Annotated in this window: 51 protein-coding genes, 2 pseudogenes and 1 riboswitch (2 of these 54 only partly in view); of the genes and pseudogenes, 32 read left to right on the top strand and 21 right to left on the bottom strand. The window is 74.4% G+C overall.

The features are described 5' to 3' along the window. The 3 genes in view from AC0OO9_RS01180 to AC0OO9_RS01170 are tightly spaced (at most 39 nt apart) and all read left to right on the top strand, a layout consistent with a single transcriptional unit that may run on beyond the window. A protein-coding gene (locus tag AC0OO9_RS01180; RefSeq protein ID WP_484514861.1) for an MFS transporter crosses the window boundary here: on the top strand, positions 1 to 1,027 show its 3' portion. Its footprint begins 476 nt before the window's first position; 1,027 of the gene's 1,503 nt are visible here — the last part of the coding sequence; its start codon lies beyond the left edge, outside the window; it ends in the stop codon at positions 1,025 to 1,027. A gap of 39 nt (positions 1,028 to 1,066) precedes the next feature. Then, entirely contained in the window at positions 1,067 to 1,660 is a 594-nt protein-coding gene (locus AC0OO9_RS01175; protein ID WP_484514859.1) for a TetR/AcrR family transcriptional regulator, read from the top strand. A gap of 24 nt (positions 1,661 to 1,684) precedes the next feature. Continuing rightward, on the top strand, positions 1,685 to 1,912 hold the full coding sequence (locus AC0OO9_RS01170; protein ID WP_484514857.1) for a hypothetical protein: 228 nt from the start codon (positions 1,685 to 1,687) through the stop codon (positions 1,910 to 1,912). 17 nt (positions 1,913 to 1,929) lie between these two features. On the opposite strand, the gene AC0OO9_RS01165 is transcribed toward AC0OO9_RS01170, so the two are convergent. Then, positions 1,930 to 2,607 (bottom strand): SGNH/GDSL hydrolase family protein, encoded by a 678-nt coding sequence (locus AC0OO9_RS01165; RefSeq protein ID WP_484514855.1) that lies wholly within the window; start codon positions 2,605 to 2,607, stop codon positions 1,930 to 1,932. 132 nt (positions 2,608 to 2,739) lie between these two features. Here AC0OO9_RS01165 and AC0OO9_RS01160 point away from each other — a divergent pair, with 132 nt between their 5' ends. After that, a complete protein-coding gene (locus tag AC0OO9_RS01160; protein ID WP_484514853.1) occupies positions 2,740 to 3,231 on the top strand; it encodes a hypothetical protein in 492 nt (163 codons plus the stop codon). A 139-nt stretch (positions 3,232 to 3,370) separates the two neighbouring features. Then, a pseudogene (locus tag AC0OO9_RS01155) lies at positions 3,371 to 4,375 on the top strand (MFS transporter); the annotation flags it as partial. Between the two features lie 129 nt (positions 4,376 to 4,504). On the opposite strand, the gene AC0OO9_RS01150 reads toward AC0OO9_RS01155, so the two are convergent. From AC0OO9_RS01150 to AC0OO9_RS01140, 3 genes are read right to left on the bottom strand one after another with little or no spacing between them, the layout of a single operon-like run. Beyond that, on the bottom strand, positions 4,505 to 4,963 hold the full coding sequence (locus AC0OO9_RS01150; protein ID WP_484514851.1) for an MmcQ/YjbR family DNA-binding protein: 459 nt from the start codon (positions 4,961 to 4,963) through the stop codon (positions 4,505 to 4,507). Between the two features lie 9 nt (positions 4,964 to 4,972). After that, positions 4,973 to 6,208, bottom strand: a complete 1,236-nt coding sequence (locus AC0OO9_RS01145) for an MFS transporter (RefSeq protein ID WP_484514849.1) — start codon at positions 6,206 to 6,208, stop codon at positions 4,973 to 4,975. Beyond that, the gene (locus AC0OO9_RS01140; RefSeq protein WP_484514847.1) at positions 6,205 to 7,800 is read right to left on the bottom strand and encodes a class I adenylate-forming enzyme family protein; all 1,596 of its coding nucleotides are present in this window, start codon (positions 7,798 to 7,800) and stop codon (positions 6,205 to 6,207) included. Before AC0OO9_RS01140 ends, AC0OO9_RS01145 begins: the two co-directional genes overlap by 4 nt. 272 nt (positions 7,801 to 8,072) lie before the next feature. On the opposite strand from AC0OO9_RS01140, the gene AC0OO9_RS01135 reads away from it, so the two are divergent. From AC0OO9_RS01135 to AC0OO9_RS01110, 6 genes and pseudogenes are all read left to right on the top strand, one after another. Then, positions 8,073 to 9,374 carry an SGNH/GDSL hydrolase family protein gene (locus AC0OO9_RS01135; protein ID WP_484514845.1) on the top strand — a complete coding sequence of 434 codons (1,302 nt, stop codon included), beginning with the start codon at positions 8,073 to 8,075 and terminating at the stop codon, positions 9,372 to 9,374. 62 nt (positions 9,375 to 9,436) lie between these two features. Continuing rightward, a pseudogene (locus AC0OO9_RS01130) lies at positions 9,437 to 10,354 on the top strand (alpha/beta hydrolase); the annotation flags it as partial. A gap of 110 nt (positions 10,355 to 10,464) precedes the next feature. Then, positions 10,465 to 11,589 (top strand): alpha-hydroxy acid oxidase, encoded by a 1,125-nt coding sequence (locus AC0OO9_RS01125; protein ID WP_484514844.1) that lies wholly within the window; start codon positions 10,465 to 10,467, stop codon positions 11,587 to 11,589. After that, complete coding sequence (locus tag AC0OO9_RS01120) at positions 11,538 to 12,941, top strand: aminotransferase-like domain-containing protein (RefSeq protein WP_484518110.1); 1,404 nt, start codon at positions 11,538 to 11,540, stop codon at positions 12,939 to 12,941. Before AC0OO9_RS01125 ends, AC0OO9_RS01120 begins: the two co-directional genes overlap by 52 nt. Before the next feature lie 67 nt (positions 12,942 to 13,008). Then, on the top strand, positions 13,009 to 13,269 hold the full coding sequence (locus tag AC0OO9_RS01115; protein WP_132234668.1) for a hypothetical protein: 261 nt from the start codon (positions 13,009 to 13,011) through the stop codon (positions 13,267 to 13,269). A gap of 205 nt (positions 13,270 to 13,474) precedes the next feature. Beyond that, complete coding sequence (locus AC0OO9_RS01110; RefSeq protein WP_484514842.1) at positions 13,475 to 15,163, top strand: ribulokinase; 1,689 nt, start codon at positions 13,475 to 13,477, stop codon at positions 15,161 to 15,163. Between the two features lie 240 nt (positions 15,164 to 15,403). On the opposite strand, the gene AC0OO9_RS01105 is transcribed toward AC0OO9_RS01110, so the two are convergent. Beyond that, positions 15,404 to 16,843 carry a glycine hydroxymethyltransferase gene (locus AC0OO9_RS01105; RefSeq protein ID WP_484514840.1) on the bottom strand — a complete coding sequence of 480 codons (1,440 nt, stop codon included), beginning with the start codon at positions 16,841 to 16,843 and terminating at the stop codon, positions 15,404 to 15,406. 17 nt (positions 16,844 to 16,860) lie between these two features. Next, a riboswitch (ZMP/ZTP riboswitch) is annotated at positions 16,861 to 16,950 on the bottom strand. A gap of 168 nt (positions 16,951 to 17,118) precedes the next feature. On the opposite strand from AC0OO9_RS01105, the gene AC0OO9_RS01100 reads away from it, so the two are divergent. Then, a complete protein-coding gene (locus AC0OO9_RS01100; protein WP_484514838.1) occupies positions 17,119 to 17,925 on the top strand; it encodes an SDR family NAD(P)-dependent oxidoreductase in 807 nt (268 codons plus the stop codon). 90 nt (positions 17,926 to 18,015) lie between these two features. Continuing rightward, positions 18,016 to 18,867, top strand: a complete 852-nt coding sequence (locus tag AC0OO9_RS01095) for a metallophosphoesterase family protein (protein WP_484514836.1) — start codon at positions 18,016 to 18,018, stop codon at positions 18,865 to 18,867. A gap of 43 nt (positions 18,868 to 18,910) precedes the next feature. On the opposite strand, the gene AC0OO9_RS01090 is transcribed toward AC0OO9_RS01095, so the two are convergent. The 5 genes from AC0OO9_RS01090 to AC0OO9_RS01070 form a co-directional block, all read right to left on the bottom strand. Further along, complete coding sequence (locus AC0OO9_RS01090; protein ID WP_132234652.1) at positions 18,911 to 19,411, bottom strand: hemerythrin domain-containing protein; 501 nt, start codon at positions 19,409 to 19,411, stop codon at positions 18,911 to 18,913. A 112-nt stretch (positions 19,412 to 19,523) separates the two neighbouring features. Then, the gene (locus AC0OO9_RS01085) at positions 19,524 to 21,011 is read right to left on the bottom strand and encodes a S8 family peptidase (protein WP_484514835.1); all 1,488 of its coding nucleotides are present in this window, start codon (positions 21,009 to 21,011) and stop codon (positions 19,524 to 19,526) included. Between the two features lie 145 nt (positions 21,012 to 21,156). Further along, on the bottom strand, positions 21,157 to 22,026 hold the full coding sequence (locus tag AC0OO9_RS01080; RefSeq protein ID WP_484514833.1) for an NAD(P)H-hydrate dehydratase: 870 nt from the start codon (positions 22,024 to 22,026) through the stop codon (positions 21,157 to 21,159). After that, positions 22,010 to 22,741, bottom strand: coding sequence for a histidine phosphatase family protein (locus AC0OO9_RS01075; RefSeq protein ID WP_484514831.1), 732 nt, complete (start codon positions 22,739 to 22,741; stop codon positions 22,010 to 22,012). The genes AC0OO9_RS01080 and AC0OO9_RS01075 overlap by 17 nt, the downstream gene beginning before the upstream one ends. 52 nt (positions 22,742 to 22,793) lie before the next feature. Further along, positions 22,794 to 23,537: an alpha/beta hydrolase gene (locus tag AC0OO9_RS01070; protein WP_484514829.1), complete on the bottom strand. Its 744-nt coding sequence runs from the start codon at positions 23,535 to 23,537 to the stop codon at positions 22,794 to 22,796. Positions 23,538 to 23,749: 212 nt separating this feature from the next. Between AC0OO9_RS01070 and AC0OO9_RS01065 the strand changes: the two genes are divergently transcribed. Together AC0OO9_RS01065 and AC0OO9_RS01060 are read left to right on the top strand one after the other, a co-directional pair. Further along, positions 23,750 to 23,980, top strand: coding sequence for a hypothetical protein (locus tag AC0OO9_RS01065; RefSeq protein WP_132235041.1), 231 nt, complete (start codon positions 23,750 to 23,752; stop codon positions 23,978 to 23,980). A gap of 105 nt (positions 23,981 to 24,085) precedes the next feature. Next, positions 24,086 to 25,057 carry a DNA polymerase domain-containing protein gene (locus AC0OO9_RS01060; RefSeq protein WP_484514827.1) on the top strand — a complete coding sequence of 324 codons (972 nt, stop codon included), beginning with the start codon at positions 24,086 to 24,088 and terminating at the stop codon, positions 25,055 to 25,057. A 22-nt stretch (positions 25,058 to 25,079) separates the two neighbouring features. On the opposite strand, the gene AC0OO9_RS01055 is transcribed toward AC0OO9_RS01060, so the two are convergent. Then, entirely contained in the window at positions 25,080 to 25,586 is a 507-nt protein-coding gene (locus AC0OO9_RS01055) for an Lrp/AsnC family transcriptional regulator (RefSeq protein WP_132234638.1), read from the bottom strand. 104 nt (positions 25,587 to 25,690) lie between these two features. Between AC0OO9_RS01055 and pdhA the strand changes: the two genes are divergently transcribed. From pdhA to AC0OO9_RS01030, 5 genes are all read left to right on the top strand, one after another. Next, on the top strand, positions 25,691 to 26,857 hold the full coding sequence (gene pdhA / locus AC0OO9_RS01050; protein ID WP_484514825.1) for a pyruvate dehydrogenase (acetyl-transferring) E1 component subunit alpha: 1,167 nt from the start codon (positions 25,691 to 25,693) through the stop codon (positions 26,855 to 26,857). After that, entirely contained in the window at positions 26,857 to 27,873 is a 1,017-nt protein-coding gene (locus tag AC0OO9_RS01045) for an alpha-ketoacid dehydrogenase subunit beta (RefSeq protein ID WP_484514823.1), read from the top strand. Before pdhA ends, AC0OO9_RS01045 begins: the two co-directional genes overlap by 1 nt. Then, the gene (locus tag AC0OO9_RS01040; RefSeq protein ID WP_484514821.1) at positions 27,870 to 29,264 is read left to right on the top strand and encodes a dihydrolipoamide acetyltransferase family protein; all 1,395 of its coding nucleotides are present in this window, start codon (positions 27,870 to 27,872) and stop codon (positions 29,262 to 29,264) included. The genes AC0OO9_RS01045 and AC0OO9_RS01040 overlap by 4 nt, the downstream gene beginning before the upstream one ends. A gap of 139 nt (positions 29,265 to 29,403) precedes the next feature. Continuing rightward, positions 29,404 to 31,053 carry a right-handed parallel beta-helix repeat-containing protein gene (locus tag AC0OO9_RS01035; RefSeq protein ID WP_484518109.1) on the top strand — a complete coding sequence of 550 codons (1,650 nt, stop codon included), beginning with the start codon at positions 29,404 to 29,406 and terminating at the stop codon, positions 31,051 to 31,053. A 338-nt stretch (positions 31,054 to 31,391) separates the two neighbouring features. After that, on the top strand, positions 31,392 to 32,657 hold the full coding sequence (locus AC0OO9_RS01030) for a L,D-transpeptidase (RefSeq protein ID WP_484514819.1): 1,266 nt from the start codon (positions 31,392 to 31,394) through the stop codon (positions 32,655 to 32,657). 162 nt (positions 32,658 to 32,819) lie between these two features. Here the strand turns inward: AC0OO9_RS01030 and AC0OO9_RS01025 are convergent, their stop codons facing one another. Continuing rightward, a complete protein-coding gene (locus AC0OO9_RS01025) occupies positions 32,820 to 33,839 on the bottom strand; it encodes an SMP-30/gluconolactonase/LRE family protein (protein WP_484514817.1) in 1,020 nt (339 codons plus the stop codon). A gap of 154 nt (positions 33,840 to 33,993) precedes the next feature. Between AC0OO9_RS01025 and AC0OO9_RS01020 the strand changes: the two genes are divergently transcribed. Beyond that, on the top strand, positions 33,994 to 34,344 hold the full coding sequence (locus AC0OO9_RS01020; RefSeq protein ID WP_484514815.1) for an STAS domain-containing protein: 351 nt from the start codon (positions 33,994 to 33,996) through the stop codon (positions 34,342 to 34,344). Between the two features lie 227 nt (positions 34,345 to 34,571). Here the strand turns inward: AC0OO9_RS01020 and AC0OO9_RS01015 are convergent, their stop codons facing one another. Both AC0OO9_RS01015 and AC0OO9_RS01010 read right to left on the bottom strand, forming a co-directional pair. Next, complete coding sequence (locus tag AC0OO9_RS01015) at positions 34,572 to 34,964, bottom strand: FKBP-type peptidyl-prolyl cis-trans isomerase (protein WP_132234624.1); 393 nt, start codon at positions 34,962 to 34,964, stop codon at positions 34,572 to 34,574. A 192-nt stretch (positions 34,965 to 35,156) separates the two neighbouring features. Continuing rightward, positions 35,157 to 35,732 (bottom strand): hypothetical protein, encoded by a 576-nt coding sequence (locus tag AC0OO9_RS01010; RefSeq protein WP_484514813.1) that lies wholly within the window; start codon positions 35,730 to 35,732, stop codon positions 35,157 to 35,159. Between the two features lie 214 nt (positions 35,733 to 35,946). On the opposite strand from AC0OO9_RS01010, the gene AC0OO9_RS01005 reads away from it, so the two are divergent. Together AC0OO9_RS01005 and AC0OO9_RS01000 are read left to right on the top strand one after the other, a co-directional pair. After that, on the top strand, positions 35,947 to 36,645 hold the full coding sequence (locus tag AC0OO9_RS01005; protein ID WP_484514811.1) for a CBS domain-containing protein: 699 nt from the start codon (positions 35,947 to 35,949) through the stop codon (positions 36,643 to 36,645). A 394-nt stretch (positions 36,646 to 37,039) separates the two neighbouring features. Further along, complete coding sequence (locus AC0OO9_RS01000) at positions 37,040 to 37,927, top strand: TerC family protein (protein WP_484518108.1); 888 nt, start codon at positions 37,040 to 37,042, stop codon at positions 37,925 to 37,927. A gap of 24 nt (positions 37,928 to 37,951) precedes the next feature. Here the strand turns inward: AC0OO9_RS01000 and AC0OO9_RS00995 are convergent, their stop codons facing one another. Further along, on the bottom strand, positions 37,952 to 38,680 hold the full coding sequence (locus tag AC0OO9_RS00995; RefSeq protein WP_484514809.1) for a helical backbone metal receptor: 729 nt from the start codon (positions 38,678 to 38,680) through the stop codon (positions 37,952 to 37,954). Between the two features lie 145 nt (positions 38,681 to 38,825). Between AC0OO9_RS00995 and AC0OO9_RS00990 the strand changes: the two genes are divergently transcribed. Beyond that, entirely contained in the window at positions 38,826 to 39,698 is an 873-nt protein-coding gene (locus AC0OO9_RS00990; protein WP_484514807.1) for a phytanoyl-CoA dioxygenase family protein, read from the top strand. 19 nt (positions 39,699 to 39,717) lie between these two features. On the opposite strand, the gene AC0OO9_RS00985 is transcribed toward AC0OO9_RS00990, so the two are convergent. Further along, the gene (locus tag AC0OO9_RS00985; RefSeq protein WP_484514805.1) at positions 39,718 to 40,284 is read right to left on the bottom strand and encodes a GNAT family N-acetyltransferase; all 567 of its coding nucleotides are present in this window, start codon (positions 40,282 to 40,284) and stop codon (positions 39,718 to 39,720) included. Between the two features lie 153 nt (positions 40,285 to 40,437). Between AC0OO9_RS00985 and AC0OO9_RS00980 the strand changes: the two genes are divergently transcribed. Further along, the gene (locus AC0OO9_RS00980) at positions 40,438 to 41,322 is read left to right on the top strand and encodes a PDDEXK family nuclease (RefSeq protein WP_484514803.1); all 885 of its coding nucleotides are present in this window, start codon (positions 40,438 to 40,440) and stop codon (positions 41,320 to 41,322) included. A 300-nt stretch (positions 41,323 to 41,622) separates the two neighbouring features. Next, positions 41,623 to 42,846 carry a hypothetical protein gene (locus AC0OO9_RS00975; RefSeq protein WP_484514801.1) on the top strand — a complete coding sequence of 408 codons (1,224 nt, stop codon included), beginning with the start codon at positions 41,623 to 41,625 and terminating at the stop codon, positions 42,844 to 42,846. 105 nt (positions 42,847 to 42,951) lie between these two features. Here the strand turns inward: AC0OO9_RS00975 and AC0OO9_RS00970 are convergent, their stop codons facing one another. From AC0OO9_RS00970 to AC0OO9_RS00960, 3 genes are all read right to left on the bottom strand, one after another. Continuing rightward, positions 42,952 to 44,202 carry an MFS transporter gene (locus tag AC0OO9_RS00970; protein WP_484514799.1) on the bottom strand — a complete coding sequence of 417 codons (1,251 nt, stop codon included), beginning with the start codon at positions 44,200 to 44,202 and terminating at the stop codon, positions 42,952 to 42,954. Between the two features lie 310 nt (positions 44,203 to 44,512). Continuing rightward, positions 44,513 to 44,860: a histone-like nucleoid-structuring protein Lsr2 gene (locus AC0OO9_RS00965; RefSeq protein WP_132234604.1), complete on the bottom strand. Its 348-nt coding sequence runs from the start codon at positions 44,858 to 44,860 to the stop codon at positions 44,513 to 44,515. Between the two features lie 136 nt (positions 44,861 to 44,996). Then, positions 44,997 to 45,638, bottom strand: coding sequence for a response regulator transcription factor (locus AC0OO9_RS00960; RefSeq protein WP_421450219.1), 642 nt, complete (start codon positions 45,636 to 45,638; stop codon positions 44,997 to 44,999). A gap of 58 nt (positions 45,639 to 45,696) precedes the next feature. On the opposite strand from AC0OO9_RS00960, the gene AC0OO9_RS00955 reads away from it, so the two are divergent. The 5 genes from AC0OO9_RS00955 to lon all read left to right on the top strand — a co-directional run bounded on the left by AC0OO9_RS00955 (position 45,697) and on the right by lon (position 51,208). Beyond that, positions 45,697 to 46,428 (top strand): sensor histidine kinase, encoded by a 732-nt coding sequence (locus AC0OO9_RS00955; RefSeq protein WP_484514797.1) that lies wholly within the window; start codon positions 45,697 to 45,699, stop codon positions 46,426 to 46,428. 86 nt (positions 46,429 to 46,514) lie between these two features. Continuing rightward, entirely contained in the window at positions 46,515 to 47,384 is an 870-nt protein-coding gene (locus AC0OO9_RS00950; RefSeq protein WP_484514795.1) for a manganese catalase, read from the top strand. Positions 47,385 to 47,451: 67 nt separating this feature from the next. After that, on the top strand, positions 47,452 to 48,558 hold the full coding sequence (locus AC0OO9_RS00945) for a putative manganese transporter (protein ID WP_484514793.1): 1,107 nt from the start codon (positions 47,452 to 47,454) through the stop codon (positions 48,556 to 48,558). 23 nt (positions 48,559 to 48,581) lie between these two features. Then, positions 48,582 to 48,839, top strand: a complete 258-nt coding sequence (locus tag AC0OO9_RS00940) for a hypothetical protein (RefSeq protein WP_484514791.1) — start codon at positions 48,582 to 48,584, stop codon at positions 48,837 to 48,839. Between the two features lie 38 nt (positions 48,840 to 48,877). Then, positions 48,878 to 51,208 carry an endopeptidase La gene (lon, locus tag AC0OO9_RS00935; RefSeq protein ID WP_484514789.1) on the top strand — a complete coding sequence of 777 codons (2,331 nt, stop codon included), beginning with the start codon at positions 48,878 to 48,880 and terminating at the stop codon, positions 51,206 to 51,208. 64 nt (positions 51,209 to 51,272) lie between these two features. Here lon and AC0OO9_RS00930 read toward each other — a convergent pair whose 3' ends face one another. After that, positions 51,273 to 53,069: a DEAD/DEAH box helicase gene (locus AC0OO9_RS00930; RefSeq protein WP_484514788.1), complete on the bottom strand. Its 1,797-nt coding sequence runs from the start codon at positions 53,067 to 53,069 to the stop codon at positions 51,273 to 51,275. A gap of 113 nt (positions 53,070 to 53,182) precedes the next feature. On the opposite strand from AC0OO9_RS00930, the gene AC0OO9_RS00925 reads away from it, so the two are divergent. Beyond that, positions 53,183 to 53,710: a 2'-5' RNA ligase family protein gene (locus tag AC0OO9_RS00925; RefSeq protein ID WP_484514786.1), complete on the top strand. Its 528-nt coding sequence runs from the start codon at positions 53,183 to 53,185 to the stop codon at positions 53,708 to 53,710. Between the two features lie 144 nt (positions 53,711 to 53,854). Here AC0OO9_RS00925 and AC0OO9_RS00920 read toward each other — a convergent pair whose 3' ends face one another. Then, positions 53,855 to 55,226: the 3' portion of a glycoside hydrolase family 43 protein gene (locus tag AC0OO9_RS00920; RefSeq protein ID WP_484514784.1), read on the bottom strand. It continues 848 nt past the right edge of the window; 1,372 of the gene's 2,220 nt are visible here — the last part of the coding sequence; its start codon lies off the right edge, out of view; it ends in the stop codon at positions 53,855 to 53,857.

Genomic DNA, 55,226 nt, shown 5'->3' with positions numbered 1-55,226 from the left:
GCTGCTGGAGCACTTCTGGTGGGGCTCGGTGTTCCTGATCAACCTCCCGGTGATGCTGCTCGTGCTGATCGTCGGCGGGTGGCTCCTGCCCGAGTCCCGCAACCCCGCCCTGGGCCGGTTCGACCTGGTCTCCAGCGGGTTGTCGATGCTGACGATCATCCCGTTCGTGTACACGATCAAGAAGCTCACCGCGGGCGCGTTCGGCGCCACCGCCGCCGTCGCGATCGTGGCGAGCGTGGTCGGCGGGGTGCTGTTCGTGCGTCGTCAGCGGCGGGTCGCCTCGCCGATGATCGAGGTGGACCTGTTCCGCAATCCCGCGTTCAGCGGGGCGGTGCTGGTGAACTTCATCTCTGTGTTCGCCCTCAGCGGCGTCCTGTTCTTCTTCTCCCAGTACCTCCAGCTCGCCCGCGAGCTCAGCCCCCTGCGGGCGGGGCTGGCGCAGTTGCCTGCGGCGGTGGCGGCGATGGCCGCGGTCGCGGCCGTCGGATTCCTGCTCACCAGGCTCGGGCGGGGACGGGCCATCGCCGTCGCCCTGCTGACCGGGGCCGTCGGACTGGCGATCCTGGCCGCGCTGGAAGGCAGTGAGCAACTGGGCTGGGTGCTGCTCGCCATGGTCCCGCTGGGCCTGGGGATCGGTGTGGCCGAGACCCTCAGCGTCGACGCCGTGGTCTCCGCGGTCCGCCCGGCCAAGGCCGGCGCGGCGGCGTCGGTCGCGGAGACCGCGTACGAGCTCGGCGTCGCCCTCGGCATCGCGATCCTGGGCTCCGTCATCACCGTGCTCTACCGCTTCCACCTCGCCCTCCCCGCGGATGTCGCCGGCGGGGCTGCGACCCGGGCCGAGGACTCCCTGGCGGCGGCCAGCACGGTCCTGGCGCCAGGCAGCGCGGCACTGGAGGCCGCGCAGGAGGCGTTCGTGTCCGCCATGCAGGCAACTACCCTGATCGCGAGCGCGGTCATGGTGATCGCCGCGATCGTGGCCTTCACGCTCATCCCGAACCACAAGGACGTTGCGCCAGCGGAGCACTGACCTCCCGGTGTTCGTGACCGGAGGAGAAAGGACGTCGACATGGCACGGACCGCTGGGCGCAGCGCAGCCGAAACGAGACGGCTCATCCTGGACGCTGCCGCGCGTCTCATCAGCAGGCATGGCACCGCGGTGCCCGTCTCGGACATCGCCGAGGCGGCCGGCGTGTCCAAGGGCGGTCTGCTCTACCACTTCCCCAACAAGGAGGAACTCCTCAGTGGTCTGGCCAACCATCTGATGGGCCAGTTCCGCCACGACGTCGAACAGGTCGCGGCCGAGGAGGAGGAAGGAACGCCGGGCAGGCTCACGAGGGCGTACATCCGGGTGAGCTTCGCCCACGCCGGCGACCTCACCGGGCTACGCGACTACGTCGCCCTCGCCGCGCATCTCATGTTCGAACCCGGCCTGGAGGCGCTCGCACAGCAGGACGCGCAACAGTGGCGGGAGGCTCTCCTCGACGACGGCCTCGAACCCACGATCGTCCGCATGGTCATCGCCGCCGCGGACGGCAGCAACAGCGCACCCCTGTGGGGCGCCATCCTCGACGACGCCGACCGCGACCAACTGGAAGCGGACCTGATCGCCCTCACCTACCGCGACCACGTCCAGGTCGGCTCGCGGAATACCGACGTCTGACGGCCCGCCGACGGGTCCGCATCGGTGCGGGGGCTGCGCACCCACTGGCGGCTCGGGGCCTGGCCGATCGCCATGGCGCCCCGGTCGCAGACGATGACCGGCACCGTCGCCGAGGGGCGGCAGTGGACCGGCATGGTCTTCCCCGACAGCGGCGACTACGTCATCCCCGACGGCCTCAGCCTGTTGCGCGTCGATCTCGATCTCGACCAGGGCACCTACGTCGAGCCGAACGTGTGGGTCCGGCACCGCTGAGCCGCGTCACCGCCGGGTCAGGGCGCGAGGTGGGCGCCGAGGCGGCGGACGGTCTCGGCGGCGGCGACCGCGTCGCTGCGGGCGCTGCCGTGCCGGCCGTCGCTGCTGTACATCGTCGCGTCGGCGGTGAGCGGGTGGTCGGTGAGCCGCACGTGCAGGGTGCCGAGGCGTTCCGCGAGGGCCCCGGTGCGCGCGGAGAGCCGCCGCATCCGCTCGCCGAGGCCGGTGCGGTGCCGCTCGGGCACGGCGGGGCTGAGCGACACGTCGAACATGCCGACCGTGACCACGTCCGCCCCGGCCGCCTGCAAAGCCTCGATGATCGCGGTCAGCTCCGCGTCGACGGCGTCCGCGTCGTAGCCCCGCCCGAAGGCGTCGTTGCCGCCGCAGACCACCAGCGCCAGGTCGGGGCGGAAGGCCAGCGCCGGCGCGAGCTGGGCGGCGCGCACCTCGTGCGCCCGCAGCCCCCGCAGGCCCAGATTGAGGTACGCCAGCTCCGGCCGGACGGCCCGCAGCTCGGCGGCGATCCGGTCGGCCCACTGCACGTCGGGATAGCCGTCGACGGGCTCGCAGAGCCCCTCGGCCACACTGTCGCCCAGCACCGCGAAGCGCCGCCACGGGTGGTCGCGCAGCAGCGCCGCGCTCTCCCCGTCGCGCAGGCACCACGGATCCGTCGCCTCGGTCAACGTCGATGGCATGCCGGCACGCTAGCCGACGTCCGGGGGCCGGAGAAGGGCCTGGCGGACTGACGCGACGCTACGGTCGGTCGGCTTCCGGTGCCCGGCTGCCGCGGGCGACGCGCGGTCCGCGTGTCAATGTAGCGTTGACATGTGACGCCCGAGCTGAGCCAGCTGTCCACTGTCGCGGCCGACCGCGCGCGGCTGGACGAGCGGGAGCTGGAGCTGATCGACCGCGCGCGTCACCTGGGTGCGACGTGGGCTCAGATCGCTGCCGCGCTCGGCCTGGGCAGCCGGCAGGCTGCGGAGCAGCGCCGACAGCGCCTGGCGGCGGCGCGGCGGTCGCGGCGGCAGGAACGGGATCTCGGATACTCGGCGCGGATCGCGGCGATCCGGGGCGCGGTCTTCGAGTTCCAGCGGTGGATCGAGGCGGACCGGCGGTGGGATGCGCGGTTCCGGCGCGCGGCCCTCGTGAGGAGGACCGCCGAGGTGGCCCTCGACGCCGATCCGGGCTCGCTGTACGCGCTGGCGTCGCTCCTCGCGGCCGACCTGGCCGACCTGCCCGACGTGGAACGTGGACGGTTACCGGCACCGGTGCGGACCGTCGCGTCGACTCTGGACGACCTGCTGTCAACGACACATTGACGAGTCGCGGCAGTATTGCCTGTGTCTCACTCAAGGCTGAGGATTCGAGTCGACGTGGCTCAGCCTTGGAGGACTCGTGCGCCGCAACGCCGCGCTGTTCATCGCGATCTCGCTGCTGTCGGGCTTCGGCAGCAGCGCCATGTCACTGGTCGCCGGGATCTGGATCCTGGACCTCACAGGCTCCGCCAGTCTCGCGGCCCTCGCCGGGCTCTGCGTGTACGCCCCGGTCCTCGGCGGCCCCTGGCTGGGGGCTCTGCTCGACCGGGCGCCGAGGCGACCGCTGGTCATGGCCGTCAACCTCGCGTTGTCCGCCGTACTGCTCAGTCTCCTCACGGTGCGCGGACCGGAGCAGACGTGGCTCATCTTCCTGGTGTCCTGCGCCTACGGCGTCAGCTACGTGCTGATCGACGCGGGCGAGTCGACGCTGCTGCCCTCCGCGCTGTCGCCCACGGAACTCGGAGACGTCAACGGCTGGCGTTCGAGCGCCCAGGAGGGCATGAAGCTCGTGGCGCCCGTGGTCGGTGCTGGCCTCTACGCGTGGCGCGGGGGCCACGCCGTCGTCCTGCTCAGCGCGGCGACGCCGGTCCTGGTCGCCGTCCTGTACGCGGCCGTACGGCTGAAGCAGCTGCCACCCGCCCGGCCGGCCGACCGGCCTCGCGGTGTGCGTGCGGGATTCGCCGTCCTCCTCGCGCATCGGGCGCTGCGCGTCACGGTCGTGCTCGCCGCCGTGTCGATCGCCATGTCCGGCTTCACCACCGCTGCCAACTACGCGATCGTCACCACGGGGTTGGGCCTACCGACGACGTTCCTCGGCGTGCTGCTCAGCGCGCAGGGGGCCGGGTCCGTCGTCGGCGGCCTCGTCGTCGGCCGGCTCATCGCGCGGTGGAGCCCGGTCGCCGTGGGCGTCGCCGGCACGACGCTCTTCGCGGTGAGTTGCCTGGTGCGCTGCCTGCCCTGGTGGCCCGGCACGGTCGCCGCCTCCGTCGTCGCCGGCGTCGGCCTGCCCTGGGCCCTCGTCGCCGCGGTGACCGCGGTGCAGACGCACACGCCGACAGCGATGCTCGGCCGGGTGTCCGGCACCGCCAACACCGCGATGTTCGGCCCCGTCGCGCTGGCGATCCCCATCGGCTCCGCCATCGTCCACTTCGGTGGACGCCTCACGCTCGTCGCAGCCGCCGCGATCTGCCTGGCCTGCGCAGCCGGCGCGGCCCACCGCCACCGGACGTGGCGACAGGCCGAGCGGGCCTCGACGGTCAGGTGCCCCGACGGTAGGTCATGCCGGTGCCGTCGGGGACGTCCGCGGTGCGGAAGGCCCAGGTGCCGTCGCCGGATCGGGCGAGTCCTTCGGGCCCGCCCGGTAGGCAGCCGCGAGCCGCTTCGGCGCCCGGTCCTGCCACGCCTCGACGACGAGTTCGGCCAGCTCCTCGGGGTCGATCCGGTCGAGCCGGACGAGGATCGCCGGGTAGCCGTCGAGATGCGGGACGGTGAAGTAGACGGCCGGATCGTCGGCCAGCAGTGCCTCCTTCGCCCCCAGGTCCGGCACCCGTACGCCGAGGATCGGACCGTCGGGTGCCGCCGCCCCCAGGGCGTCGAGGTCGGCTCGGCGCAGCGGTCGCTCCCAGACGAACGCCCGGTCGCGGACCTTCCACGCCGGCGCCCCCTGGTAGGACGGGTGCTCGCCCGTCTCCGGCAGACCCAGCGCGATCCGGCGTACGTCCTCCCAGGTGGCCATGTCCCGACCCTACGCCCGGCCTACGACACCCGGTGCCCGCTCGGCCGGCGCCGCCGTCGACCGTGGCCGCAGGCCGGGCAGCAGCGGCAGCAGGGTGACCACGAGGGAGAACGCCGCCATGACCAGCAGGGCGGGGGCGAGACCGAGCGCGGTGGCCGACCAGCCGCCCAGCAGCGCGCCCAGCGGCAGGCCCGCGAACGCCAGCGACCCGGCCAGCCCGATCACCCGGGTCTGCAGGCCGGCCGGCACCCGCTCGTAGATCGCCACCCCGAGCAACGGGTTCACCGCCGCGATGCCGATGCCGGAGGCGAACGTCACCGCCAGCACCACCGCCAACTCCTCGCTGAGCGCCAGGACCAGCAGGCGCGGGGCGCCGCCGAGCGCCGCGCCGACCACGAAGGTCAGGTACCGGGGCAGCCGGGGACCGTACGCCGTGAACAGCAGGTTGCCCAGCAGCGCGCCGGCCGAGAACGCCCCGAGCAACAGGCCCAGCCCGGCGGGGCCGCGCAGCACGTCGGCGACCCAGAGCGGGATGTAGACCGCGACGCTCGCGTTGACCACCATGTTCAGCGCCGAGATCACCAGCAGCATGGTCAGCAGCATCCGGTCGCGGCCCAGGTGGCGGAACCCGCCCGCGAGCGCGCGCAGGTAGCCCTCCGGCGCCGCCGGTCCCGTCGCGGCGGCCGGCGGCCGGACCAGCAGGCCGACCAGCAGGGCGCAGGCGGCGAAGCTGGCGGCGTCGAGGAGCAGCGCCTGCGTCACGCCGAACCACCAGACGAGCAGCCCGCCCAGCCCGGCGCCGAGCAGGGTGACCAGCCGGCCCAGCCCGTCGTAGACGGAGGTCAGCCGGATCAGCCGCACCCCGGCGGCCTCGGCGGCCGGGCGGAACATCGCCTGCTTGACCCGGTCGCCGACGCCCCGCAGCGCGCCCACCAGGGCGACCAGGGCGAGCAGCGCGCCGAACCCGAGCCACGGGGTGAGGGCCACCGCCACCATCAGCCCCGCGCTGCCGGCGTCGGCCAGGATGGAGGTGCGGCGCAGGCCGATCCGGTCCGCCCAGGGCGTGCCGAGGGCGCTGGAGAGCAGGTAGGGCAGCGTCTCGGCGGCGGCCACCGCGCCCATCTTCGCCGGGCTGCCGGTGGTCTCCAGCACCAGCCAGGGCAGGGCCACCACCGAGATCCGGCTGCCCAGGTTGGAGATCAGGTCGGCGGCGACCAGGACGGTCAGTTCCCGCCGGGGGGTCACGCCAGGCTGCCGATCGACGCCTCCGGGTGCTCGACCGACGACGGATGGTCCGCGGCGTACCGGGCCCGCAGCGCGCGCTTGTCCACCTTGGCCGAGCGGTTGAGCGGCAGCCGGTCCACGAACTCCACCCCGCCCGGCGCCCAGGTGTCGCTGAGCTCGGTGGTCACCAGGTCGATCAGCTCCCCGGCGGTCACCGTCGCGCCGGGCGCCGGCACCACGTAGGCGTACGGCAGCTCGCCGGCCGCCTCGTCCGGTACGCCGATCACCGCCGCCGCCCGTACCTGCGGGTGCCCCGCCAGGACGTCCTCGATCGGGCGGGAGTGGATCGGCCAGCTGCGCCGCCGGGTGAGGATCCGGTCCTGCAACCGGTCGACGAGGTAGAGGTAGCCGTCGTCGTCGAGGTGCCCGACGTCGCGGGTGCGCACCCAGCCGTCGACGAGCGTCTCGGCGGTCAGGTCGGGCTGGCCATGGTAGCCGGCGAAGCGCAGGCCGGTGTGCACCCACACCTCGCCGTTCTCACCGGGCGGCAGGACCGTGCCGTCCTCGGCGCGGATCTCGACGCGCACGTCGCCGTAGGGTCGCCCGCAGGAGCGCAGCCGCTGCGGGTGCGCCGGGTCGTCGGTCAGCCCCGGCAGGGCGGTGACGACGACGGCCTCGCTGAGGCCGTACACGATCCGCAGCACCGGGCCGAAGCGCGCGATCGCCTGGCGCAGCCGGGCGGGCGCGGCGGGCCCGGCGCCCACGTTGAACATGAACATGGCGGAGAAGTCCGCGCCGTCGAGGGCCGGGTGGTCGAGCACCTCGTAGAGCATCGGCGGCGTGACGAATGTCGAGTTGATCCGCTCCCGGTCGACGGTCCCGATGAACCGCGCCGGGTCCCAGCCGTCGCGCGGGAACAACACCCCGCCGGTGAAGAGGTTGAACAGCGTGGTTATCTGGCCGCTGGCCAGCCACATCGGCGAGTGCGACAGGTGCCGCAGCGGCGGGTGCCCGGCGGCGCGGAAGTCGGCGGCCAGGGCGAGGATCTGGGCGTAGAAGCTCTCCCGGTGGTGCACCAGCTTCGGGGTGCCGGTGGTGCCGCTGGTCTGCAGGAACGACTCCGGCGCCGGCACGTCGGCCGGCAGCTCGACCGCCCCGGCGCGCGCCGCCGCGGCGAGGAGGTCCGGGCCCGCGCCGCCCGGGCCGAGGCAGAACACGGGTACGCCGGACAGCCCGGCGGCCAGCTCCGGGCCGAGGCCGGCCGGGTCCCGGGCGTCGAAGACGAACGCGTCGGGACGGGCCAGCCGGGCGAACTCGTCGACCTCCCGGCGGGACGTCACCGGGGCGACCCACATCGTCCGGCAGCCCAGCAGGTGCAGGGCGAGCTGCACCAGGGGCCCCTCCACCGGGTTGCCGAGCGCGAGCAGCACCGACTGCCCCGGCCGTACGCCGTGCCCGAGCAGCGTCGCGGCCAGCCCGCGCACCCGCGCGGCGGCCTCGGCGTAGCTGAGCCGGTGTCCGTTTCCGACCAGCGCCTCCCGGTCGCCGAAGCCCGCGAAGAGCTCCAGCACCCGGTGCACGTAGCCGGCCGGTCGTTCCGCTCGGTCGGTCATCCGACAGCCCCCTCGCCGCAGAAGTGTGGCCGTGTGCCGGGCCGCCCGGCACGGCGCGGCGGCCGGGCGGGCGCACCGCCGCCGTCCGTGAGCGTAGGGACCACCGACTGTCACCGGACAGAGCCTGAACGGCGCTCCGGACGGACCGGAGGACATTTGATCGCGTCGATCAGGTTGATTGACGGTCGTGAAACGGGACGGCTAGGTTTCTGGACCATCGTCCAGGCGGTGCCGTCAGCGGACGGCCCTGGGCTGCCAACGATGGAGGTTCAATGTCGACTCCGAAGAGATGGCATGTCGTCACGGCCGCGGCCACCCTGCTCGTCGCCGGCGCCCCGGCGATGGTGGCCAGCGCCGGTCCGGCGGACACCGGGGCGTCCCGCCAGCGCACGGTCTGGGCGGGCAGCTGGGCCGCCGCGGTCACCAGGGGAAACGCGACCGGCCTGACCAACAACGGCCTCAACGACCAGAGCGTACGGATGGTCGTGCACACCACCGTCGGCGGAGAGCGCTTCCGGGTCCGGCTCAGCAACTCCTACGGCGAGCAGGCCGTCCGGGTCGGCCGCGCCACCGTCGCGAAGCCGAACACCGCGACCCCCGACGACCTGTCCGACATCGACCCCTCGACGCTGCGGACGCTGACCTTCGGCGGCGCCACCTCGGCCACCATGAACCGGGGCGCCGAGCTGGTCAGCGACCCCGTCGCGCTGCCCGTCGGCGACCAGCAGGACCTCGTGCTGACCGTGCACTTCCCGACCCCCACCGGGCCGGTGACCTTCCACGGCCAGTCCCGGCAGACCAACTTCATCGGCGCCAGCGACCTGACCTCCGCCGCCGGCGGGGCCGGGTTCACGATCCGACCGAACTGCTGCTGGTTCTTCCTGTCGGGCATCGACGTGCAGCGTCGGCACAGCCCCGGCTCGGTGGTGGTGCTCGGCGACTCCATCGCCGACGGCAACGGCAGCACCGTCAACGCCAACAAGCGCTGGCCCGACCTGCTCGCCGACCGGCTCATCGACGCCCGCCCGGACGTACGCACCCCGGGCGTGCTCAACCTCAGCCTCGCCGGCAACCGGCTCAACCACGAGGGCCCCGAGCCCGGGGCGGGCGGCTTTCCCGGCTACCACGAACTCGGCCCCAACGCCCTGGCCCGGCTCGACGAGGACGTCTTCGCGCAGACCGACGCCCGGACCGTGATCACCGGACTCGGCATCAACGACATCTGGATGTCGGGCGACTCCGCCGAGCAGGTCATCGCCTCGCTGCGGCAGATCAACCAGCAGGTGAAGGCGCGCGGGCTGCGCAGCCTCGTGACCACGCTCAGCCCGTACGAGGGGCACGGCAACCCGGGGGTGTGGACGCCGGAGAAGGAGGCCACCCGGCAGGCGGTGAACGCGTGGCTGCGCGGCAGCGACGAGTTCGACGGGCTGCTCGACTTCGACCGGGTGCTGCGCGATCCGGCGCAGCCGAGCCGGCTGCTGCCCGCGTACGACTCGGGCGACCACATCCACCCGAACGACGCCGGCAACCAGGCGCTGGCGGACGCCGTACCGCTGCGACTGCTCGGCCTGTGACACCGGTGCGGGCGGCGGGCGACCCCCCGCCGCCCGCGCCGCCGTACCCGAGGAGGGCCCGCGTGAGCGTCCATCCGCAGGTGGCGGCGTACCGGGCCGCCCGCGCGGCGGCCGGCACCCCGCCGCTGTACACCCAGACCCTGGCCGAGGCCCGCGCCGCCGACCTCGCCGCGATCCGCGCCGGCGGCGGCGCGGTCGAGCCGGTGCACGAGGTACGCGACACGCGCGTGCCCGGCCCGGCCGGCGACCTGCCGGTGCGCATCCACCGGCCGGCGGGGGAGGGGCCGCTGCCCACCCTGGTCTACTTCTTCGGCGGCGGCTGGACGCTGGGCAGCGTCGACACCGCCGACGGCATCTGCCGGCGCCTCGCCAACGCGGTGCCCTGCCAGGTGGTCACCGTCGGCTACCGGCTGGCCCCGGAGCATCCCTTCCCCGCCGCCGTGCACGACTGTCACGCGGCCGCCGCGTGGCTCGCCACGCACCCGGAGGAGTTCGGCGTCGACCCGGAGCGCGTGGCGGTCGGCGGGGACAGCGCCGGTGGCAACCTCGCCGCCGCCGTCACCCTGCTGGCCCGGGAGCGCGGCGGGCCCCGCCTCGCCGCGCAACTGCTGGTGTACCCGAACACCGACCAGAGCGCCGTACCCGACGGCGACGGCGAGGACCCGCTGCTGTTCAACCGCCGCTCGGTCGCCTGGTACCGGGGCCACTACCTCACCGACCCGGCCGACGCGCGGCACCCGCTGGCGTCGCCGCTGCTCGCCGCGGACCTGACCGGTCTGCCGCCGGCGCTGGTGATCACCGCCGAGCACGACCCGCTGCGCGCCGAGGGGGAGCGGTACGCGCACCGGCTGCGCGACGCCGGGGTGCCCACCACCCTCACCCGGTACGCCGGCATGATCCACGGCTTCTTCGCCATGCCCGCAGCGTTCGACGACGGCCGCCGCGCCCAGGACCAGGCCGCCGCGTTCCTGCGCGGCCGGCTCGGCACGCCGGGCGTCGGCACGCCGGGCGTCGGCACGCCGGGCGGTGCATCGGCCGGTAGTGCGGCGACCGTCAGTGGGGGCGGCGCCGGGGTGAAGGGAGACCGGTGATGGTGGAGGGCGTACTGCCGAAGTCGGACCTGCCGGTGGCGCAGCCGTCGCCGGCCAGCCTGGCCGACTTCGCGGGGATGGCCCGGGCGGTGCTGCCGCCCGACGTGTGGGACTACGTCGACGGTGGCAGCGGCGCCGAGACGACGCTCGCCGCGAACCGCCGCGCGCTGGACCGGGTGGCCGTGCTGCCCCGGGTGCTGCGCGGCGTGCACACCCCCCGCACCGGGGCGCGGCTGCTCGGCGCGTCGTACGCCATGCCGGTGGCCGTGGCGCCCATGGCGTACCAGCGGCTCGTGCACCCCGAGGGGGAGCTGGCGCTGGCCACCGCCGCCCGCGCGGCCGACGTGCCGTACGTGGCCAGCACCCTGAGCAGCGTGTCGATCGAGCAGATCGCGGAGACCGGCGCGAGGGTCTGGTTCCAGCTCTACTGGCTGCGCGACCGGGGCCTGGTCGCCGACCTGCTGGAGCGGGCGCACGCGGCGGGCTGCACGGCGCTGACGGTCACCGTGGACGTGCCGATCCTCGGCCCGCGCCGGCGCGACGTGCGCAACGCGTTCGCCATCCCGCCGCACGTCGTGGCGGCCAACCTGCCGGCCGGCCGCGACGACCTCGCGCACACCGCCACCCCGGGGGTCTCCGCCATCGCCGCGCACACCGGCGAGGTCTTCGCGCCCGCGCTGACCTGGGCCGACCTGGAGTGGCTGCGCGGCCGTACGGCCCTGCCGCTGGTGGTGAAGGGCGTGCTGGACCCGCGCGACGCGGAGCTGGCGGTGGCCGCCGGCGCGGACGCCGTGGTGGTCTCCAACCACGGCGGTCGGCAGCTCGACGGGGCCCCGGCCACCGCCACCGTGCTGCCGGAGGTGGTGGCGGCGGTGGCGGACCGGTGCGAGGTGCTGCTGGACAGCGGCGTGCGCGACGGCGTCGACGTGCTGCGCGCGCTCGCCCTCGGCGCGCGGGGGGTGCTGGTCGGCAGGCCCATGCTGTGGGCGCTCGCCGCCGGCGGCGAGGCCGGGGCGCGTACGGCGCTGGCGCTGCTGGCCGGCGAGTTCCGCGACGCCCTGGCGCTGGCCGGCTGCGCCGACCCGGCGGCGGCCCGCGAGCTGCGCGTGATCAGGGAGGGCTGACCGTGACGGAGACGGCGGACCTGCGCGTCGCCGACCTGCACCCGGCGGTCGACGACCCGGCGCTGAACTCGATGAACTTCCTCAACGAGGTGGCGCAGCACTACCCCGACGCGGTGTCGCTCGCGGCCGGCCGGCCGTACGAGGAGTTCTTCGACGTCGCGGCGCTGCACCGGCACCTGGAGAGGTTCCGCCGGCACCTGGCCGACGACCTGGGGCAGAGCCCTGCGCAGGTGCACCGGACGCTGTTGCAGTACGGCCGCACCAAGGGCATCGTGCACCACCTCGTCGCCCGCAACCTCGCCGTCGACGAGCAGCTGACGGTCGACCCGGAGGCAATCGTGGTGACCGTCGGCTGCCAGGAGGCGATGTTCCTGGTGCTGCGGGCGCTGCGGGCCGATCCACGCGACGTGCTGCTCGCCGTCGCCCCGACGTACGTGGGGCTGACCGGCGCCGCCCGGTTGCTGGACCTGCCGGTGCGGCCGGTGCGGGGCGGCCCTGCCGGGATCGACCTGGCCGACCTGCGCGAGCAGGTGCGCCTCGCCCGGGCGGCGGGGCTGCGCCCGCGCGCCTGCTACGTGATGCCGGACTTCGCCAACCCGTCCGGGACCAGCATCGGCCTGGCCGACCGGCGGCGGCTGCTCGACCTGGCCGCCGAGGAGGACCTGCTGCTGCTGGAGGACAACCCGTACGGTCTCTTCCCCGCCTCGGAGTCGGGTCGGTCGCCGACGCGGTCCGGTCGGCCACCGACGCTCAAGGCGCTGGACACCGCGCGGCGGGTGGTCTACCTGGGCTCGTTCGCCAAGACGGTGCTGCCCGGCGCGCGCGTGGGCTACGTGGTCGCCGACCAGCGCGTCGCCGGCGTCGACGGCACGGTGGGGCTGTTTGCCGACCAGCTCGCCAAGATCAAGAGCATGGTCACGGTGAACACCTCGCCGATCGCCCAGGCGGTCGTCGGCGGGGCGCTGCTGGAGCACGGGTGCAGCCTCGTGACGGCCACCGTCCGGGAACGGGCCGCGTACGGACGCAACCTGCGCCACCTCGTCGACGGCCTGGCCCGGCGCTTCCCGGCGGGCACCTCGCCGGTGCGGTGGAACGTCCCGGCCGGCGGGTTCTTCGTCGTGGTCACCGTGCCGTTCGAGGTCGACGACGCGCTGCTGCACCGCTCCGCCCGTGGGTACGGCCTGCTCTGGACGCCGATGGCGCACTTCTACGACGACGGCGCCCCGGTCGACGCGCTGCGGCTTTCGGTCAGCGCCGTGACCCCGGAGCAGATCGACCTCGGGCTGGACCGGCTGGCCGCGCTGGTCGCCGACGAGGCGACCCGCCGGGCGGCGAACGCCGAGGTGGGATGACACAACGCGTTCACCGCATGGCAAAGCGCGACTGCCCGTGTTTCGCCGTCCTTGGTGGACACTCATAATGGACGCCATGGTCGCCTGGGAGTACGCGTTGCTGGTCCGCCGTTATCAGGGGCAGGGCCGCGCCTTTCACGTCAGCTTCACCTGGTACGGCCCGGACGGGTCGCGCCGGGACATCACCGCGTACGGCGACACGGCGATCGCGCACCTCAACCGGGCCGGCCGGGAGGGCTGGGAGCTGGTCTCCGCCGCCGAGGACGTGAACAACGTCCAGGGCAGCACCGAGGTGCACCGCTACCACCTGAAGCGGCCCGTCGCCTGAGGCCTCGGCCGTCCTCCTCCCCGCCGCCCCGGGTCCGGCCGCCCGGGTGCGGCTCGGGTCCGGCCGCCCCGGCGGCGGTGCGGAGCACACCGCCGTGCGTCGGCGGCGTGCCGGGCGCGCGGCGGTTGTTGCTAGCGTCTTCTCCCGCCGCCGCCGACCGGTCGCCCGCCCGGGTGCCGGCGCGCCGCGGCGGGAGGGAGCAGCCGTGGCGGCAGGAGAAGGCGCGGCGCGGCCGGCGGCCGGGCCGGCCCGGTTCGTCGTCGGCGTCGACTTCGGCACCCTCTCCGGTCGGGCGGTCGTGGTCGACGTCGCCGATGGCGTCGTGCGGGGCGAGGCCGTCCACCCGTACCGGCACGGGGTGATCAGCGAGCGGCTGCCCGACGGCACGCCGCTGCCACCGGACTGGGCGTTGCAGCACCCCGACGACCACCGCGAGGTGCTCCGCGTCGCGGTGCCCGCCGCGCTGCGCGCCGCCGGGATCCGGCCCGGGGACGTGTGCGGCATCGGCGTCGACGCCACCTCCTGCACGATGCTGCCGGCCCTCGCCGACGGCACCCCGCTCTGCGAGCTGCCCGACCTGGGCGGCCGGCCGCACGCGTACCCGAAGCTGTGGAAGCACCACGCGGCCCAGCGGCAGGCCGCCCGGATCAACGACGTCGCCGCCGCGCGCGGCGAGCGCTGGCTGCCCCGCTACGGCGGCCGGGTCTCCGCCGAGTGGCAGCTCGCCAAGGCGCTGGAGGTGCTGGAGGAGGATCCGGCGGTCTTCGACCGGGCGGAGCGCCTCATCGAGACCGCGGACTGGCTGGTCTGGCAGCTCTGCGGCCAGGAGACCCGCAACGTCTCCGCCGCCGGCTACAAGGGGCTGCGGCAGGACGGGCGGTACCCGTCGGCGGAGTTCCTGCGCGCCCTGCACCCCCGCCTCGACGGCCTGCTGCCGCGCGTCGACGGTCCGCTCGTGCCCGTGGGCGCCCGGGCCGGCGGGCTCACCGCCGAGGCCGCCGCGTGGACCGGGCTGCCGGTCGGGACCGCCGTCGCGGCGGGCGCCATCGACGCGCACGTCACCGCCGCGGCGGCCCGCGCCGTCGAGCCCGGCCGGATGCTCGCGGTGCTCGGCACCTCCACCTGCCTGATCATGAACGCGGCGGCGTACCGCGAGGTGCCCGGCGTCTGCGGCGTGGTCGACGGGGGCGTCACCACCGGGGCCTGGGGCTACGAGGCGGGACAGAGCGGGGTCGGCGACATCTTCGCCTGGTACGCCCGCACCGCCCTGCCGGCCGGCTACGCCGACGAGGCGCGCCGCCGGGGGCTCAGCCCGTACGAGCTGCTGGACGCCCTGGCCGCCGACCAGCCGGTGGGCGGGCACGGGCTGCTGGCCCTGGACTGGCACAGCGGCAACCGCTCGGTGCTGATGGACCACGAGCTGAGCGGCGTGCTGGTCGGGCTGACCCTCGCCACCCGCCCCGAGGAGATCTGGCGGGCGCTGCTGGAGGCCACGGCCTTCGGCGCCCGGACCGTCATCGACGCGTTCACCGCCGCCGGGGTGGCCGTCGACGAGCTGACCGTGGCCGGCGGGCTGACCGGCAACCGGCTGCTGCTGCGGATCTACGCCGACGTGCTCAACCGGCCGCTGCACGTGCTCGACTCCGCCCACCCGGCGGCGCTGGGCGCGGCCATCCACGCGGCGGTCGCCGCCGGGGCGTACCCGGACGTGCCGGCCGCCTCGGCGGCGATGGGCGCCGGCCGGCGCGAGACCTGGCACCCCGACCCGGCCCGGTCGGCGGCCTACGACGCCTTGTACGCCGACTACCGCGCCCTGCACGACCACTTCGGCCGGGGCGGCACCGACGTCCTGCACCGCCTCCGCACCCTCCGCCACCGCTCCCACCCCCACTAACCCCCCCCGGCCCTGCCCCACCCCGCCCCCGCCCCACCCCACCAGCGCGTCGATCATGCAGTTGTGGCGGGTCACAAGGCGACATCAAGGCGGATGAAACGGGCACCGCAACTGCATGATCGACGCCCCAGGGGGGGCGACGCGGCGCGGGGCAGCGCCGCGACGGGGGCGGGGCGGGGGCGGGTGGGGTGACGACGCCCCCGCTCGGCGGGCCGGGCGGGGGCGTCGGGGTGGTGCGGGTCAGCCGAGGTCGACGGCCGGGTAGAGCGGGAAGCCGGTCAGCAGGTCGCTGGCCTGCTTGCTGATCCGGTCGGCGACGGCCGGGTCGAGGACGTACTTGGCCTTGGATCCGGTGCCGTCCGGGTTGGCGCCCGGCTTGGTCTGGCTGAGCACGGTGTGGATCAGCTCGGCCGTCTCGTCCATCTGTGCGGTGCCGAGGCCCCGGCTGGTCAGCGCCGGGGTGCCGATCCGGATGCCGGAGGTGTACCAGGCGCCGTTCGGGTCCTGCGGGACGGAGTTGCGGTTGGTGACGATGCCCGAGTCGAGCAGCGCCTGCTCGGCCTGCCGGCCGGTCAGCCCGTAGCCGGAGACGTCGATCAGCACCAGGTGGTTGTCGGTGCCGCCGGTGACCAGCTTGCCGCCCCGGCGCAGCAGCCCCTCGGCGAGGGCCTGGGCGTTGTCGACGATCCGCTGCGCGTAGTCGGCGAAGTCGGGGCGGCGGGCCTCGGCGAGGGCGACGGCCTTGGCGGCCATCACGTGCGGCAGCGGGCCGCCGAGCACCATCGGGCAGCCCCGGTCGACCTGGTCGGCCAGCTCGGGCTGGCAGAGCACCATGCCGCCGCGCGGGCCGCGCAGCGACTTGTGGGTGGTGGTGGTGACGATGTGCGCGTGCGGCACCGGGTCGAAGTCGCCGGTGAAGACCTTTCCGGCGACCAGGCCGGCGAAGTGCGCCATGTCGACCATGAAGGTGGCGCCGACGGAGTCGGCGATCTCCCGCATGATCCGGAAGTTGACCTTCCGCGGGTACGCCGAGTAGCCGGCGACCAGGATCAGCGGCTTGAACTCGCGGGCCGCCTCGGCGACCTTGTCGTAGTCCACGAGGCCGGTGACCGGGTCGGTGCCGTAGCTGCGCTGGTCGAACATCTTGCCGGAGATGTTCGGCCGGAACCCGTGGGTGAGGTGGCCGCCGGCGTCCAGCGACATGCCGAGCATCCGCTGGTTGCCCAGCTCCCGGCGCAATGCGAACCAGTCCGCCTCGGTGAGGTCGTTGACCTGCCGCACCTGCGCCTTCTTCAGCGCGGGCGACTCCACCCGGTCGGCCAGGATCGCCCAGAAGGCGACGAGGTTGGCGTCGATGCCGGAGTGTGGCTGCACGTACGCGTGGGCGGCGCCGAACAGCTCCCGGGCGTGCTCGGCGGCGAGCGCCTCGACGGTGTCGACGTTCTGGCAGCCCGCGTAGAAGCGGCGGCCGACGGTGCCCTCGGCGTACTTGTCGCTGAACCAGTTGCCCATGGTCAGCAGGGTCGCGGGGGAGGCGTAGTTCTCGCTGGCGATGAGCTTGAGCGACTCGCGCTGGTCGGCGAGCTCGGCGCCGATGGCGTCGGCCACCCGGGGCTCGACGGCGCGGATCACCTCGAGGGCGCTGCGGAAGGCGGTGGATTCGGCGTTCAGCGACGACATGCGACCTCCAGTGACGTGCGGAAGGCCCAGGCGCTCGGCATGCGTCCTCATGACGGGACCGCTTCCCGATGGTGCCCCATCCCTACGCGCCAGTCACGGCCCGCGCCGATCCTACCGGGTCGACCCCGGCGGTTCCCGGCCCGCCTCGCCCCGGCGACGGGCGCCCGGTGGGGTGGGCGGGTGTCGATGTGGGGATTAACCGGTCCGGACCGGGGCACAGCACACCTGGGACGGCCTCGGATGCGCGGGCCGCCCGCCGACGAGGGGAGTAGGAGATGACCACATCGGGCACGGACCGGCCGTTCGCCGTGGTGACCGGCGCGTCCAGCGGCATCGGGTACGAACTGGCGGTCCAGTTCGTCGAGCACGGGTACGACCTGCTGATCGCCGCCGAGGACGACGGGATCGGCACGGCCGCGGAGCGGCTGCGGCGCGACGGTGGACCCCGGGTGGATCCCGTCCGAACCGATCTGACCCGCGCCGAGGGGGTCGAGGAGCTGGCGGCGGCGGTGGCCGCGACCGGCCGCCCGGTCGACGCGCTGGCGCTCAACGCCGGGCGGGGCGCCGGTGGGGAGTTCGTCGGGGGCACCACGCTCGCGGACGAGCTGGCCGTCGTCGACCTGAACGTACGCTCGACGGTGCACCTGGCCAAGCTGCTGCTGCCCGGCATGGTGCGGCGCGGCGCCGGCCGGGTCCTGTTCACCTCGTCGATCTCCGCCACCCTGCCGGGACCCTTCCAGGCCGTCTACGACGCCTCGAAGTCGTTCGTGCAGTCCTTCGCGGAGGCGCTGCGCGACGAGCTGAAGGACACCGGGGTGACGGTGACCTCGCTGATGCCGGGGCCGACCGACACGGAGTTCTTCGACCGTGCCGAGATGGCGGACACCCGGGTCGGCTCCGGGCGCAAGGACGACCCGCGGACCGTGGCCGAGCAGGGCTTCGCGGCGATGCTGCGCGGCGACCAGACGGTGACCGCGGGTTCGCTGCTCACCAAGGTGCAGACCGCCGTCAGCAAGATCGTCCCGGACAAGCTCAATGCGGCGCAGCACCGCAAGATGGCCGAGCCGGGCTCCGGCAGCTGACCCTTCCGGGGCCCGGCGGCTGGTCGCGGGGGCCCGCCGTCGGTGCGGGGAAACTCGCGGCCGGGCGCGCCGCTGCCTAGGATCAGCGGCATGGCGGGGGAGGACGGCGAGGGCGGCAGCCTGCTCGCCATCAGCGACCTGCACGTCGGTCACCGGGGCAACCGGGAGGTGGTCGAGGGGCTGCGCCCCGGGGCGCCGCAGGACTGGCTGCTGGTCGCCGGGGACGTGGGTGACACCGTGGCCGACGTGGAGTGGGCCCTCGGCCTGCTCAGCCGCCGCTTTGCGAAGGTCGTCTGGGCGCCGGGCAACCACGAGCTGTGGACGCCGCCCGCCGACCCGGTGGCGCTGCGCGGGGCCGCGCGCTACGCGTACCTGGTGGACGCCTGCCGGCGGCTGGGCGTGCTGACCCCGGAGGACCCGTACCCGGTGTGGCGGGGGGAGGGCGGCCCGGTGCTGGTGGCGCCGCTGTTCCTGCTCTACGACCACAGCTGGCGCCCGGACGGGTTCGACACCCCCGAGGCGGCGCTGGAGGAGGCGTACCGGACGGGGATCGTGTGCACGGACGAGTTCCTGCTGCACCCCGACCCGTACCCGAGCCGGTCGGCGTGGTGCGCGGCCCGCGTCGCCGAGGCCGCGCGCCGGCTCGCCGAACGGGAGCCGGGGCTGCCGACGGTGCTGGTCAACCACTGGCCGCTGCTGCGCGAGCCGACCCGGGTGCTGCGCTACCCGATCTTCGCCCAGTGGTGCGGCACCGAGTCCACCGCCGACTGGCACCTGCGATTCGACGCCGCCGCGGTGGTCTACGGCCACCTGCACATCCCCCGTACCACCTGGCACGACGGGGTGCGCTTCGAGGAGGTCTCGGTGGGCTACCCGCGGGAGTGGCGGCCCCGGGCCGCGCCCCCGGCACTGCGGCGGATCCTGCCCGCGCCCCCGGCGTGACGACGGGCCCCGGCGCACCGGGGCCCGTGGAGGTTCCGTCCGCTCAGGCCGTCACGGCGTCCAGCGACTTCTTGATCGCCTTCGGGTCGGTCGGCTTGCGCGGCGCGTCCGCGCGCAGCGCGATCATCCGCTCGCCGATCTCCTGGAGCTGCTTACGGCCGAGGGCCTCGCGCACCTTCGGGAACCACTCCTGCTCCTCCTCCTCGACGTGGTGCAGGACGTTCTCGATCAGCACCGTGGTCTTGGCGTTGAAGCGCTCGTCGCCGGCGTCCATGGTGAACAGCTCGGCGCAGAGCACGTCGGCGACGTGGTGCTCCTCGTACGACTCGAGGATGTCGTCCTCCAGGTCGGGCAGGAGCTTGCGGACCTCGGGGTACATCACCTCGTTCTCGAGGTAGGTGTGGACCGTGAGGGCTTCCAGGATCTCGTTCACCAGCTTCTGCCGCCGCGCCGCCGGACCCTCCTCGGCATCCTGGAACGCCTTGAACAGGCGGCGCATCTCCTTGTGGTCCTCTTTCAACAGGACGATGGCATCGGTGGACACCGTTGACCTCCTCGCTCGGCTGACGACTTCTCCCGTACCCCCGGGGTGAGCAGCCAAAACGGGCAGGGCCCGGCGGTGAACCGCCGGGCCCTGCCACTGTCGTGCCGTGGTGTCAGCGCACCACGTTGTACGCGTTGACCATGCCGGAGCCGTAGAAGCCGTTGCGCTTGCCGCCGGAGCAGGTCGCGTCGTAGGCGTTCGGGCCGGCCGCGATCAGCGGCACCGGGTTGTAGACGCCACCGGGGCAGGCGATCGCCTCGGCGGTGTTGCCCAGGAAGGCCGACAGCTGACCGGGCGCCATGCCCGGGTGCGCCGAGACGGCCAGGGCGGCCACGCCGGCGGCGTGCGGCGAGGACATCGAGGTGCCCTGCTTGTAACCCCAGCCGTTGGTCTTCGTGGTGGTGTTGTAGGTGGTGGACAGGATGCCGTCGGAGGAGGTCGAGCTGACCCCCCGGGTACGGAAGCGGGTGTCGCCACCCGGCGCCGTCACCTCGACCACGCCCTGGCCGTAGGAGGAGTAGTAGCTCTTCTGCCCGGTCGGGCCGACCGCCGACACGGTCACCACGCCCGGCGCCTCACCCGGCAGGATGAGGCAGGAGTTGGTGAGGTTCTCGCGCTCCTCGGGCGTTCCGTTGTTCGGGCTGCCCGTGTCGGTGATCTTGTGGGCGAGGTCCCAGTTGCTGTTGCCCGCCGACGCCACGTGCAGCACGCCCTTGCCCTGCGAGTAACGCAGGGCCCGCTGGACGGCCTTCCACACCGGACGCTGGCGCGCGTCGTTGCGGCAGTTGAGCTGCCACGGGTCGATGTAGTAGCTGTTGTTGGTCACCTGCATGCCCTGCTCGGCGGCCCACATGAACCCGCAGACCGCGGCCTCCGGGTAGATGTAGCCGTCGTCGTTGACCACCTTGACGGCGGCCACCCTGACGCCCGGGGCGACCCCGGTCACGCCGACGCCGTTGACGGCGGCGGCGATGGTGCCGGCCACGTGGGTGCCGTGGTCGGAGGTGGTCGGGTTCCAGGCGGCCTCGGTGGTGTCGGTGACGCCACCGATGCAGGACGTGCTCTTGTTCTTCGCGATCTGGGTGGCCAGATCGGGGTGGCTGGACGAGATGCCGCTGTCCAGTACGCCCACCACCACGTCGGCGCGGCCGGCGTTGACGGCGTGGGCCTGCGGGACGTCGATCATCGGCATGTCCCACTGCTGACCGAAGAGGGGTTCCTTGGTCGGGTCGGCGGTCGTGTTGGCCGCCTCGGCCGCGGAGACCTCCAGGGTCTCGCCCTCGTCGAGGGCGGTGCCCAGGCCGGCCGTGGACGCCACCGAGTCGACGCCCGCGCCCGCCACGTCCGTGACGAAGTCGGGGTTGGTCGACCGGACGACGAGCACACCGATCTGGTCGTAGCTGGCCACCACGGTGCCGTTGGCGGCAGCCACGCGAGCGGCCGCCTTGTCGGTCTTGGCGCCCTGCGGGGCGAGGACCAGGAACGTGGTGTCCGGACCGGCGGCCGACGCCGCCGGGGCCACCCCGCCGGCGACGGCGAGGCCGACGCCGAGCGTCACGGCGGACGCGGCAGCCAGTGTCTTGCGACGGAGGTTCTTCACACAGACTCCCAGGGGCTGTTTCCAGCCGGGTACGCCCCCTGGCGGGGAGCGGCCGGCGGGAGGAGGGCGGGACGCCCGCCTCCGATGGACCAGCGTAGGAGCCTGTTGTGGCGTTACACACAGCCGTTCGGGCAGACAGAAGGTGTCAGACGGTGGCGAGGGTGTGCGGGATCTCGTCGAGCAGCTCGCGGGCGAGGAACCCGATCCGGCCGTACCGGGGAACCAGCCGCTGACCGCTCACCGCGTGCGCGAACGCCGCCCAGCACGCGGCCTGCGCCGGCTCCGCGCCCCGCGACAACAGCCCGGCCAGCAGCCCGGCGCGGACGTCCCCGCTGCCGGAGGTGCCCAGGCCGGCGTCGCCGCTCTCCTCCCGCCAGCTCCGGCCGTCGGGGGTGGCGATGTGGCCGTAGAGCGACACCACCGCGTCGTACCGGCGGGCCAGCTCCGTCGCCTCGGCGTCGAGGTCGTCGCCGGGCTCCCGGTCGAGCAGGTGCCGGGCCTCGGTGAGGTTGGGGGTGAGCACCGCCGGCCGCCCGGACCCGACCAGCAGGTCCGGGGCGTGGCTGAGGGCCCCCAGGGCGTACGCGTCGAGCACCAGCGAGGTCTGCGGACCGGCCGCGTCGAGCACCAGGCGCAGCAGGCGGCCGGTCTCGTCGATGTCCTTGAGGCCGGGGCCGACGGCCACCACGTCCGCCTCCGCCACCAGGTCGCCCAGCAGCTCGCCGGGCTGCCCCGCGACCGCCCCGTCGGTGGTCTCCGGCAGCCCCACCACCAGCGCCTCGGGCACCTGGATGCTCAGCGCGGCGGCGGTGGACTCGGCGGCGGCGAGCTGGAGCACCCCGGCCCCGGCCCGCAGCGCGGCCACCCCGGCTAGCAGCACCGCGCCGGGGGTGAAGCGCGAGCCGCCGACCACCAGTACTGTGCCCCGGGCCTCCTTGCCGCCGGTCGGCACGGGTAGCGCCCAGTCCCGCAGCAGGCCGGGGGTGATCACCCGGGTGTCAGACCGGTTCGGCATGGACCTCGTCCTCCCTGGTCGGCCGGGCACCCTGCTCGTGCAGGTGGCCGACGTCGTTGAACACGTCCGGGGTCAGCCGGCCGTCGGCGCCGGCGGACCACGCGGTGATCGAGCAGTTGGCGATGACGTGCTCGCGGGTCAGCGCCATCAGCTCCGTCTCGGTGAGCCCCTCCACCAGGTAACGGGTCAGGAAGACCAGTGCGTCGTGGCCGAACAGCAGCACGCGCCGGCCCTCGTGGTCGCGGCGCAGGTCGCCGAGGAGGGCACGCAGGCGCAGCGCCACGTCGGTCCAGGACTCCCCGCCCGGCGGCCGGTAGTAGAACTTGCCGAGCCGGTCGCGGCGCGCGGCCTCCTCCGGGTGCCGCCGGCGCACCCCCTGCCCGGTCAGGCCGTCCAGGATGCCCAGCTCCCGGTCGCGCAGCCGTTCGTCGCGGGTGAGCGGGATCCCGGTGCCGGCCAGGGCCAGCTCGGCGGTCCGCACCGCCCGCAGGTACGGCGACACCACCGCCACGTCGGGCCGGCGGGACTCGGGCAGCCCGGCCAGCCACCGCGCGGTGGCCCGCGCCTGCTCCTCCCCGGTGGGGCTCAGCGGCACGTCCGCGTCCCGGTGGGTCAGGTCGATCAGCTCGGCGCCGGACGCCTCGGCCGCCGTGGCCGCCACGTTCGCCGTGCTCTCGCCGTGCCGGACGATCCAGAGCGTCGCCAGTTCCGCCATGCGGCAACCCCTACCCGCAAGCACGCCCGGGGTAACCGCGCCGGCCCGCCACTCAACCCCGCTGGGCGGGGCGGGCGGCCCCGAGGGCCTCCCGCCGGATCTCCTCCAGCCGGTCGGCCAGCTCACGGGGCCGGCTGAGGGCCACCGGATGCCCGCCGTCCATCTCGTCGGGCGTGACGCCCAGCCGGTCGGACACCAGCCGGCGCAGGAAGTCGACCGGGAAGAAACGGTCCCCCCGGCAGAGCAGCGCCCGGGTCGGCACGTCCGGCCAGGCACCGAGCGGCCAGGGCTTCTCGAACGGCGTGCCCGACTGGTCCCGGGCGTGCGCCGTGGCCTCCTCGACCAGCGGCGGCGGCAGCTCGTGGAAGAAGATGACGCCGGGGTCCCCGTCCTGCTCCGGCGTCCAGCCCTCGCGCTCGGCCTGGACCTGCCTGGCGTGTGCGTAGCCGGTGTTCTCCCACCACTCGCCCGGCGACTCACCGGGCGAGGGCACCATCGGGGTCAGCAACACGAGCAGCTCGGCGCCGACGCGGTCGCACACCAGCGGGCCGGTGAACGCGCCGAACGACTGGGCCACGACGACCAGGTCCGTACGGTCTCCGATGGCCCGGACGGCGGCGTCGGCGTACTCCGTCAGTCCCGCCGAGTCGTCGGCGCACGGCAGGTCGACCGCCACCACGTCGTGCCCCCGGTCCCGCAACTGGCCTGCCAGCAGGTGCCAGTACCAGGGCCCGCTGCCCGCGGGGGGAATCAGCACGTACGTCGCCGTCGGCAGTGCTCCTCCAGGCTCGTCCACGAACCCTCCCCGCGTCGGTCACCGATGGTCGACGAACCGTAACCCACCGGTACGACGGCCGACGGCCGACGGAGCCGTCCACTGGCGTCCCGTGCCGTCCCGACCGGGCCCGCCGGGGGCGGTGCCCCCGGCGCCCGGGGCGTGATCGGGGCCGCGTCGGGTAAGCGCTGCCTCCACCGATCACCGAGACGGGGAGGTGCGCCGTGGCCACCATGGTCAGGGAGCCGGCGAGCCCGGTGAAGGACCAGAACTACGACCTGATCCACGCGCTGCAGATGTCGTTGCAGCACATCTGGCAACTGGAGAACTACGTCGCCGACGCCGACGCGCGGGGCGACACGGAACTGGCCACCTGGTTCCGGAAGATCCAGGAGAACAACCGCAAGGCGGGCGAGCAGGGCAAGAAGATGCTCCTGGTGCGCCTTCAGGAGGAGATGAGCTGAGCCCGCGTGGACGTGTAAGGAAGGGCCCCTTGTCGTTAACAAGGGGCCCTTCCTTACACCCGGGGCGCGCGGCCCGTGCCGGGCGGGCGGGTTACGGTGTCAGGCGTGGCGACGCCGGCCGAGGAGATCCAGGTGGGGGAGCGGCTGGTGCGCGTCTCCAGCCCCGACAAGCCGTACTTCCCGGAACTCGGGCTGACCAAGCGGGACGTGGTGTCCTACTTCCTCGCCGTCGGCGACGGCGTCCTGCGCGCCCTACGGGACCGCCCGACCATGCTGGAGCGGTGGCCGCGCGGCGTGTTCGAGGGGGCGAAGATCGGCACCCGGCAGGACAACCGGGGCGACGCCTTCTACCAGAAGCGGCTGCCGGCGGGCGCGCCCGACTGGGTGCGCACCGCCCACATCACCTTCCCGAGCGGGCGTACGGCCGACGAGGTCGCGCCGAGCGAGTTGGCGGTGGTGATCTGGGCGGCCAACCTGGGCACGCTGCGGTTCCATCCCTGGCCGGTCTCCGCCGCCGACGTGGAGCGGCCCGACCAGCTGCGCATCGACCTGGACCCGATGCCGGGGGTGGGCTTCGACCAGGTCGTGCCGGTGGCCCACGAGGTGCGCGCGTTCCTGACCGAGCTGGGGTTGACCGGCTACCCGAAGACCACCGGCGGGCGGGGCCTGCACGTCTATCTCTCCATCGAGCCCCGGTGGAGCTTCGGCGACTGCCGACGGGCGGTGCTGGCGCTGGGCCGGGAGATGCAACGCCGGCTGCCGGAGCTGGTCACCACCACGTGGTGGCGGGAGCAGCGGGACCGGCCGGTCTTCGTCGACTACAACCAGATGTCGCGGGACCACACGATGGCCTCGGCGTACTCGATCCGTCCCACCCCGCAGGCGCTGGTCTCCGCGCCGCTGGACTGGGCGGAGCTGGACGACGCCCGGCCGGAGGACTTCGCCGTGACCACGATGCCCGCCCGGTTCGCCGAGCGCGGCGACCCGCACGCCGGCCTCGACGACCGGCGGTTCTCCCTGGAACCGCTGCTGGAGCTGGCCGACCGGGAGGGGCTGGAGGCCCCACCGGAGCGCTGAGCGGGCAGACCGCCGCGCCGGTTCACTCCCACGGGCTGCGTTCGCCGTCGAACTCCTCGAAGACCAGCCAGGTGCGGGTGGAGAGCACGCCGGCGATGCTCTGCACCCGGCCCAGCACCACGTCGCGCAGGGTGGCGTTGTCCGGTGCCCGGACCAGGGCCAGCACGTCGTGGTCGCCGCCGAGCAGGGCGGCGTGCTCGATGTAGCGGACCCGGGCCAGCTCCGCCGACACCTCGCGCCAGGTGTTCTGCTCGATCTTCAACGCGATGTACGCCGAGGTGCCCAGCCCCGCCGCCTCGGGCGCGACCTGGGCCCGGAAGCCGGTGATCACCCCGTCGCGCAGCAGCCGCTCCACCCGGGCGTACGCGTTGGTGCGGGAGATGTGGATCCGCTCGGCGAGCGTACGCACCGACGTGCGGCCGTCGCGGACCAGCTCGTCGAGGATCCGCCGGTCCACGTCGTCCAACGGTCGCGCCGAACGTCCCGTTCCGGCCACCGGCTCCGCTGCGCCCCCGGACTCCTGGCTCATCTCGCCGCCTGTCCCATGCCATCCGTCCCGCGTTTGTCCTGGATCTTGAGTCAATCATCCGACAGCAGGAGCATAGGCCCACCACACGTCCAGGAGGTCCCGCCGTGACGACCACACCCGAGGCGGTCCGCAGGGCATCCCCGCGCAGCCGTCGGAAGGCCACCCCGCCCGACCCGGCCAAGCCGCTGCTCCCGGCCACCGAGCCCGTCCGCCTGCTCGATCCCACCGGCACGCCACTGCGCGCCCCCGCCGACTACCCCGAGCCGCCCGTCGAGGCGCTCGTCGAGATGCACCGGCGGATGGTCGTCGGCCGCCGCTTCGACGTCCAGGCCACCGCCCTGACCAAGCAGGGCCGGCTGGCCGTCTACCCGTCCTCGCGCGGGCAGGAGGCCTGCCAGGTCGGTGCCGTCCTCGCCCTGCGCGACACGGACTGGGTCTTCCCGACCTACCGCGAGTCGATGGCCCTGGTCTCCCGGGGCATCGACCCGGTCGAGGTGCTGACCCTGCTGCGCGGGGACTGGCACTGCGGCTACGACCCCGCCGAGCGGCACACCGCTCCGCAGTGCACCCCGCTGGCGACCCAGTGCGTGCACGCCGCCGGGCTGGCCTACGGCGAGGCGTACCAGGGGCGCGACACCGTCGCGCTGGCGTTCATCGGTGACGGCGCGACCAGCGAGGGCGACTTCCACGAGGGCGTCAACTTCGCCGCCGTGTTCAAGGCCCCCGTCGTCTACTTCGTGCAGAACAACCGGTACGCCATCAGCGTCCCGCTGTCGCGGCAGACCGCCGCGCCGTCGCTGGCGTACAAGGGCGTGGGCTACGGCGTGCCCAGCGAACAGGTCGACGGCAACGACCCGGTGGCCGTGCTCGCGGTGCTCACCCGCGCGGTGGAGCACGCCCGTTCCGGCAAGGGCCCGTTCCTGGTCGAGGCGCACACCTACCGGATGGAGGCGCACACCAACGCCGACGACGCGAGCCGCTACCGCGACGGCGCCGAGGTCGAGGCCTGGCGGGACCGGGACCCGGTGGCCCGGCTGGAGGCGTACCTGCGGGCCCGGGGCGCGCTCGACGACGCCGCCGTCGCCGCGGTCGCCGAGGAGGCCGAGGCGTACGCTGCCGACCTGCGCGTCCGCATGAACGCGCAGCCGACGGTCGACCCGATGAGCCTCTTCGAGCACGTCTACGCCGAGCCCACCCCGCAGCTGATCGAGCAGCGCGAGCAGGTCCGCGCCGAGCTGGCCGCCGCCCAGGACGAGGAGGGTGAGCGCTGATGGCCGCCCTGACCATGGCGAAGGCGCTCAACGCCGCGCTCGCCGACGCGATGCTCGACGACGACCGGGTGGTCGTCTTCGGCGAGGACGTCGGGGCGCTCGGCGGCGTCTTCCGGATCACCGACGGCCTCCAGGCCCGCTTCGGTGACAAGCGCTGCTTCGACACGCCGCTCGCCGAGGCCGGCATCGTCGGCTTCGCCGTCGGCATGGCCATGTCCGGGCTGCGCCCGGTGGTCGAGATGCAGTTCGACGCGTTCGCGTACCCGGCGTTCGAGCAGATCGCCTCGCACGTGGCGAAGCTGCGCAACCGCACCCGGGGCGCGCTCAGCGTGCCGATCGTCATCCGGGTGCCGTACGCCGGCGGCATCGGCGGCGTCGAGCACCACTGCGACTCCAGCGAGGCCTACTACGCGCACACCCCCGGCCTGAAGGTCGTCACCCCGGCGACGGTCGAGGACGCGTACTCGCTGCTGCGCCAGGCGATCGACGATCCCGACCCGGTCGTGTTCATGGAGCCGAAGAAGCTCTACTTCTCCAGCGCCGAGGCGGAACTGCCGGCCGCCACCGCGCCGATCGGCCGGGCGGTCGTGCGTCGCCCCGGCCACGACGCCACCCTCGTCGCGTACGGGCCGGCGGTGCCGGTCGCGCTGGAGGCCGCCGAGGCCGCCCGCGAGGAGGGCTGGGACCTGGAGGTCGTGGACGTGCGCAGCATCGTGCCGTTCGACGACGAGACCGTCACCGCCTCGGTCCGGCGTACCGGCCGGTGCGTGGTGATCCAGGAGGCCCAGGGCTTCGCCGGGGTGGGCGCCGAGATCGCCGCCCGGGTGCAGGAGCGCTGCTTCCACGCCCTGCACGCCCCGGTGCTGCGGGTGTCCGGGCTGGACATCCCGTACCCGGCGCCGATGCTGGAGCACACCCACCTGCCGTCGGTGGACCGGATCCTCGACACGGTGGCCCGGCTCCAGTGGGACGACCAGCCCGACGGGCGCTGGCTGAGCCGGGGGAGCGCGGCGTGACCACCGTGGACGGGGCGCAGGTCTTCCTCCTGCCCGACCTGGGCGAGGGGCTGAGCGAGGCCGAGATCGTCGAGTGGCGGGTCGCCGTGGGCGACGTGGTCACGGTGGACCAGAGCGTGGTGGAGGTGGAGACCGCCAAGGCCGTCGTCGACGTGCCCTGCCCGTACGCCGGGCGGGTCGTGGCGCTGCACGGCGCGGCGGGTGAGACCCGCCCGGTCGGCCAGCCGCTGATCACCATCGCGCCCCTGGACGGCGACGGCGGGGCCGGCGACGAGCCCGCCGCGCACGCCACCTACCGCGAGGAGGAGCGGGCCGGCTCCGGCAACGTCCTCATCGGGTACGGCACCGGCCACGGCGGCGCGGGGCGGCGGCGTCGCCGGCCCCGTCTCGTGGCCGCACCCGATCCCACCCCGGCGGCTCCCGCCCACGCCGCACCGCCGGCGGCTCCCGCCCCGGCGGCGACTGCCCCCGTCGCGGCCGGCCGTCCGGACGGCGCGGCGGCGCCCCTGGTCATCTCGCCGATCGTGCGCCGGCTGGCCCGCGAGCACGGGCTCGACCTGGCCGCCCTGCGCGGCACCGGGCCCGGCGGCGTGGTGCGCCGGGCGGACGTGGAGGCCGCCGTCGCCGAGGCGGCGACGCCGGCCGCCCGGCTGGCCGCGGTGCCGGACGAGCCCGTCGCGTCGGCGGCCTCCGGCGCCGAGGACCTGGTCGTTCCGCTGACCGGCATCCGCAAGGCGATCGCCGACAAGCTCTCCCGCAGCCGGCGGGAGATCCCCGAGGTGACAATCTGGGTGGACGTGGACGCCACCGGGCTGCTGGAGACCCGCGCGGCGATCAACGCGGCGACCCCGGACGCGCCGGTGAGCATCCTGGCCCTGCTGGCCCGGATCTGCCTGTCCGGGCTGCGCCGGTACCCGCAGCTCAACGCCCGGGTCGACACCGAGGGCCAGCGGATCGTCCAGTCCGCCGGGGTGCACCTGGGCATCGCCGCCCAGACCGACCGGGGGCTGGTCGTGCCGGTGCTGCGGGACGCGCAGCGGCTGACCACCGCCGAGCTGGCCGCCGAGCTGACCGCGACCACCACGGCCGCCCGGGCCGGCACGCTGCCCCCGGCCCGGCTGACCGGCGGCACGTTCACGCTCAACAACTACGGCGTCTTCGGCGTCGACGGCTCCACCCCGATCATCAACCACCCGGAGGCTGCGCTGCTCGGGGTGGGACGGATCGTGGACAAGCCCTGGGTGGTCGACGGGCAGCTCGCCGTGCGGAAGGTGACGCAGCTCAGCCTGACCTTCGACCACCGGGTCTGCGACGGCGGGGTGGCCGGCGGCTTCCTGCGGCACGTCGCCGACTGCGTCGAGCGGCCGGCGGTGCTGATCGCCAACGTCTGACCCCGGACGCGACGGCCCCGGCTCCGCCTCCCGGCGGCGCGGGGGCCGTCGCCGTCGCGGCAGGCGTTTTCTCGCGGACGGGCCGGGAATGCGGGCCGGGCAGTCTCGCCGAGGGGAGCACGAGGTGGCCTGTCCGGACATGCCCTCCGCCGGCGGCGTGCGCCGGCACGCGGTGGCCGGCGCCCCGCTGCTCTGCGACGCCCGGGAGCACGGCCTGGTCGGCGACGGGACGGCCAACGACCAGCCGGCGCTCGCCGCGCTGGTGGACCGGCTCGGCGACGCGTACGCCGCCGACGGCCGGGCCCGGATCATATACTGCCCGCCCGGGGTCTACTCGATGCGGGACTCGGGCACCGTCTGGCGCAGCGGGGTGTCGCTCATGGGCGCGGGACCGGGCGCGACCCGTTTCGTGCTCAGCAACGCCGGCAACCGGGCCGACCCCGCGCCGCTGGCCTTTTACACCGCGATCGAGCACGGTGCCAGCCGCAACCGGCACCTGTCCGACTGCACCTTCGCCGACTTCGAGATCGACGGCTCGGAGGTGGCGTCCGCGGACTACAACCCGCTGGCCAAGGGCCTCGGCCTGCAGTATGTCGTCCGCGGCGTCTTCCGCAACCTGTACATCCACCACACCGCCGCCACCGGCCTGGGCTGCGACTTCCTCCAGGACTGCCTGATCGACGGGGTGCTGGTCACCGGGTGCGGGCGGCTGGACAACGGCACCGAGATGGGCGGCGCGGGCATCGGCATCGGCATCGGCGGCTGGGGCAGCATCGAGCGGTTCAACATCGTCAACTGCAGCGCGGTGGCCAACGCCACCAACGGCATCTTCCTCGAGTTGCAGGAGGCGGACCACCTGCGGCCACGGGGCGTACGGATCATCGGCTGCCACGCCCAGGGCAACCGCTTCGGCATCTCCGACTGGGGCGCGAACGGCCTGATCGTCTCCGCGTGCACCATGACCGGCAACCTTGAGGCGGGCTTCCACGTCTCGGCGAAGGGCACCACGCACACCGCCGGCCGGGGCGGCATCCTCACCGACTGCGTCATCGACGGCAACCTGCGTGACGGGGTGAGCATCGGCAACACCCCCGGTCCGTACACGATCCGCGGCAACCGGATCAGCGGCAACGGCCGGTACGGCTACCACCAGCGCAACCTCGGCGGGTCCGAGGAGCACGTCGCCGAGGAGATCGTCATCGAGAGCAACGACTTCTACGGCAACAGCGCCGACGCCATCCGCTTCGATCGTCCCGTCCGCGACGCCTTCCTGGTCGCCAACCGGATCCGGAACAACGGGCGGCAGTGGGCGCCCGCGACGAGCGCACACGGCGACTCGGTCCGGTACACCGGGAAGTCGGTGGTGGACCGGCGGGCGAACTGGCCGAACGACGGGCACCGGGGCAAGGTGGTGCGGGTCGGCGAGCGCATCGCCGTGGTGGCGGCCAACGACGACACCGAGCTCACCCTCGCGCCGATCCGGCCGGACTCCCCGAGCGCATGGAGCGGGGGGACTCCGCCGCCGGGCACGCCGTACGAGCTGCCCGCCGGGCCGCCGGTGCGGGCCGGCATCGCGATCAACGCGGCCGTCGAGTCGGCCACCATCCGGGGGAACCGGGTCTGGGACAACCGGGAGCCGAGCACCCAGAACCACGGACTGTGGGTCACCGAGCAGGGCAGCTGCGTGGACTGCCGGGTCGAGGACAACGACTTCGCCGGCAACGCGGACTCCGCCGTCCGGCTGGACACCCCACCGGTCGGCGGCCGGTGGGAACGCAACCACGGCTGACGACGACCGGCCGGACAGCCGGCCCGTCGGCGGCGGCGCTCCCGGTCGCGTCGTGCCGCACGCGTCGCCTCGCCGCCGGATCGCGGGTGCGGGACGGCTGTGCGCCGACACCGACGACGCGGTGGCCCGAACCGGGACGCGGCGGGAGTCAGAGGGCGGCCGGTGGGCGCGCCGGACGATTCCGGACGGACCCGGAAACCGGCGCGTGCGGCCCTTTTCCGTGCAGTGCGGGAAATGCTTCCCATAATTGCTTTCGCAATTCCCTGGAAATTGCGCGTCCACCCGGCGCGGCGTGGAGAGAATGTGGCTGAGGACACCAGACAACGGGGGGACGCATCATGGAGTTGAGGCGGCGACTGACGGTGCTGGCCGTGACCATCGCGGCCACGCCGTTGGCCCTCGGCGGGTGCACCGCCGACCGCAAGCCGGGTGCCCGGCCGGCCGAGGGGCAGGCGGCGGCGCCGGAGCTGACCGTGACGCCCACCGACCGCGCCCGCGAGGTGCCGATCACCGCCGAGGTGGGGACCGCGGTCAGGAACGGGAAGGTCACCGCCGTGCGGATCACCGACGACAAGGGCGCGCAGGTCGCGGCGGAGCCCCGGGAGGACGGCTCGGGCTGGGTGCCGAAGGCGCCCCTGAAGCCGCGGCGCACCTACACCGCGGAGGTGACCGCCACGGGCGACTCGGGCACGACGACGACCCGGAAGACCACCTTCACCACGATGCCGAAATCGACGAAACCGGAAATCACCAGCACGTTGTACTTCGCCGGTGATCGGACGTACGGCACCGCGATGCCGGTGACCGTGGCGTTCGACCCACCCATTCCGAAAGAGGCCAGGGACGACGTGCAGCGCCGATTGTTCGTGAAGACGGATCCGCCGCAGCCGGGCGCCTGGTCGTGGGTGTCCGACGGCAGTCAGGCCTATTACCGGGCCCCCGATTTCTGGCGCCCGGGGACCCGCATCAGCGTCCGGGCCGGGCTGGAGGGCCTGCCGATCGGCAAGGACCGGGTCGGCGACTCCGACCGCACGGCCACGTCGAAGATCGGCCGGCAGGTGGCCCTGGAGATCGACAACGCGACCAAGCAGATGTCCGTGCTGCGCGACGGCAAGGTGGTCCGCAAGATCCCGGTCAGCATGGGCAAGCCGAGCACGCCGACCTCCAGCGGCAAGATGGTGATCATGGAGAAGCACGATTTCACGACGTTCGACACCCGGGGCTCGGCCGACCCCTACGTGGTCGACGTCGAGGACGCCCAACGGCTCACCTGGGGCGGCGAGTTCATCCACGCGGCGCCGTGGTCGGTGGGGGACCAGGGCAGCACCAATGTCTCGCACGGCTGCACCAACGTCTCCAACGAGGCCGCGGACTGGCTGATGGGCGTCACGCAGGTCGGCGACCTGGTCACCATCAAGGGCACCGAGGTCGAGCTGACCGAGGGCAACGGCTGGACGGCCTGGAACGTCAGTTGGGACGAGTTCGTCAAGGGCAGCGCGCTGCCCGTACCGGCCGGGCTGCGGCCGTCCCCGTCGGCCGTGCCGCACCCCGGCGCGGTGGCCGGGGGCTCGCCGGCGCCGGCGCCGTCCGTCCGCGGCGGCTGATCCGACCGTACGCACACCCGGGGGACCGGTCCGCCGCCACGCGGGCCGGTCCCCGGCGCGTCGATCGGACCGGGGCGTTCCCCGCCGACCCCGTCATGCGGGCCGGTCCCCTCGCGCGGCGGTCGCACCGGCGTTTCCCGCCGGCCCCGTCCGGCGTCGGGCTCAGCCCAGCGGCACCCGGGCCACGCCAGGGCCCGTGAGGCTGCCCAGCCACAGGTGGTCGCCGTGCTGGCGGACGCCGGTGACCATGTCGTAGGTCCCGCGCGGGCCGTGCAGGGTCCGCAGCACCCGCCCCTCGCCGTCGACGAGGGCCACCAGGCCGTAGCGCAGCGGCTTCGGCTGCACCGCCGCCGGCAGCACCGCCACCAACTGCCGCAGCCGGGGGTGCGGCAGCAGCCGCTCGACCACCGGCACGCGGGGGCTGGGCAACGCGATCCAGTACGTCCCGTCGCCCACCGGGGTCAGGTTGTCCGGGTAGGCCGGCAGGTCGGCCAGCACGGTGACCGCGCCGTCGGCCAGCGCGACCCGCACCAGTCGATGGGCGGCGGTCTCGACCAGCATCAGCGCCGACTCGTCCGGAGTGAGCGCGAGCCCGTTGGGGAAGTAGAACCCGGCGCGGACGACGTCGGTGCGCCCGCTGCGCGGGTCGTACGCCAGCACCCGCCCGTTGGGCCGGTGCTCCAGCAGGTCCCGCTTCCAGTGCGAGAGCGGGAAGCGGTCGGACGAATCGGTGAAGTAGACCGTGCCGTCGCGGGCGACGGTGGCGTTGTCGGCCAGGTTCGCCCTCGCCCCGAGGCCGCCCAGCTCGCGCACCACACCGTCGCCGGTCACCCGCAGCAGCCCCCGGTACGCGTCGCAGACCACGAGGCTGCCGTCGAGCGGGTCGACCTCCACGCCCAGCGGCCGGCCCCCGGTGTCGGCGAGCGGCCGGGGCCGGGTGCCGGGGGGCGCGTCGACCGGCCACCACCAGAGCCGGCCGTCCTCCGTCCCGCTGACCACCCGGCCGGCCGGGTCGACGACCACGTCCTCCGGGCCGGACACCCCGTCGGGCAGCGGCAGCAGCTCCACCGAGTCGAGCCGCCGGTCGGTGGGCGTCCACGGCCCGTCGAGCGGCGGCGGGACGGTGGCGGGCTCGCGGACGGGGCGGATCAGCCGGGGCACGCGGCGGCGGGGAGCGACCATCGGCTCATTCTCGCCCGCCGATGTGCAGCCCGCAGGCCCCTCGTCGCGTCATCCCTGAGGGGGATCCGGGAGTCTCGGGGTATGACCCTGGGCGTACCCGGATCCGGTCCCTCAGCAGGGCGGAATTGTCGGTGGCGGGGGATAGGTTCGTCGCATGGGACAGCGCGACGACCGGCTCCACGTGGACATCACCGTGGCCGACCACGAGGTGGCGGTGCGGGCGACCGGCGAGGTCGACATCGCCACGGTCGCCGCGTTCCGCTCCGCGCTCTGGGCCGCCCCGGCCCGGCCCGTGCTCCGGCTGGATCTCTCCGGCGTCCGCCTGCTCTCGGCGGCCGGGGTGCGGGCGCTGGTCGCCGCGCACCTGCGGGTGCGCGCCCAGGGCGGTGAGCTGGTGCTGGTCCGCCCCGACCCGGTGGTCGAGCGGGTGCTGCGGGCCACCGGCCTGCACCGGGTCATCCCGATCGTGGACCCGTGCGCCGACCGGGAGCTGGTGCCCTGCTGACCTCCGGCGCCCGAGGTCCAGGAGCACGGTGGCGTGCAGCGCCTCGACCGGGAGCCCGCCCAGCCAGTCCATTGACGTTGGCAGCGGGCCGGTGCCGACGGCGTCGTCCACCGTCCGCACCGGCCCGTGGCCCGGCGGTTCGCCGTCCACTCGGGCGGTGCACCGTCCGTTCGGAGGGATCATCCCCCGCCCGGCGGTGCCTGCCCGCCCAGCGGGTCATCCTCCGCTCAGCGGACGCCGAGCAGGTCGACGACGAAGACCAGGGTCTCGCCCGGCTTGATGACGCCGGCGGCGCCCCGGTCGCCGTAGCCCAGGTGCGGCGGGATGGTCAGGCGGCGCCGGCCGCCGACCCGCATGCCCACGACGCCCCGGTCCCAGCCGGAGATGACGTGACCGGCGCCGAGCTGGAACTCGAACGCCTCACCCCGGTTCCACGAGGAGTCGAACTCGCGACCGTTGGAGTGTGCGACCCCCACGTAGTGGACGCTGGCCAGCTGCCCCGGCTGGGCCTCCGGCCCCTCGCCGACGGTGATGTCCTCGATGACGAGGTCGGCGGGCGGCGCGCCCTCGATCGGGCCCACCTCGGGCTTGCCCGAGCGGGCGCCTGCTGCCTGGTTCATTCGGGAGTCTCCTACCGTTTCGGTCCTGATGTCCGTCACCCGAGATCCTGCCCGATGGCGTCCGGCCGATGCATGGCGGTCCCGGCGCACGCGTCGCGGCCGGCCCTCGGAGCGACGGCGTGACGCGGTGGGCACGCCGAAGCGGGCGTCACCGCGTGGTGACGCCCGCCGAGGGGGAGGTGCCGCGCCGGGTCACCGCAGCCAGGGGAACCGCCGCACGATCGGGAGCTTCGCCCACGTCGCGCCCAGGCCGAGGGTCGCGCCGGCGTTGACCAGTGCGAGACCGACCAGCAGCGCCGCGTTGATCAGGTGCTCGTCCATGAAGGGGTTGTTCTCGGGAGGCAGGACGACCGTCCACATCATCACGTAGAGCACCGCTCCCGCGACGGCGGCGATCCGCATCCCGATGCCGAGCAGCAGCGCGACGCCGATCGCGGCCAGGCCGGCCATGAAGAGCACGTCCGCCCAGGCGGCCCCGGCGATGCCCTGGTAGAAGTCCGCGAACGGGCCGGCCGCGCCGAAGGTCAGGAAGCCCTTGGTGGGGCTGCCGCCGTTGATCCAGGCGTTCTTCGCCTCGGTGGCGAACCCCAGACCGAAGACCTTGTCCAGGAACGCCCAGAGGAAGGTCCACCCGAGGGCGATCCGGATGCCGGCGAAGACGTACCGCGCGGCCCGTTCCCTGCGGGTCTCGCCGACGTGCCGGGTCTCCGCCACCGCAGCGTCGTTCCTGGCGGTGGTGCGCTCGATCGTCGCGGCCATTGTCTCCACGTCCCTTCGTGTGCCTGGCACCGCGCTTTCCGGTGGCATCTCCATTGGACGCCCGCCGGCGCCGGGCGGGCAGGGCCGACCGGGCCCCACCGGACCGGGACCTTGGACCCCTCCCGCACCGGTCCGTACGGCCGTGCCGGTCCGGTCCGGCGGCCCTGACGCGGCGGCCCGCCGCGGCCGTAGCGTCGCGGTGGGGAACGACAGGGAGGTCGTGATGAGAACGTGGCAGGTGGGCGACGTGATGACCCGGGAGGTCACGACGGTGGGGGAGGAGACCCCCTACCGGGAGATCGTCGACGCGTTGGTCCGGCGGGGCATCAGCGGGGTGCCGGTGGTGGACGGCTTCCGGCGGGTCCTCGGCGTGGTCTCCGAGTCGGACCTGCTGCACAAGGTCGAGCGGGCCGGCCACCCGGACGAGCGGCGGGTCTTCGAGGGGCGACGACGCCGCACCGCCCGGGAGAAGGCCGAGGCGCTGCTGGCCCGTGACCTGATGACCGCCCCGGCCGTGGCGACCTGGCCGGAGGCGACGATCTCCGCCGCCGCCCGGCAGCTGGACCGGGAGTCGGTCAAGCGGCTGCCGGTGCTCGACGACCTGGGCCGGCTCGTCGGCATCGTCACGCGCGGTGACCTGCTGCGGGTGCACCTGCGCACCGACGCGGAGATCCGCGAGGACGTGGTGCAGGAGGTGCTGCGCCGGGTGCTCGCGGTGCGGGACGGGCTGGTCACCGTCCGGGTGCGCGGGGGTGAGGTGACGCTCGACGGCCGGTTGGACCGGCGCAGCGCCGTCGAGCTGGCGGTCCGCCTCGCGGGGCAGGTCAGCGGCGTGGTCCGGGTGACCAGCACCCTCGCCTACGACGTCGACGACACCGCGCTCGCCGATCTGGACCCGGCCCGGATCGCCCCGGTGGCCTGACGTCCGGGCCCGCCCGGCCCGCCTGACGTCCCTCCGGGCCGGGCGGGCCTGAGGCCCGGACGGGCCGGACCTGTCGGTGGCGCGAACCGTCCGGCCCGCCGGGGCATCGAAGCGTCCCGTCGACGGCGTCGACTTGCCCGGACCGCCGCCGGCTGATGGGCGGCTCGCCTAGGCTCGGGATCGGGACGCGCTCCGGGCCCGCCGAGGGCGCACCCGCGCCGCAGGCCGCTGGGGGCGTGTCCGCGCCGCAGGTCGTCGGGGACCGCGCGATCCGGACCGGGCCGCGCGTCGGGAGCGGAGCCGCCGTCGGGGATGCGGAGGACGCCGGGTGGACGAGGCGACGTTCGCGGCACCCCTGTGGGCCTGGGCGGCGGTGGGCGCGGTCATCGCCGTCATGCTCGCCGTGGACCTGCTCTCCCACCGCGACAACCACGTCATCGAGCTGCGCGAGGCGCTGCTGTGGAGCGGCGTCTGGATCACCGCGGGGCTCACCTTCGGCCTGGTCGTCTGGCTGTGGCGGGGCGGCGAGCCGGCCGTGGCGTACTTCTCCGGCTACCTACTGGAGAAGGCGCTCTCCGTCGACAACGTCTTCGTCTTCGCGCTGCTGTTCGGGTACTTCCGGGTGCCGGCCGCGTACCAGCACAAGGTGCTCTTCTGGGGGGTCGTCGGCGCGCTCGCGTTCCGGCTGGCCTTCATCTTCGTCGGCGCCGGGCTGCTGGAGCGGCTGACCTGGGCCGGCGTCGTGCTCGGCGCCTTCCTCATCTGGACGGGGTGGCGACTCGCGGTACGCGGCGAGCCGGACGTCGACCCCGACCGCAACGTCGTGGTGCGGGCGTTCCGGCGGCTGGTGCCCACGGAGCCGGGCTACCACGGCGGTCGGTTCACCGTCCGGGTCGACGGCCGGCGCAGGGCCACCCTGCTGCTGGTGGCGCTGGTCGCGATCGAGGCCACCGACGTGGTCTTCGCGATCGACTCGGTGGCGGCGATCCTGGCCATCACCACCGACACGTTCCTCGTCTGGACGGCGACCGCGTTCGCCGTGCTCGGCCTGCGCAGCCTCTACTTCTGCCTGGCGGGGCTGCTGCGGCACTTCGGCTACCTGCGGTACGGGCTGGCCTTCCTGCTGGCCTTCGCCGGGGCGAAGCTGATCCTGGCCGAGACACCGGTCGGGAAGCTGCCGGTCTGGTCGACCCTCGCGGTGGTGGTGCTGACGCTGTCGGTCGCGATCGGGTGGAGCATGGTCGACGCCCGGCGGGAACGGCGCCGGCGCGCGGGCGGGTGACCGGTCGCGGTGGGGCGGCGGCGGTCAGCCCGGGTGCACGACCGGGTCGGCGAGCTGGGCGGCGAGCACGGCGGGCGCTTCGGCGAGCGACGGGCCGTACCAGGTCAGGTGCCTGCCGGAGAGCAGGGCGCAGGGGGTGCCGGGGAACGCCTCCGGCCCGTCGTCGGCGGTGAAGCGGTACGGCTCGTCGGGCAGCACCACCAGCTCCGGCGCGCGGGCACGCAGCGCGTCGAGGCTCGGCCGGGGATAGCGGTCGACGTCGTCGGCGTACGCGTTGGTGACGCCGAGCCGGCGCAGCACGTCACCGGCGAAGGTGTCGGCGCCCAGCACCACCCACGGTCGCCGCCAGACCGGCACCACCGCCCGGCGGGACGGTCGGGCGGTGGGCAGCCCGGCCCACGCCCCGCGGGCCTCGGCGAGCCACTCCGGTTCGGCCGGGGCGCCCAGGTCACGGAGCAGGTCCCCCAACTCGGTCAGCGCCTCGTCGACGGTACGCGGATAGGTCACCCGCACCGGCACGCCGGCGGCGGTCAGCGCGTCGGCGTCCTCGCGGCGGTTCTCCTCGACGTTGAGCAGGACCAGGTCGGGGCGCAGCGCGCGCACCCGGTCCAGGTCCGGGTACTTGCTCCCGCCGACCCGCGCCACGTCCAGCCCGGCCGGGTGGGTGCACCAGTCGGTGGCGCCGACCAGCAGACCCGGCAGGGTCAGGGCGACGGCCTCGGTCAGCGACGGCACCAGCGACACGACCCGCACCCCGCGTACCTCCCCGGTCCCGTGCGCCGACCACCGGCGTACCGGTCGATCATGCCCCGACCCGTGGCGGGGGTGGCGGCCCGGGCGTCCCTTGCGGCGCCTCTACAACGTTGTAATACTCGGCTGGTCCCCCTCAGGAGGTTCGATGAGGTCCCACTCCACCGCGCCCGCGCCGCGCACCGACCAGCCCGTCACCCCCGTCGAGGACGAGGAGGTTCCCCTGGCGGCGCTCGGCGACCTCTACCGGGACGGCATCACCGCGTGCCGGGGCGCCTTCGCCGTGGACTGGGTGGACCGCGTCGGCGAGGACGTCGAGGCCGCCTTCCGGGAGGCCCGCTCCCGCCCCGACGGCGCGGTCGGCCGCGGCCCACAGCGGTGGTACGTGGAGATCCACCCCGAGCAGCTGCGCGGCTTCGTCGACCTGGTGACCCACCCGTGGGTGGTCTCGGTGTGCCGGGCCGTGCTCGGCCCCGACTACCAGATCGTCGAGCTCGGGTTCGACATCCCGTTCCCCGGCGCGGCCATGCAGCCGTGGCACCGGGACTTCCCGATGCCGGAGGACACCCGCCGGCAGCGGCGGCTGACCTCGCTGGCCTTCAACCTGACCACCGTGGACACCGTGGAGGAGATGGGACCGTTCGAGATCGCCCCGGGCACCCAGTGGGACGACGGACGCGACTTCGAGCACCAGATGTTCCCGCCCAGGGAGCGCCACCCCCGCTACGCGCAGCGGGCCGTCCGCAAGTATCCGCGGCGCGGCGACATCTCCGCCCGGTCCGCGCTGACCATCCACCGCGGCACGCCGAACGTCTCCACCCTGTCCCGCCCGGTGCTGGTGCTCGGCGTCGACGCGCCGGGAGCGGGCAACGCCGCGCACCACGACATGGCGGTCACCCGCGGGTACTGGGCGGGCCTGCCCGAGCAGGTGCGCGCCCACCTGCCCTGCCCGGTGGTCGACGCCCTGACGCCGATCCGGCAGAAACACACCATCGAGGGCCTGGTGATGGGCGCGGAGTGACAGCCGGCTCGCGCCGGGCCTAGTCGGCGTCGCCGCGCAGCCACCGCTGCCGGGTCAGCGCGTACTCCACCTCGCCGTGCTCCGCGCCGTCGATCAGCTCCGGCCAGTCCCCGACGTACGTCCGCACGAGCCGCAGCCCGGACTTCTCCATCACCCGACGCGACGCGGCGTTGACGGACATCGTGTTCGCGGTGACCCGCTGCACGCCGAGCGCGGTGAAGCCCTCGTCGATCAGCGCCCGGCAGCCCTCGGTGGCGAGGCCGACGCCCCAGGCGGACCGGCGCAGCCGGTAGCCCAGCTCCACCTCGCGGGCGTCGCCGTCGCGGGTCGGGCGGAACTCGAACCAGCCCAGGAAGTCGCCCGAGCCCCGGCCGAGCGCCGCCCACCACCCGAGTCCCGGCGGTCGCCGGTAATGGGCCAGGATCCGGGGCAGGACGTGCTCCCGGACCGCCTCCGGCGGGGTGGGGCGCCCGCCGGTGAGGTACCGCATCACCTCGGGGTCGCCGTCCAGCCCGACGAGCAGGTCGGCGTCGTCGGCGGTGAACTCGCGCAGCACCAGCCGCTCGGTGCTCAGGAAGACGCTCACCCGCCCATCCCACCGGCGCGGGCGGGCGACCTCAAGCGAATTGCGGGCCGACGGCCCGGGGCACCACCGGCGCGCCGGTCATGATCGACGGCCTAGACTCGCCCCGGCCGACGCGTCGGCCTCGAGCGGCGGCGGGACGGACGGATCAGGCGGATGACGAGCACCGGTGGTGGGGGCGGCTCCTGGCTGCGCGCGGTCGCCGGGGACGGTGGGCGCGGCCCGCTGCTCGCCCGGGGCGGCCAGCTCGTGCACGGTCCCCGCCGGCTCGGCGAGTTGGTGCAGGGGCGTCCGCCGGGCGTCACCGGTAACCAGTGGAGCACGGCCAGCCGGGAGGGCTACGACCTCGTCGTCTGCGCCGCCGACACGGCCCGGCCGGTCTTCGCCGTCGAGGTCGGCCCCGTCGCGGCCCCCGGCTCCGCCGCGCAGCGGGCCGAGCGGCTGAAGAACGCGGTCGCCGAGGCGGTCGGCCTGGCGGTGCTGCGGATCGGGTCGCCGACACTGCGGGCCGGGGAGCACGGGCGCCGGATCGTGGCGTACGTGATCGACGCGCGCGCGTACGCGGCCCTCGGCGCGGGGGAGCCCGACGACACGGGGGTGCCCCCGGTCGGCTTCCGCGACATCCTCGGTCGGCTGCCCGACGGGCGGACCGGGCACGTCAACGACCTCGGCGCCCTGGCCCGGGCCGCCGCCGTCGAGGCGTACGTGTCGCGGCGGCTGGCCGACCCGATCGTGCGGGGACTGCACGTGCGCTGGACGGGCGGGCCCGCCGAGGGATGGAGCTGGGTACGGGTGCGCCCCGACGCCTGCCTGGTGGAACGGGTGACGGTGCACCCGCAGCGCGTCTCCGCCGGAGTGGATCCGGGGCGGCTGGCCGAGGACCTGGCGGCGGTGGCCGTCGGGGAGCGGATGCGCGCGCTGGACGCCGCCGAGGCGGTCCTGACGCCCTGGGACGAGTTGCTCGCCGAGATCCGGGGGCTGGAGTCCCGGCACGACGAGATGACGGGCGGCTTCGCGTTCGCCCACCTCTGCGCCGACTGACCCGCCCTTCTCCGACGCGCCACCGGCCGCCGGCCCGGCGCACGTCACCGCTCGACGCCGGGCCCCGTCCGGATTCCCGGAATCGCGTTGAACCTTCGCGCGGGCCGTCCCGTACTCCTGCGGGAACGGACAGGATCTCCCCGACCGCGCCGCGCGGCGCGGAAGGCGGTGCGGAAAGGGCATCGTCGGTCATCGACGTGCCCACCGGTTCGCCGCGACGGTCCCCGTCGGGTGCGCCCTCAATTCCGTCGGTCCGCGGAGGTCTCAGATCACTACCGGATCGCGAAGGAGAGCAATTCGATGCGCAGGTCCACACGGGCGCGCCGGTCATCCGGTGGCGCGCGGAGCAAGCGACTGCTGGCCGTCGTCGGCACGCTCGCGGTCTTCGGCGGGATCGTCGCCGTGACCCAGATCTCGTCGGCCGAGGACCGGCGGCCGACCAGCACCCGACCGGCCTCCGCCGCCTGCGTGGAACCGAGCCCGGGCGCGACCGCGCCGAGCGGGCGGGGCACCAGCCGGACCTGGCAGGACGGCCGGTGGGTGCGCAACCACTGGGGGGACGGGCAGCAGTCGGTCGCCGAGTGCGAGCAGACGCGCAGCGGCGGCGCCGACAACGGCGGCTCGGCCGTGGCCTGCCCGGACGTGGCCGGCAGGCTGCCGCGGGTGCCCGACCGCGCCCGTGCCGAGGTCGACCGGAACCTGAGCCTGCTGCAGACCCAGATCGCCGAGGCGGACCGGCGGCTGGCCGCCGAGGGCCGGCGGGGCGAGGAGTTCGTCCGCACCTCGATCCTCCAGCCGCTGGCCGGCAAGCGCCGGGCGACGCTGGAGCGGATCACCATCGCGATCGACCGGGTGGGCCCCCGGCCGCAGGGCCTCGCCCGGCTCGCCGAGTGCCAGGTGGCGCCGACCGGCGGCAGCAACGGTGGTGGCAACAACGGTGGTGGCAACAACGGTGGTGGCAATGGTGGGCCCGGTGCCGGGCTGGGAGTGATCGCGAACGACTGCGACGACAGCCGGTTGCAGCCGCACGACGGTTTCCAGAACGGCAACCGCTGCGTCAGCACCGCGTTCGGCGAGGTGGGTCCCGCGGCGAACAATCCGTCGCTGTTGATCACCGAGTTCCCCGACCGGGTCGGGTCGAACCAGCCGTTCACCCTCCGGGTCTCCACCCGCAACCTCGTACGGGACCGCTTCCTGGCCGCCGGGCAGGGCGGGTACTACGTGGAGAGCTCGCTGCTCAACGAGCAGGGACTGGTGCGGGGCCACTTCCACACCGCCTGCCGGATGCTGGGCAGCCTCCGGCAGCCGCCGCAGCCGCAGGAGGTGCCGGCGTTCTTCGTCGCCACCGAGGACAGCCGTGGTGGCGCCGAGCCCGACGACGTGACCATCCAGATTCCCGGGCTGCCCGGATCCGGCACCGCCCAGTGCGCGGTCTGGGCCGGCGACGGCTCGCACCGGGTGCCGATGATGGAGCGGGCCAACCAGACGCCGGCCTTCGACGTGGTGCGCATCCAGGTCGGCTGACGACCGCTGCGGGGCCGTCCGGGCGCACCCCGGCGGCCCCGTCAGCGGCGCGTTCACGTCAGCACCGCGTTCCCGCCAGCGCCGCGTTCAGGCCAAGCAGCGCGGTCACGCCAGCGCCGCGGCCTCGCGCGGGGCGGCGGGTGCCGCGGCGGCCCGCAGGGCGGTGATCCGTCGGGCCCGGGGCCGCACCGCCAGGAGGTTGCCGGCCGCCACCAGCAGGGCCAGCCCGAACAGCCCCAGCCAGAGGACGTCGGTGGAGAACCGGGCGGCGACCAGGCCGCCCAGCGTCGGCCCGGCGAAGCTGGCGAAGGCGTGACCGAGCGAGTAGACGCCCTGGTAGCGGCCGCGCTGGGCGGCCGGCGCCAGGTCGGCGGTCAGCGCCGAGTTCGACGGGGTCATCAGCATCTCGCCGAGCGTCCAGACGCCCACCGTGAGCGCGTAGAACCAGACGGCGTCGGCCAGCGCGGTCAGGGCGAAGCCGGCGCCGATCACCACGACGGCCACGGCGACGGTGCGGGACCGGTCGAAGCGGCCGATCAGGCGGGGCACGAAGAGTTGCCCCAGCACGATCATCAGGCCGTTGACCGCGATGACCGGCCCGAACGCCGACGCTGGCAGCCCGTCGGCCTGCAACGCCACCGGCAGCATCGCGCTGCTCTCGATGCAGAGCCAGGCCAACCCGGTGAGCGCCGTGAAGGTCAGGAAGACCCGGTCCCGCAGCACGGTGCCGAGCCCGCCGGAGTCGACGCGGGCGACCTGCGCGACGGCCACCGGGGCGGGGCGCGACTCGGGCACGGTCAGGCCGATCAGCGCGGCGGTGCCGAGCAGCACCGCCGCGTTGATCGCGAACAGCAGCAGCGGCTCGACCCGGACCAGCAGACCGGCCACGGTCGCGGCGACGGCGAACCCGATGTTGATCGCCCAGTAGTTCAACGTCAGCGCGCGCAGGCGGTCCCGTTCGCCCACCACGTCGATGACGGTCGCCGTGAAGGCCGGCCGGGCGACGCCCAGGCAGAGCCCGAGCAGCAGGGTGAGGGCCGCGATCGCCACGGGGTGCCCGCTCAGGCCCAGCGCCAGCGCCGCCGCAGCAGCGGCCACGTTTCCAGTCAGCATGGCGGGCCGCCGCCCCCACCGGTCCGCGACGATCCCGCCGAGCACGCCACCGGCCGCGCTGCCGGCTCCGTGCAGCCCGATCACGATCCCGGCGTACGCGGGACTGAGGCCGCGTACCGACACCAGGTAGACGCCGAGGTAGATGGCGACGAAGCTGCCCAGCCGGTTGATCAGCGTGGCCGACCAGAGGTACCAGAAGACGCGGGGCAACCCCCCGGCCGTCTGGCTCCACCATCGCGTCATCCGCCACCCCCGAGATCCGCACCGGTAATGCTCGACAAAGCTGTCGCTCATTACACTCGGGAAGTGCGGCATCCCGGCTGCGTGCCGGGGTGATCGTGGCGATGATCACGCTCGCCGGGCCGGTGAACGGGCCGTTGTCGGCCGATCCGAAGCGACCCGCCGATGGTCGAAGTGCAATCGTGGCGGGCCGGGAATGGGCCTGCCGGCGGGCGCGGGTCGTGCGAATGGATCGCCGTGGGAAAAGACCGGCGGGGCCGCGCTGATTCCTCAGCGTGACCCCGCACCAGCCCGAGCGTGAGCCCGGCGCCGGTCAGCGGTTCTTGTACGCCTCCACGACCTCGACGGGGATGCGGCCGCGCTCGGAAATCTTGTAGCCGTTCTTGGTGGCCCATTCCCGGATGGCCCGGTTCTGCTCGCGGTCCATTCCCGAGCCGCCCGGCGTGCCTGCCCGACGAGGTGCCCGCCCGGTGTCGGCGGTTCCGCGACCGATCCGCCGGCCAGCGTTGATGTACGGGTCGAGGGCCTTGCGCAGCACGCCCGCGTTCTCGTCGGAGACGTCGATGGTGTATGCCACGCCGTCCAGACTGAACTCGACGGTCCGGTCGGCCTTTCCACCGTCGAGGTCGTCGGTCAGGACCGTGATTACTTTTCTCGCCATCGTCAATTACTCCCTGTGTGGGGCGGGGTGTGGTCAAAGTTTGACGTATCCCACGGCTAATCCGCAACAATGCGCGTCGTCCTCATTTCGGCGCGTCGCGTTATCGCGGGAAAACGGCTCGGCGCAAAGCCCGGGGTCAGTCGCCGAGCAGACCGGCGTGACCGGCGAGCGCCGCCGCCTCGGCCCGGGTGGAGACCCGCAACTTTCGCAGCAGCGCGGCGGTCATCCGCTTCACGGTGCGTTCCGAGACGTGCATCCGTTCGGCGATCTCGACGGTGCTGCGACCCGCCGCGATGGCCCGGAGCATCGCCCGTTCCTCGTCGTCCAGATCGACCGGGGCCGCCCGGCCGGGACGCAGCAACGCACGGAGCAGATGCCCCGGCAGCACCGCCCAGCCGTCGAGGACGGCCAGCAACGGGGGCAGCAGTTCCTCCGGCTCGGCGGTCTTGGGCAGGAAGGCCTCGGCGCCGGCGCGCAGCGCCTCCAGGGCGGGATCCGGATCCTCCGCGCCCGACATGGCCACCACCCGCACCCGGGGCGTGGTGCGCCGGATCGCCGCCACGGCCCGGATCCCGCCCGGGGGCGGCATGTGCAGGTCGACCAGCGCGAGGTCGGGCAGGCAGCGACTGACCAGCGAGGCGGCGGCCGACGCGTCGCCGGTGGAGCCCACCACCTCCGCCCGCCCGTCGGTCGTGGCCGGCAGCAGCAGTTCCAGCCCGCGGACGAACAGCGGGTGGTCGTCCACGACGGCCAACCGGACGACGGGGGGAGCGGGCATGCCTGGTCCGTTCCCGAGCGGGTACCGATCATGCGGCCGAACGAGGGAGGTCGGGCGGATGCGCGGACGGCACGGGGGACGGGGACCGTTGCGGCTGCTCCGGTGGGCGGGGCCCGAACCCGGTCCGGCCGACCCGGCGGCCCTGGACGCCGACCCGGAACTGCTGCTGCGCGTGCTCTGCCACGAGTTCCGCACCCCGGTCAGCGCCCTCACCTCGCTCACCCGGGTGCTCGCCGACGAGCGGCTCCCGCTCACCGGCGACGACCGGCGCGCCATCACGGCACTGGCCCACGAGCAGGCCGTACATCTGCAGGGCCTGCTGCGGGACGCCGCCGCCGGCACCGGGGCCCTCGCCCCGGCGGCGGACCCGGCGGCGCCGTTGGCGCAGGTCCTGCGCGGTGCGGCGGCCCTCGTGCCCCCGCACCGGCGGCTGACCGGGGTGACGCGGCGGGCCGGGGGCTGCCCGGTACCGCGGCGCCGGACCCGGCAGGTGGTGACCAACCTCGTGGAGAACGCGCTGCGGCACGGTCCGGCCGAGGGCCGCGTCGGCATCCACGCCGCGCTCGGCCGCTGCGGTCTGCGCATCGTCGTCACCGACGAGGGTCGGGTCGACCCGCCCCTCGTCGAGGCGCTGCGCCGGCCCGCTCCCGCCGCCGGGGCCTCCGGGCTGGGGCTGTGGATCGTCCGGCGGCTGCTCGCCGCCGACGGCGGACGGCTGCGCCTGCACCGGCTGCGACCGCGCGGGGTGGCCCTCGAGGTGGTGCTGCCCGCGTTCCCGGCGACAGGTTGACCCCGCCGGGCCGCCGGTTGGCCCGATGGGGCCGGCCGTCGCGGGAACCGCCTCGGTGACAGCCCGACCGGCACCGAGGAGGACACGTGTTCAGCCACATCAAGGATCTGCAGTTCGAGGCCAAGCCGGACGGCCCGGACGCCGCGTTCGCCCGCCGGCTCCAGGAGATCCTGGGCGGCAAGTGGGGCGAGATGACCGTCGCCAACCAGTACCTCTACCAGGGCTGGAACTGCCGCCTGCCGGGCAAGTACAAGGACCTCTTCCTCGACGTCGGCACCGAGGAGATGGGCCACGTCGAGATGATCGCCACGATGATCACCCGACTGCTGGAGAATGCACCGCTGTCGTTGCAGGAGGCCGCCGCCGACAACCCGATGGTGGGCGCGATCTACGGCGGGTCGAACCCGGCGCACTTCATCCACGGCGGCGGGGGAGCGCTGCCGGTGGACAGCGCCGGCGTGCCCTGGAACGGCAACTTCATCACCGCCAGCGGCAACCTGATGGCGGACTTCCAGCTCAACGTCACCGCCGAGGCGCAGGGCCGGCTCCAGGTGGCCCGGCTGTTCAACATGACCGACGACCCCGGGGTCAAGAACATGCTCCGTTTCCTGCTGGCCCGCGACACCATGCACCAGAACATGTGGATGGCCGCCATCGAGCAGCTCAAGGAGGACGGCCTGGAGGAGATGCCGGTGCCCGACGCGTTCCCGGACTCCAAGGAGTTCACCGAGCAGTTCAGCTACACGTACCTGGACTTCTCGCCGGGCACCGACGCGTCGGAGGGGCGCTGGGCTTCCGGGCCGGCGCCCGACGGCAAGGGCGAGTTCCGCTACGACCACAGCCCGCGCGCGCACGCGCCCGAGCCGGTCCTGCCGCCCGGCGACCCGCGGCTCTACGGCACGAACCCGGGCCTCGCCAAGAGCGCCGTCAACAAGGTCAAGAGCAAGCTCACCTGACGCCGTCGCGCCGGGTCGTCCGCGAGCGGCGGACGGCCCGGCGGCGCCGTACCGGAGGAGGTGTGCCGTGACCGAACTCGTGCTCCGCCCGCTCGCGGACGCGTTCATGCAGGTGGGTGTCTACGTCGCCGTCATGGTGGCGCTCTTCGGCTGGCTGCGCTGGCGCCACGGCGACCGGATCACCGACGGGCTCACCAGCCGACCCCGGCTCGGTCCGCTGGTCGGCGCCCTGCTGGGCGTCAGTCCCGGCTGCGGCGGGGCGATCATCCTGATGCCCCTGTACGCCCGGGGAAAGGTCTCCTTCGGCACCGTGGTCGCCGCCCTGGCGGCCACCATGGGGGACTCGTCGTGGGTGGTGCTCGCCTGGAACCCCGTGTTCGCCCTCAAGATCCACGCGCTGCTCTTCGCGGTCGGCCTGGTGACCGGCTATGTCGTCGACGCGCTCGGCATCGATCCGGCCCGCGCGGTCAACCACCGGGTCGCCGCCGCGCCCGCGCCGGTCGGCCTGGTCGCCGCGGGAGGGCCGGACCTCGCCGGCTCGCGGCGGCTGCTCGGCGGGCTGCTGCCCCGCGTGCCGGCGTCCACGGCGTTCTGGGGGCTGACCACGCCGGCGTTCGCGGTGTCGGTGCCGGTGGTCTTCCAACTGGTCGACCCGGGCGTGCTGACCCGCTCCTTCGGGGGCGTCGACCCGTACCTGGCGCTGGGGGTACTCGGCACGCTCACCGCGGCGCTGATCTTCGCCGGAGGGCGGGGGAAGCTGGCCGACGACAGCCTGGAGACCGCGCAGCCCCGCTCGCTGCGCGAGACGCTGCGACACAGCGCGCACGAGGCGTCCTTCGTCACCGTCTGGGTGGCCGTGGCGTACCTGGGCTGGCAGGTGGTGACCACCACGACCGGCTTCGACGGCTCCCAGCTCGCCCTCACCGGTCTCGTCGGCGTGCTGGTCGGCGCCGGCATCGGCCTCATCCCCGGGTGCGCGGTGCAGATCGTCTTCACCGGCCTGTACGTCAGCGGCGGCCTGCCGCTGCCCACCCTGGTCGCCAACGCGATCAGCCAGGACGGCGACGCGCTGATCCCGCTCGCCGCGCTGCGCCGACACTCGGCGGCGCTCGCCACCGTCGTCACCACCGTGCCGGCGGCAGCCGTCGGCGCCGCCCTGCTCGTCCTGCTCTGATCCCGTACGGAGGGGAGATCCCGATGTCCGTCGCGATCCCGATCGCCCGCACCCGTCGCAAGCTCCTCGTCTTCACCGCGCTGACCGGCGTCGCCGCGGTGGCCGACCTGCCGGGCTGGACCGTCGCCGCACTGGCGCTGACCTGCCTGGCGATCCCGCTCGCCGTGGCGGTCGCCGGGGGCACCGGCCTGGTGCGCGAGCTGCTGCGCCCGCAGCGCCGTCCCGCGGGCGGAGGTGGCCTGGGTCACAGCCCGGAACAAGGGGAACGATTTGTTACTTGAGTTGGACACGCTCAACTCAACGCGATAGCAGGTGTTCGATGGCAACTCTCCCGGTACTTCCCCTGACCGACGCCGTGCTCCTGCCCGGCATGGTCATCCCGGTGACCCTCGACCCGACCACCCAGGCCGCCGTCGACGCGGCCCGCGCCACCGGCGAGGGCAAGCTGCTCGCCGTGCCCCGCCTCGACGGCGAGTACGGCCCCGTCGGCGCGGTCGCCACCATCGAGAAGGTCGGCCGGCTGCCCAGCGGCGAACCGGCCGCCGTCATCCGCGGCCTGTCCCGCGCCCGGATCGGCTCCGGCGTACCCGGGCCCGGCGCCGCCCTCTGGGTCGAGGCGACCGAGCTCGACGAACCCGCCCCCGCCGGCCGCGCCCGCGAACTCGCCCGCGAGTACCGCGCCCTCATGACGTCCGTGCTCCAGCAGCGCGGAGCCTGGCAGGTCATCGACGCCATCGAGCGGATGACCGACCTCTCCGAGCTGGCCGACTCGGCCGGCTACGTCTCCTGGCTCAGCCTCGCCCAGAAGACCGAGCTGCTCGCCGCGCCGGACGTCACCGCCCGGCTGGAACTGCTCGTCGGCTGGGTGAAGGACCACCTGGCCGAGCAGGAGATCGCCGAGCAGATCAGCACCGACGTCCGCGAGGGGCTGGAGAAGTCCCAGCGGGAGTTCCTGCTCCGTCAGCAGCTCTCCGCCATCCGCAAGGAACTCGGCGAGGACGAGCCGGACGGCTCCGCCGACTACCGGGCCCGCGTCGAGACCGCCGAGCTGCCCGACAAGGTCCGCGAGGCGGCGCTGCGCGAGGTCGGCAAGCTGGAACGCGCCAGCGACGCCTCCCCGGAGGCCGGCTGGATCCGGACCTGGCTCGACACGGTGCTGGAGATGCCGTGGGGCACCCGTACCGAGGACGACACCGACCTGGCCGCGACCCGCGCCGTGCTCGACGCCGACCACGCCGGCCTGGCCGACGTGAAGGACCGCGTCCTGGAGTACCTCGCTGTGCGCAACCGGCGGGCCGAGCGCAACCTCGGCGTCGTCGGCGGTCGGGGCTCCGGCGCGGTGCTCGCCCTTGCCGGCCCGCCCGGAGTCGGCAAGACCAGCCTCGGCGAGTCGATCGCCCGCGCGCTCGGCCGCAACTTCGTCCGCGTGTCCCTCGGCGGTGTCCGCGACGAGGCCGAGATCCGCGGCCACCGGCGCACCTACGTCGGCGCGCTGCCCGGCCGGATCGTGCGCGCCCTGCGCGAGGCCGGCTCGATGAACCCGGTCGTGCTCCTCGACGAGGTCGACAAGCTCGCCGCCGGCTACTCCGGCGACCCGGCCGCCGCCCTGCTCGAGGTGCTCGACCCGGCGCAGAACCACACCTTCCGCGACCACTACCTCGAGGTCGACCTCGACCTGTCCGACGTGCTCTTCCTGGCCACCGCCAACGTGGTGGAGGCCATCCCCGGCCCGCTGCTGGACCGGATGGAGCTGGTCACCCTCGACGGGTACACGGAGGAGGAGAAGGTCGCCATCGCCCGCGACCACCTGCTGCCCCGGCAGCGGGAACGGGCCGGGCTCACCGCCGAGGAGATCACCGTCGCCGACGACGCCCTCGCCCGGATCGCGGGCGAGTACACCCGCGAGGCCGGCGTACGGCAGCTCGAACGGGCGCTGGCGAAGATCCTCCGCAAGGTCGCGGTGGCCCTGGCGACCGACCCGGCGCCGGTCCGCGTCGACACCGGCAACCTCGCCACCTACCTCGGGCGGCCGAAGTTCACCCCGGAATCGGCGGAGCGGACGGCGGTGCCCGGCGTGGCCACCGGCCTGGCCGTCACCGGCGCGGGCGGCGACGTGCTCTTCATCGAGGCCACCAGCATGGAGGGCGAACCGGGGCTGACCCTGACCGGCCAGCTCGGCGACGTCATGAAGGAGTCGGCGCACATCGCGCTGTCGTACCTGCGCTCCAACGGGCGCCGGCTCGGACTCGACCCGAACGCCCTCGCCGGACGGCGGATCCACCTGCACGTGCCGGCGGGCGCGGTGCCCAAGGACGGCCCCAGCGCCGGCATCACCATGGTCACCGCCCTCGCGTCGCTGGCCAGCGGCCGACCGGTGCGGCCCGAGTTCGGGATGACCGGCGAGGTGACCCTCTCCGGCCGGGTGCTGCCCATCGGCGGGGTGAAGCAGAAGCTGCTCGCCGCCCACCGGGCCGGCCTGACCGAGGTGATCATCCCGGCCCGCAACGAGCCGGACCTCGACGACCTGCCCGCCGAGGTCCGGGAGGCGCTGACCGTGCACACCCTGGCCGACGTCGCCGACGTGCTCGCCCTGGCGCTGCGCCCGGCCGACGCCGACACCCGCCCCGACCCGGCGCTCGCCGCCGCCTGAGGTGTGAGGAAGGGCCCCCTGCTAACGCCTGGTGCATGGCAGGGGGCCCTTCCTACGTGCGGGGTCAGCGGCGGTCGCGGCGGTCGAAGTCCCGGTCGCGGCGCTCGCGCCGGTCGGCCCCGTCGAAGCGGCGCTCGCCGCCGCCGTCGCCGTCACGGTCCCGGCGTACGGTCGCCTTGCGGCCCTTGATGGTGCTGCCACGCAGCCCGGCGATCACCTCGTCGGCGACGCTCTGGGGCACCTCCACCAGCGAGAACCGGTCGGCGATCTCGATCGAGCCGATGTCCCGGCCACTGACCCCGGTCTCGCCGGTGATCGCGCCCACCAGGTCCTGCGGGCGGACCCCGGCGCGCCGGCCCAGCCCGATGAAGACCTGGGTGGTGCCGCCGGTGCGGGGCCGGGCACCGCCTCGGCGCTCGCCCCGGCCACCGGCCTCCGGCCGCCCCTCACGCGGGCCCCGGACGGGAACCTGGGGGATCTCCTCCTCGTCGTCCGAGCCCGGCGACGTCGCCTCGTGCGCCAGCTTCACCGCGGCGAGGGCCACCTCCACCAGGTCGAACTCGTCGGTCAACGACTCGACGATCGCCCGGTACGGGTCGAGATCGTCCTCCAGCAGGCTCTCCCGCAGGGCGCCCTGGGTCAGCTCCAGCCGCCGGGTGCGCATGTCCGCCACCGTCGGGATCTTGTCGATGGCGATGCGCTGGCCGGTGACCCGCTCGATGGTCTTGAGCATCCGGTGCTCGCGCGGCTCGGCGAGGGTGATCGCCACGCCCTCCCGCCCGGCCCGGCCGACCCGGCCGATGCGGTGCACGTACGACTCGGGGGCCGACGGGACGTCGTAGTTGACCACGTGGGTGAGCTGCTCGACGTCGAGGCCGCGGGCGGCCACGTCGGTGGCCACCAGCAGGTCGGCGGTGCCCGTGCGCAGCCGGCCCATCACCCGGTCGCGCTGCTCCTGGCTCATCCCGCCGTGCAGCGCCTCGGCCCGGTAGCCCCGGCCGTTCATGGTCTCGGTGAGCCGGTCGACCTCCTCGCGGCTGCGGCAGAAGACGATCGCCGCCGTGGGGGACTCGACGTCCAGCACCCGGCCCAGCGCCGCCGGCTTGTGCGCCCGGGCGACGATGTACGCGCTCTGCCGCACCCGGGGCGCCTCGCCGGCCACCGGCTGCTCGCGGGCGATGAGGATGCGTACCGGGTCACTCAGGTGCTTGCGGGCCAGCCCGTCGATACGCGCCGGCATCGTCGCCGAGAAGAGCACCGTCTGGCGCTGCTCCGGCGCGTGCTCCAGGATCGCCTCGATGTCCTCGGCGAAGCCCATGTCGAGCATCTCGTCGGCCTCGTCGAGCACGACCGTGGCCAGCGAGCCCAGGTCGAGCGTGCCCCGGGCGATGTGGTCCAGCGCGCGGCCCGGGGTGGCGACCACGACGTCGACGCCGAGGTCCAGGGCGCGCAACTGCCGGCCGATCGGCTGCCCGCCGTAGATCGGCAGCACCCGCGCGCCCAGATCCTTGCCGTAGCGGTGGAACGCCTCGGAGACCTGCACCGCGAGCTCGCGGGTGGGTACCAGCACGAGCGCCACCGGGGCGCCGCCGGGCCGGTCGTCGGGCATCCGCTGCAACAGCGGCAGCGCGAAGGCGGCCGTCTTGCCCGTACCCGTCGCGGCCTGGCCCAGCAGGTCCCGACCGGCCAGCAGGGGTGGGATGGCCTCCCGCTGGATCGGAGTGGGCTCCTCGTAGCCCAGGGCGGTCAGCGCGCCCAGCAACTCGGCGCGTAGTCCGAGGTCCGCGAAGGGGCTCGTGTCGTCGAGGGCGTCGGGGCCGGGCTCGGTGGGCGGGTCGTGCCGTACGGGTGCGGAACTCATGCCGTCAAGCTTTTCATCACCGCCGCGACGCCGTTTCGCCGACCGGCACAACGAGCGCCCGCGCGGGTCCGGCGGGCGCCCGTTGCCGTGCTGCGGCGGGCTAGCCTGGCGGCGTGCGTACGGTCGAACTGGTCTGCTCGCCCGACCTGGAGGCCGCCGTGCGCGGCGCCTGGGAACGGCTGGCCGCCGTGGGGCTGCCCAGCCTGGCCCGCAACGCCCACCCGACGAACCGGCCGCACCTGACCCTCGCCGCGGTCGACGAGTTCCCGCCCGGCGCGCAGCGGCGGCTGGCCGACCTGTTCGACGCGGGGCTGCCGCTGCCCGTGCGGCTGGACCGGATCGCGGTGCTCGACGGCAGCGCCCCGCTGGTGTGGCTCGTGCACCCGTCGCCGGAGCTGACCGCCCTGCACGCGTCGGTCTGGGACGTCCTCGCCGCGGCCCCGGGACAGCGTCCCTGGCACGCGCCGGGGCAATGGCGCCCGCACCTGAGCCTGGCGCTGCGCTTCCGCGACGCCGATCGCCGGCTGGCCCGCGCGGTGGCGGGCGTCGACCGTCCCGACGGGGCCTTCGTCGCCGGGCGCAGCTACGACGGACAGAGCCGGACGGTCAGCCCGCTCGGCGGCGCCGACCGCCGCACGTGACCGCCGGGGGAGCCACGTCGGCCCCGCCGCCGGCCGCCGCACGTGACCGTCGGGCACCGCAGGTGACCGCCGGGTGCCCCGCCGCCGGGCGCCTGGAACGGGATCGGGCCCCCACCGGACGGTGAGGGCCCGATCGTGTTCGGGTCAGCGGTGGAAGCGCAGGTAGTCGAAGTGCGCGGTGACCGCCGGGTCGGCGCCGCCGTGCGCGACCAGCCCGATCCGGGGGGTGGTGTCGGCCGGGAAGGTCCACACCCCGCCCCACGTCCAGTTCCGCCCGTCCCGGCTGGAGCCGGCCCGGAACTCGTGCTCGCCGGTGGCCGGGTCGACCCGGTGCGCCAGCCGCAGCCAGGTGGTGGTCGCCGGGGTGCCGACGATGTTGCCGCCGTAGACCGGCTGGCCGGCGAAGGGCAGCTCGTAGCCGTACTCCACCTGCCTGGTGTTCCAGATCGCGACCTGCGCCAGCCGGGCGAAGCGGTCGTCGTCGACGTAGGCGACCAGCCCGGCCTGCTGGTAGTTGCGGACGGTCTCCTCGCCGAGGTCCAGGGTCACCTTCGTCTCCACGACGTAGTCGCCGCGCGGCGCGTCGCGCAGCAGCACGCCGGCGGTGTTGCCGGTGCCGGTCAGGTCGGCGCCCTGCACCGGCCAGCGCAGCGCCCCGCCGGACACGGTGGCCGCCGGGTCCGGCCGGACCCACCGCCACACCGGGTCCAGCCCGCCGGTGAACTCGTCGGAGAACGCCGGCAGCAGGCGGCCCGCCCGCGGCTCGGCGACGGCGTGGCGCACCGGCCGGTGCAGCCGGGCGCCGCTGACGTTGTCGAACCCGGCGGCCCCGCCGGTCGCGGTGAGCGTGAGCCGCCCGGCCACCGGCCGCGCCAGCCGCAGCGACACCACCGCCAGCTGGTCGCCGAGCCGGGCCGGGCTCAGCTCGGCCACCAGGTCCCGGCCGCGTACCTCGACGGCGAGATGGTGCCCGGCCGCGGCGTCGAAGCCGGCGGGCAGCGGCGCGCTCGCGGTGCGCCCGCCGTCGGCGACGACCAGCCGGCCGGCGGCGGCGTCCACCCGCACCGAGACCCGGTCGCCGAGCGTGAGCCCGGCCGCCCCGGCGGCCGGAAGCCGCAGGTCGGCCTCCGCCCGCAGGTCCCCGCCCACGGTCGTACGGCTGGTCAGCGCGCCGCTGCCGGTGAGCCGGCCGTCGGCGACCCGCCAGTCCCCGGAGCCGCGTCGCCAGCCGGCCAGCCCGGCGTCGAAGCGCTCGTCCACCCGGCCGGTGGTGACCGGCGCGGGCCGGGGACCATCGGAGGGGCCGGCACCGGCGTTCACCGTCGGCCAGCCGTCGATCCAGTCGAGGCGGTCCAGCAGCATCGGCCGCTCGTTGATGCCGAACGGCTCGTCCAGGTACGGGTCGGCACGGTCGATCGCGTGGTAGACGATCCAGTCCTGGCCGGAGAGGTCGGTGAGGAAGCCGTTGTGGCCGGTGCCGATCCACCGGTTGCCGTTCTGGGCGAGCACCGGCGTG

The sequence above is a fragment of the Micromonospora sp. USAFONa4 genome, from assembly GCF_057197825.1.
This window is presented reverse-complemented; position numbering and strand designations above follow the sequence as displayed.

Bases quoted from the DNA above. Each gene is read 5' to 3' on its own strand.
- AC0OO9_RS01075 (WP_484514831.1), bottom strand. From the start codon at position 22,741: ATGGCGGAACTGGCGACGCTCTGGATCGTCCGGCACGGCGAGAGCACG.
- AC0OO9_RS00970 (WP_484514799.1), bottom strand. From the start codon at position 44,202: ATGACGCGATGGTGGAGCCAGACGGCCGGGGGGTTGCCCCGCGTCTTC.
- AC0OO9_RS01045 (WP_484514823.1), top strand. From the start codon at position 26,857: ATGGCCGCCCTGACCATGGCGAAGGCGCTCAACGCCGCGCTCGCCGAC.
- AC0OO9_RS00940 (WP_484514791.1), top strand. From the start codon at position 48,582: ATGTCCGTCGCGATCCCGATCGCCCGCACCCGTCGCAAGCTCCTCGTC.
- AC0OO9_RS01135 (WP_484514845.1), top strand. From the start codon at position 8,073: ATGTCGACTCCGAAGAGATGGCATGTCGTCACGGCCGCGGCCACCCTG.
- AC0OO9_RS01035 (WP_484518109.1), top strand. From the start codon at position 29,404: ATGCCCTCCGCCGGCGGCGTGCGCCGGCACGCGGTGGCCGGCGCCCCG.
- AC0OO9_RS01150 (WP_484514851.1), bottom strand. From the start codon at position 4,963: ATGGCCACCTGGGAGGACGTACGCCGGATCGCGCTGGGTCTGCCGGAG.
- AC0OO9_RS00930 (WP_484514788.1), bottom strand. From the start codon at position 53,069: ATGAGTTCCGCACCCGTACGGCACGACCCGCCCACCGAGCCCGGCCCC.
- AC0OO9_RS01100 (WP_484514838.1), top strand. From the start codon at position 17,119: ATGACCACATCGGGCACGGACCGGCCGTTCGCCGTGGTGACCGGCGCG.
- AC0OO9_RS00960 (WP_421450219.1), bottom strand. From the start codon at position 45,638: ATGCCCGCTCCCCCCGTCGTCCGGTTGGCCGTCGTGGACGACCACCCG.
- AC0OO9_RS01005 (WP_484514811.1), top strand. From the start codon at position 35,947: ATGAGAACGTGGCAGGTGGGCGACGTGATGACCCGGGAGGTCACGACG.
- AC0OO9_RS01125 (WP_484514844.1), top strand. From the start codon at position 10,465: ATGGTGGAGGGCGTACTGCCGAAGTCGGACCTGCCGGTGGCGCAGCCG.
- AC0OO9_RS00955 (WP_484514797.1), top strand. From the start codon at position 45,697: ATGCGCGGACGGCACGGGGGACGGGGACCGTTGCGGCTGCTCCGGTGG.
- AC0OO9_RS01165 (WP_484514855.1), bottom strand. From the start codon at position 2,607: ATGCCATCGACGTTGACCGAGGCGACGGATCCGTGGTGCCTGCGCGAC.
- AC0OO9_RS01140 (WP_484514847.1), bottom strand. From the start codon at position 7,800: ATGACCGACCGAGCGGAACGACCGGCCGGCTACGTGCACCGGGTGCTG.
- AC0OO9_RS00980 (WP_484514803.1), top strand. From the start codon at position 40,438: ATGACGAGCACCGGTGGTGGGGGCGGCTCCTGGCTGCGCGCGGTCGCC.
- AC0OO9_RS01065 (WP_132235041.1), top strand. From the start codon at position 23,750: ATGGTCAGGGAGCCGGCGAGCCCGGTGAAGGACCAGAACTACGACCTG.
- AC0OO9_RS01025 (WP_484514817.1), bottom strand. From the start codon at position 33,839: ATGGTCGCTCCCCGCCGCCGCGTGCCCCGGCTGATCCGCCCCGTCCGC.
- AC0OO9_RS00965 (WP_132234604.1), bottom strand. From the start codon at position 44,860: ATGGCGAGAAAAGTAATCACGGTCCTGACCGACGACCTCGACGGTGGA.
- AC0OO9_RS01055 (WP_132234638.1), bottom strand. From the start codon at position 25,586: ATGAGCCAGGAGTCCGGGGGCGCAGCGGAGCCGGTGGCCGGAACGGGA.
- AC0OO9_RS01115 (WP_132234668.1), top strand. From the start codon at position 13,009: ATGGACGCCATGGTCGCCTGGGAGTACGCGTTGCTGGTCCGCCGTTAT.
- AC0OO9_RS01080 (WP_484514833.1), bottom strand. From the start codon at position 22,026: ATGCCGAACCGGTCTGACACCCGGGTGATCACCCCCGGCCTGCTGCGG.
- AC0OO9_RS01095 (WP_484514836.1), top strand. From the start codon at position 18,016: ATGGCGGGGGAGGACGGCGAGGGCGGCAGCCTGCTCGCCATCAGCGAC.
- AC0OO9_RS01175 (WP_484514859.1), top strand. From the start codon at position 1,067: ATGGCACGGACCGCTGGGCGCAGCGCAGCCGAAACGAGACGGCTCATC.
- AC0OO9_RS01000 (WP_484518108.1), top strand. From the start codon at position 37,040: ATGCTCGCCGTGGACCTGCTCTCCCACCGCGACAACCACGTCATCGAG.
- AC0OO9_RS01030 (WP_484514819.1), top strand. From the start codon at position 31,392: ATGGAGTTGAGGCGGCGACTGACGGTGCTGGCCGTGACCATCGCGGCC.
- AC0OO9_RS01015 (WP_132234624.1), bottom strand. From the start codon at position 34,964: ATGAACCAGGCAGCAGGCGCCCGCTCGGGCAAGCCCGAGGTGGGCCCG.
- AC0OO9_RS01020 (WP_484514815.1), top strand. From the start codon at position 33,994: ATGGGACAGCGCGACGACCGGCTCCACGTGGACATCACCGTGGCCGAC.
- lon (WP_484514789.1), top strand. From the start codon at position 48,878: ATGGCAACTCTCCCGGTACTTCCCCTGACCGACGCCGTGCTCCTGCCC.
- AC0OO9_RS01105 (WP_484514840.1), bottom strand. From the start codon at position 16,843: ATGTCGTCGCTGAACGCCGAATCCACCGCCTTCCGCAGCGCCCTCGAG.
- AC0OO9_RS00975 (WP_484514801.1), top strand. From the start codon at position 41,623: ATGCGCAGGTCCACACGGGCGCGCCGGTCATCCGGTGGCGCGCGGAGC.
- AC0OO9_RS00990 (WP_484514807.1), top strand. From the start codon at position 38,826: ATGAGGTCCCACTCCACCGCGCCCGCGCCGCGCACCGACCAGCCCGTC.